This window comes from Okeania hirsuta (assembly GCF_003838195.1).
In the GTDB taxonomy this organism is placed as follows: domain Bacteria; phylum Cyanobacteriota; class Cyanobacteriia; order Cyanobacteriales; family Microcoleaceae; genus Okeania; species Okeania hirsuta.
The window spans coordinates 1-43047 of record NZ_RCBY01000043.1 but is presented as its reverse complement, the minus strand read 5'-3'; the positions used below and the strand labels follow the sequence as shown (position 1 = coordinate 43047).

Here is a 43047-nt window from a genome sequence, read left to right as displayed (position 1 = left end):
TTCCTGTAGATATTCACCCTTGGGTTTACACAAACGATATAAACGGACATGATATAATGCGTGAACACCCCCGTTGACGGTGGGGTATTAAACCCACAAAGAAAATGATAACTACAGGAAAACCGCAAATTTTAGCCCTGCTTTCCCATCCATCTGCTGATGCTTGAAACCTCTCGGTTGAGGGTTAAAACGTCTCGGTTTGTTGAATAACTACTAATAACTACAAATACTGAAACAAAGTTTTAAACAACTTAATCTCAAAAAGTCACCAGAAACTATATGTTGTTAATAACAGACAAGCTATAAAGTTCCAACCCACCTATTTAATTACGGACAAAAGACTAAATATGAATTACTCAATACTTAACCAAGAAGCTGTTCAACAACTGATGACTTCTTTTGGCTTTAACTCCCTAGATCAAGTAGACCAACTAGAAACAATTACTGACTATTACAATTATCTGGAGAAGACAGACCAAAAAAATTTGATGTCTAATGGTTCTCAGAATTTCCGTCATGCCAAACATATTTCTGCTGTTCTCAAAAATCAGGCTAGGGATACTCTGTTTGTTAATGAACCTGTTGCTAATACTCTGCGGGATTTTCGTTTACCTTTTGATGAACGAAATAACTCTATGGATATGTCTGTTAGTTCGCTGCAAAAACTACTGCCAGAGGAACTCGAGAGGACAGCACTAGAAGCTTTAAGTCAAGATGCTCCTACTCGCTACGTTAAACCTAGTTCAATTCAGTCTACTCAATCACCTGCGGCATATCTTAAGTATATTTATGATAAGGCTAAAGCGATCGAGAATGTTAATCCGGATTTTGATTTAATTGCTCGTCGTCCCGATCTAGAGGACTTGGTATTAAATGAAGATAATTTACATCAGGAAGTGACGACTCTGGAGTTAGCGAATGAGTTGTTAATTGCTCAATATTTGGATAAAAGTGGGAAAACAGAAGAAGAATTATACGAAAATCTCAAGTATACGTTTCACCCCTTAGAATTACCTTTCGATAAGAGTCACAGCGAGGTTCGTTATATTCTAGCAGCAATGCAAGACGGGATGAGTCTTAATGAAATAGCTCGTCGCATCAAAGAAAATGACTTTGCTCTCAATGATACAAATTTTACCTTAATACCTAACCTGGTAGATCGATTAAATCTGTATCAAAGGAAAATGGACTTACTGGGTATTTACTAAGAATGTTACCACTGGTGAAATGAAAATTTATGTCAATGGAACTCTTTGGCATAGTGAAGGAGACAAAAATCAACCAATCAATCTAGCAAATAAAGTAGTGTTGGGAAATTTTATTTCAAACAATGGTACTTTATCTAATAATTGGTACGAGGGTCTAGTAGCTCATCTTCAGATTTACAGCAAAGAATTATCACCAACAGAAATTAATAAAAAGTATCTTTTTCTGTCTCAAGTAGAAAGGTTCCGAGAAGCAACCAAACTGTCAATAGAAGAGTTCAATCAATTTTACCCTAACTACAGAGTCAAGGATGACGCAGATAACAGCTATGAAACAAATAAAGTCTATGGTACCTATATCAGTAACGGTCATAACTTAACTCTCAAGACAGTCGATGCAAAGTTAGTGATGGGCCATGATGACGGAACATATCTTAATCACGACTTCTTCTATCGCTTCAACCGCATCATTCGCCTCCAGAAAAGGACGAATATACCATACTATCAATTAGACTGGTTACTCAATACAATAGAAGATCAAGATGGACTGATCGATGATGACAGACTCAATGTTATTGCCCATTATCTAGACTGGAACCACAAATATCAATTTAGTGTAGATGAGTTTGTCGGTATACTCACAGAAATTAATAGTTATCGTCGCATGGGAGAACAAGAAACTTCTCTCCTGCGACAAATATTTGGCAATGCAGCACCAAAATTAGTAAAAGTTCTCAAGGATGGCAGTACAAAATTTGCTGATTTAGAATCTTCCCTCAAAGAATATTTGATTATCGGTTTGCGTATCACCTTTGCAGAATACAATGCTATTGTCAAAGTAATAACCAATAATGATGAAAATGCAAAATTTGACAAAGCAGCATTAGCACGAATGTACCGTTTAGTCAAGGTGTTTACATTATTTGGGTGGGGTATTGCTAAAGGAATTGAATTAGTAGAAAAATTAGGACTAATTGAGGTATTTGCTCATCCTGGACAAAAAGTCAGTGATGTATTATCAGCATTAGATAAACTGGTGTGGTTATCTGAGTGGATAAACGCAGAAGACAATAACCTGACAATAGATAATATTCTGACAATTTTAACACCACCGGATGATGCAGGAACTTTGCAAGCAACTGTAGAAGTAGAAGAATTTTTGGATTTACTTGAACAGGATATTGAGGAGCATCGAGTTGTAGAACAGAGTTTCACTAATTATGAAAGTTGGCAAATTATAGTAGAAAAAGCACCAGAAGAAGATCACGAAGGAATCGGTATCATGGGTATTCCGGCTGACATTTGGTATCAACTGTTGCAAGAGAACGAGCCAAAAATTATTGATAAGTATGGATTAGTTCTGAATGTTGAAAAAGCAAACATTGCAGAGGGAGTAACAAAAATTATCAAGGATAAAATAGAAGCAGCAGCAGAAAAAGGGTATCAACTAACGCTAACGGAATCAGCAGAAGGGCAAAAACAAGAACTAATTGTAGAAATTGCCAATTTCCAAAGACGACAACAAGAATCTCTTGCCAAAATTATTACTGAAAAACTCAGCGGACTTAGCTCGGAAATTATTCCTGATCTACTGCGATGGATGGGAATAGATTATTATGAAACACTCAAGCAACTTTTAGGATTGCAAGACAAAGAAGTACCAGAAAAACTGAGTCAAGACACTTTGAAATTACTGTACAACATTAATCGTCATGGAATAGTCATATCTCAGTTGGAGTTAGACACATATACAGTATCTATTGCTGCTGAAAAACCAGAATGGTTAGTGGAATGGTTAGTGGAAGAGATGAGTCATAAACTATCTCTGGAGCAAGTGTATTATCTGTATAAGTTCAAAACCCTATTGAATGCTAAAGTCAGTTCTCAACATTGGTTCGTATACTTAGCAGCAGTCAATGAGGGTGAACTTGAGGAAGAAGAACAAAATAAGCTATTAGCTGCGTTTTTAGATTGGTCTGTAGAAGATATTCCTAACTTAACCAATAAAATTACTTACAGTTTGGTGAAAACTGTACAACAAATAGAGTATCTACGTCGTCAGATAGAACTTTGTCAAGATTTGCATATTCAGGGAGAACAACTCCAATGGTTCCACCATTATGATATTATTCCTGATTTTTGGCAGCAAGTAGTTCCAGTAGTCAAATTAGGATTAAATCGTCAAAATGACGAAGTACGGAAAAAAACAGCTAAAGATGCTATCAATTTAGAACTCAGGGATGCTTTAGTTGCCAACTTTATGAATGAAGTCGTTGGTGAGAGTGAGTCACCAGCGCTGAAAGAGAAAATCAAGAGTTGGGAAGATATTTATCAATATTTGCTCCTGGATGTCAATGTTTCCTATGAAGTACCCACAACTCGTTTATTAGAATGTACAGGTGCAGTGCAGTTGTATATTAACCGGATGATCCAGGGAGTCGAGGATGCAAATTGGGAAAAGGGTCAGTTAGAGAATCTCAAAAAATCTTGGGATATATCACAACAGTATCGGTTATGGGAAGCAAACGAGAAGTTGGGATTATATCCTTCTAGTTATATAGAACCGACGTTACGTTTGCACAAAACAGAAATTTTTGAAACCTTTGAAAAGAATTTAGGTCAGGGGTCTCTGAATGAAGAGATGGTGCAGCAAGCAATTATGCAATATCTAGAGCAAATACAGCAGTTATCAGAGTTGCGGGTAGAAGGTTTCACTTCTCAAAAGTTAAGGGACTCTATTGAGTTTTGTTTTACAGCGAAAGCAACTTGGGAAACAAATAGTTATTACTATCGCTTGTTGACGGTTGATAAAACGAAGTTGGAAGCAGGAAGTAAGTATCCTTTTGAATGGGGTGCTTGGATGAAAGCGGAGCTAGTATTTAGTCAGCAACATATTTATGGTTTAGCTCCCTGTTATGGTTGGAATCGATTGTATATGTATTGGTTTGAGTTGTTTGAAACTCGTTCTAAAGATGGTCAAACAACAGAGTATTACTTGCAACCAAAATATTGTCGTCAAAATACTGATGGCAGTTTTGGGCAACCGAGGAATAGTGTGATGAATATGGACTCAAGTATAAATGGAATAGATGACCCGATCACTATGACACATCAGGGGATTAAGATTACATATGAAGGAGAAAATATTGTAGAAGACCTACAGGTTGAAGTTTTTGAACCTTATTTTGACCAAAAAGAACAAAAGATATTAATGTATTTCTCTGCTGGTGTTAGTAAAGATTCTAAAGATAGTGAATCTCTTCCGTTCTTCTCTTCTGTTACCTCAAAAGAAGAAACAGTTGTGCAAAAGATTAATGATGACCAGTTTGATGAAGAATATCAACCCCTAGATGGTTATTATGCAATTCACGAGATCCACCCCTCCCAAGTAAAGATACAACCACAAAAGGCTACAGACTCTATAAACTGGGGTTCTATACTACCAGATAACAGGAGATGGTCTAATCTGTACTTAACTGGAATTGAGATGAAATGGACTGGTGCAGTTATAAATAATAATGAAGTCACCTTAAACTGGGAATTTGATTGCCGAGATTCTCGTTACAATCTGACAAAAAATCTCTACTTCGGGTGGGTCGATCACAGCAGATTTGGTTACACTGTCTGCAAGAATTTATCCCACGAGGAAACTCAGATAAAACTGATCCCTAGTAACAACGAATTTAATGAGCAAGTCGTTACACTAGCTAAACATAAGACCGCAGAGGGAAATAATCCTCTGGGGTTCAGCAATAAAGAGGGTTATGTTAAGTTTAAACTAGATCAAAACCAAACAGAAACAGAGTTTGATATTACATTGAAAGTTAACACTAAATGGCAGTATTCATATCTTGTAAATTGGCATTGGCCCCTTGAGAGTCGTGAAGATACTAAATCTAGAGAAGAAACAAGATTTACCTTTCACGTCCATTATAACGCAAATGAAAGTCTACAGTCAGTCTTTGTTAGAAACTCAGAAGATAATCCCAGTTTAGCTGACCAACGATTTTTACTATTTCCTTACAAAAATTCCTTCTATACAACGAATCTCTACTCTACTGCCATTCAACGAGTAGTCGAACTAGCTCACCCATATTACGACATTCACCAACTCTTTGATTTAGATCATCAGCACTACAAGGAAGAGGGGATTCAAGATTACCTAGATGCACTGAAAGCAACTGACACTTATTCTGAGTTCTCCGACCCCCAACCCGATACACATATGGATTTCTGGGGACCTTATGGCATATATGCTTGGGAGATATTCCACTACATTCCTTTAATGGTAGCTTACAAATACACTCAATCCCAGAATTTTGATTTAGCTAAGAAGTGGTTGAAGCACGTCTACGACCCTACCCTTAAAGATGATCCTTGGGGAAATTATCCTTTAGAACATCTACCAAACGGAGTTGGTCGTAGTGCTTTGGGTATCAATGATCCAGACGCGAGGGCTCGTGAAACTCCTTATTATTATCGTCGGTCTACCATTCGTCAATACATACAAAACCTGATAGAACAGGGAGATTACTATTATCGTCAGATTGCCACAGAAACCCTGCGTCAAGCCAAAATGTATTATGTGGAAGCGAAAAATATATTCATAGAAGGCGGACAGTCTTTAGCAAATGTTCAACTAGGGGAAGACTGGAAAGATCCGACTTTAGGAGATGTAAAAGATGAGGATTTTATAGCACCTTATGACGAAGAGATAATGAAAGTCTATCAGACAATAGAGCAACGGTTGTATAATCTACGTCATTGGTTAGCAATAGATGGAACACCGTTGAATATACCTCTAATTGCTCCTCCTATCGACCCCAGGGTATTGCAACAAGCTGCTCTTGCTGGAGTTTCACCAACACAATTTCAACAACAAGCAACAAGAACTCTGAATTATGATTTTGATGACATACTCGGTCGCGCTCGTGGTTATGTGCAAGATTTAATTAGTTGGTCAACTAATTTGTTGCAGTATTGGGAGAATTATGAAAACATCCAGTATCAAAACCTAGCAGACAGTTTCATTTCATTTGATTCAGCAATATTCATGCAGGAGAAAACAATTGAAGCTCTAGAAAAAAATATTGAGATTCAACAAAAGACGAAAGAACAAAGTATATCTGAAGTGATTTTTAATGAATTTGAAATAGTATTGAGAAGTCTTTCTAGAGATCTGGCTACAAAGTATAAGCTAGCGGTGACAACAAAGCAGTTCTTATCAATACCAATGAATTATATCAAAGCAGCCTTAAAAATGATACCTAATATATTTGGGACGTCAAATGGGGGTTCTAAGTACGAAGCAACAGCAGAAGCAAATCTTGAGACAAACAAAAGCACAATTAATCTTGAGGAAGGACTCTTAGATCAGCTTCAAGAAGCAGCAGAAATAGCGCAAGATCTAAGAGAGTTCTCATTCAACATAGTTCAAACTAAGATGGCAATAGAGATAATTGATCAGGAAATTGAGGTATCAAACATAGAATTAGAGATAGAAAGACAAGTCCTTGAAGATATTAAAGGGGACAAAAAGGACAGTGAAACATTGGCAGCATTTAATCAAAAACGTTTCACTAACGAAATGTTTTTTAAGTGGTACGTTGATAATTTGAAGCAACTTTATCGCACCCTGTTTGACCAGACAGTTAGTTTCTGTTTATTAGCGGAAAGGGTGTATCAAGAGGAAATAGGAGAAAAAACCATATTTATTCGACCTCAATGGGATGATGTTTATCATGGTTTATTATCAGGTCAGAAGTTATTACTAAATCTCCAACAAATGGAGTACACTTATTTGCAAAAGACTCTCTATGACGATCAACCTGTAACACGGACTTTCTCCCTAGAAGAAAAAGATGACAATATACTGGCAAGTCTCAAAACTCATGGAAAAGCTGTAATTCATATTCAGGAGTCTTGGTTTGAGGAAGATTTTCCAGAGGAGTTCGGACGACGTATTCAGAGTGTTAAGGTGAAATTCTTGGGGTTAGAAGGTAGCGATCCTATTGCAGCAGAATTAACTCAAATTTCTAACCGATATTCTGCTAAAGAACGAACATTACAAAGGGTTTGTGCTTATGGGAAAATTAAGCTATTAGGTGTGGAGACAGATACAGCGACAATGACACCCAAGCAAAAAGGACGATTATTACCATTTGAAGGTTCTGGTGTAGAATCAACTTGGTTGTTATCTGTTCCGGCGGCGGTGAAAGCTATTCAGGAGAAACAAATCACATATAAGCATAAGTCTACTCTGGAGAAACTAGAAGATATTGAGATGACTATTCGTTATACAGCGAAATCTTAATTTTCGGCGTTGCTGATTCTGGGTATGATGCAAGCCCCCCTAACCCCCCAATGCGTGGGGGGAATAACAGCAGTTTTCATTTGGGTAGACCACAGTAGGAACGTTCCATGGAACGTCCCTACAGGTTTATTGTTTTTTTTAGGTACTCCTGCATAGTAATGGTATACAAGGAACAAGGGATACTTGGTACGGGAGCAAGATGCTCCCACTGCCATTACAATGCACCACCACCTTTTTTTAATGTGGTTATTGACCTGAAAACCTTTGTATGGTAATATTATGTCCCGATAATTAGTGATCAAAAACCTTGCTCCTTCTTATATCAAATCCGCCTAATTGCACATACAAAAAATTATCCAATTGCCATAACTACGCTCATATTTCTAATTCTTTCTTCTCCTGACTCCTGAATCCTGACTCCTGACTCCTAAACAGTTAACCTATGTATAACTGTTTAACCGGATTTGATATTATACCTGAAAACCCTTTTCAGATTGATAAACCACATCGTCATCACCAAAAACCTATAGAACCCATTTGATAGCTATATAATTATGGTGTAAGAGTCTTTTCGCGCATCAATGAGTGAGGAAAAATCATCTGAAGGAGTGTTGAATTTTTTGTATTATTTCTCCTCACATCTTCCCTTTTCCTTTCCCCTCCTGGGAGGGGGAGGGAAAAGGGGTGGGTTGTCTCTTGTCTCCTAGCTAAATTAATATTGATGAAGATACCAAATGGGTTCTATAAGGGCAAATGACATTCGCTCCTACTTTGGTTCATTGACCTGAAAACCGCTTTGACATCCTCCCCGGCCTAAAGGCACGGGGATTCCTACTGAGCCGTAGCTCCTCGGCGGGTTGACGCTTCACAGGGTGCTGCTTCCTTGGCGGTAGTCTAACGCTTCCCTCCACGTCCGTTTAGAGTTTCCGAGTGCCCCCCGGCAACTAATAAAACTATAGCATATATTCAATTCACTTGCATGCTAAAATAAAAAGTCGCCCTACAAGGGCGAGGCTTTAAACCCAATTTTTCGGTAAAAAACTTCTTCTTCTTCCCTCCTGACTCCTGACTCCTGACTCCTGACTCCTGACTTAAATCAAGCGATCGCCTGAACATGATAAAATGTAGCATTATACATTATTTTTGTATAGACAATATAACTAAACTATGCTACAAACCACCAAAAAAAAAGACGTTCAAGTTGTCATCATTGCTGAAGAAACAAAAGTGTTACGGTCTCGCACTTGGGATAGACTAAAATTTGAAGTCGAATATTCTCTACAAAAAGGTACTACTGCTAACTCCTATCTCATTCAAGCAGAAAAAACTGCTATTATCGACCCACCGGGTGAGTCATTTACTAGAAATTATTTAGATTCATTACAACTACGCTTAAATTGGCATCGCCTTGACTATGTAATTCTAGGACACTTTAATGCTAACCGTGGTACTACCCTCAAAGCTTTATTATCCCTCGCACCTCAAATAACTTTTGTCTGCTCAAACCCCGCAGCTTTAACTCTCAAAGACTATTTTAAAGAAGAAGAATTGAAAATTCAGATAGTTAAAGGTGAAGATACTCTAGACTTGGGCAATGGTCATCAATTACAATTTATTACCACTCCTACCCCTAAATGGCCTGATGGTTTGATGACTTACGACCCAAAAACTCAAATTTTGTTTACTGATAAATTTTTCGGCGCTCATGTTTGTGGAGACCAAGTTGCTGATGAGGGATGGACTATCTACAGTGAAGACCGACGTTTTTATTATGACTGTCTCCACGCTGCTCAAGCAAAACAAGTGCTTTCTGCCCTAGATAAAATTTCTGACTTGAGCGTGAAATTTTATGCTTCCGGTCATGGACCAATGGTACGTTATGGGATGACCGAGTTAACAAATTTGTATCGGAAGTGGAGTCAGGAACAAAATTCACGAGATTTGAATGTTGCCTTGCTTTATGCTTCAGCTTATGGTAATACTGCAACTATTGCTCAGGCGATCGCTAAGGGTTTAACTAAAGCAGGAGTAGCTGTAGAATCAATTAACTGTGAAGCTGCCACGTCTGATGAAATCAAGGAAGCAATTGAAAAATGTGATGGATTTATTATTGGTTCTCCCACACTTGGCGGTCACGCACCAACTCAAATTCAAACAGCTTTGGGTATTGTACTGAATACAGCTTCTAAGAGTAAACTAACTGGGGTATTTGGTTCCTTTGGTTGGAGTGGTGAGGCCATTGATATTTTGGAAAGTAAGTTAAAGGATGCGGGTTATAAGTTTGGTTTTGAAACTATTCGGGTGAAGTTTAAGCCAGACGATCTGACGCTTCAAACTTGTAAAGAGGCAGCTATTGATTTTGCTCAGACTTTGATTAAGTCTCGGAAACTTCGCGCTCCTAAACCTTCGGCAAGTGCTTCGGGAAGCGATCGCACAGCTCAAGCAGTGGGACGTGTTGTGGGGTCTTTGTGTGTGATGTCTGCTAGACGTGGAGATGTCACCAGTGCGATGTTAGCTTCTTGGGTTTCTCAGGCGACTTTTAATCCTCCTGGGGTGACTATTGCTGTGGCAAAAGACCGAGCGCTGGAATCTTTGACTCATACAGGCGATCGCTTTGTGTTGAATATATTGGCAGAGGGTAAACAATTGAGGAAGCATTTTCAGAAGTCTTTTGCACCGGGAGAAGATCGTTTTGTGGGAGTGGAAACCAAGGAAGCTGAGAATGGTTGTCCGGTTTTGACAGGTGCTTTAGCTTATTTGGAATGTAAGGTGGCAAACCGGATGGAATGTGGCGACCATTGGTTGGTTTATGCAGTAGTGGAGAATGGTCAGGTACTGAATGAGGGAGTAACAGCAGTTCATTTCCGCAAATCAGGTAGTCATTATTAAAACAGTTGTTGGGAAATAAGAATTGAAAAGGCTCAAAAGCTTACTTTATAGAGCTTTCATGGTTTTAAGGCTGAAAAAACACGATAAACTTTTACTAATAAGGGTTTTAGCAATTTTTTTAGCTTATATCATGTCCGGATAATTAGACATCTCTGAAAAAGATATAGACTTTTTGCACATAGCAGGCAACAGGCAACAGGCAACAGGCAACAGGCAACAGGCAACAGGGAATAGATTTTCAGGAAAAATGTACCAAAAATGATTTAGGGAACTGACTTTTACAACTCTAGCTTTTGTTAAATAAAGGGTAAGTTTATTTTCACCAGATGTCTATTAGTTATAAAAAAACTTTCTCCTCTTCTTTCTTGTTTCCTGTTTCTTTCCTCGTGAATCCTGACTCCTGATATCATGTCCGGTAGCATCAGTATTGTATAGCGAAGGTAAGGAAGAAGGAAGAGGGAAGAAGGAAGAAGGCTTAAAAGCTTGAAAAAACCTAAATTTCCTGTAGATATTCACCCTTGGATTTACACAAACGATACCAGCGGACATGATATGAGTCCTCAGTCGTTTATTTATAACTGTTCAACCGGACATGATATTACAGCGCTTTTCAAATTGATGAACCATATCTTCACAAGCAAAACCTTGTAGGGAAGTTCCATGGAACGTCCCTACTGTGGTCTACCGTGCAGGAAAACCGCTGTAATTCCCAACAACTCTAGCAATATGATTTTAGTTGTGAGATATTGGATACTTTTGTTTTAGGTATGGAGGGAATAGGGAATAGGTATGGAGGGGAGAAACGAATACATATAGCGCTGTGCGCAGGGAACAGGGAACAGGGAACAGGGAACAGGGGGAATAAATTGCCGATCATATAAGACTTCTAGCTCTTTTGCCCCTACTACAATTTGTAAATATACCAGCGCTCATTGCTATAAGAATAAGATAACTGCTATATTCTTTTTTTTAAAGAAACACCTCAATTCTCACATCTGATTCCTGATTGCTATCTATTAGAAAAAATGCTCGAAGAAGGGGTAAACAAAATTATCAATGTAAGAATTGTGGTCGGCAAGAAGATTGAACATTATCAGGAGATGTTATTTTTACCAATCAAACTACTTATTTATTATTTGCTCATAGCAAAAACTTTCTGATATAATCAGGACTTATATCATGTCCGGCTAATTAGTGATAAAAAACTTTCTCCTTCAACTCCAGTTCTTCTTCTTCCTTCTTCTTTCTTCCCTCCTGACTCCTGACTCCTGACTCCTGACTCCTCCGTCGTTATTTATTTATAACTGTTCAACCGGACATGATATTACGCATGAGGTACAAAAAACTAGGATTTGAGATTGCTTTCCGTCCCGGAATGCTCCGCAAACCCTGTCGGTCGCTTCGGACAAAAATACGTTGTACTGAGAAGTCCTAATAATCTGAGTCAAATCCTGTAATTCTTTGATTTAGCGATCGCTCTGTTAATTAAAAACCTTTGAATTTTTATTAATAAATAAGGAGTATATATGAACGGAGACTATACATAGGGTTTGCGCTTCACTAGTCTTTTAGTAGGGGTAGGAGACAGGAGACAACCCACCCCTCGCCCCTCCCCCTCCCAGGAGGGGAAGACAGGAGACAGAAGAAATAGGAATGAGCGAGGAGGTAGGAGTAAGAATTATCAATTTGGGATTTTTCTACCATAGTCAGCCCAAAATACTAGCTTTTTGCAGCTCACAGGCACCGAAAAGCTGGCACTTTTTTGAACCCCAAAAAGGCTAATACCTTATATTTATCAATACTTTGAGAATTAATCACCAAGCCCTACATAATATAAGGTGACAATTTCTAATTTGTCTACCGATATCTAAAAAATAAGTCTATTGAATGCTGGTTTCTGTGTGCCAAATTTAATTCTGGTGCTTTTATAGCGTGATCAATACGGAAACAAAATTTTGAGTTGGAAGAATTAATTAGGAAAGAAAATACACCACTCAAACAAATAAAGAAAGAGAAAAATATGAATATCAAAGCTATTGCTCTGGCATCTGTTATTGGTTTATCTACTCCTGCGGTCGCAGATATTACCTTAAATTCTCATAGTGCTTCTGCAATGCCTACCGACTTTGTCCGTCCAACTGGAGCTTTCATGGATAATAGCGAAAATTGGGTTGTTTGGCTGAAATTAGATGAGTTCGGAAACTATACCTATGAAGCTCAATCTCGAAAAACTGGCGCTTCTCTAACTTTGAAAAATGCCTCAATTACAGGGAATAACCAACGCTATACTTATACCTTTAGAAATGGAAGTCACAAATATATTATTGCTCACCGACCTAAAGACCCGTCAATCATCCGCCTGACTGTTGTCAACCCACAAGGATATGTAATATTAAACCGCCTGATGGAAAAGGTTGGTAATGATTGGGATGTCTAAAAACAAAGGAGTGATATTTTTGGCGTTGCTGATTGGCTTTGTTGCACAAAAGATGGTGTTTAGGGTAAGCTCCAGAGCTACAAAGTAGAAATCTAGTAAACTTCCAACTAAGGGAGTTTTTTGCGATTCCGGAACGGATCGCGGAGCGAATCGCTACTTTCATGCAACAAAGCCTAAAATTAGCAAAAAAGTGGTTTTGCTTGTACCGATCGGTTGACAACTGAAGTATTGCCCAAGTATAGCAATAATACATGGGAATTGGTATGATTTGCATTTATCCTGACTCCTGAAGACTGACTGCTACCCCTAGCAAAAGACTTTCCATAAGCAAACCCTAATTATTTAACCCAATATAGCGTTTCCCAAGCTAATAAGGTACAGTTGTTTTTCTTCTTGATCGATTCCTACAGAACCAGAATTACTACTCCCTACTCCCTAAAACCAAGGAATTTTGTACCTCACAAGTATGGGAATTGCTATATGATATTACATCAGCAACTAATATAGCGCTGTGCGCAGGCAACTGGTAATAGGCAACAGCTCCGGAAGGGGGAATAAAAAGCTGATAAGATAAGACTTTTAGCTATTAGACATCTGGTAAAAATCCAAAATCAAATCAATTCTCACACTAGATATATCAATTATTTCCCCTCCTGGGAGGGGGAGGGGCGAGGGGTGGGTTCCCTACTGCCTACAACAAAGCTGCCTACTCCCTCTTTTGGAGGAGATGTCTATTGGACAGTTCCTGTAATTTGTAAATATGCCAGCGCACATTGCTATATCATGTCCGGATAATTAGTGATCAAAAAACTTTCTCCTTCTCTTCTCCTTTCTTCCCTCCTGACTCCTGAGGACTGACTCCTCCGTCGTTTATTTATAACTGTTCAACCGGACATGATATAACTATAACTCAACAAGATATGATAATAAAAACTAAACAGTTGTTCAGGAGAATATAGTTTATGACATTGCTATTAGCTGGAGACATTGGCGGTACTAAAACAATACTACAACTGGTGGAAGCTAAACGAGAAGAATCCAAGGGGACTGTGGAATTTAAGAGCCTTTATGAGAATCGTTACTCTAGTCACGATTTTCCAGATTTAGTACCTATAGTACAAAAATTTTTGGCAGAAGCAAATGAGAAATTGGGACAGCAATTCCAACCAGAAAAAGCTTGTTTTGCGATCGCAGGTCCGGTCATCAATAATACTGTTAAATTAACTAACCTACCTTGGATGCTGGATGCTAAATTGTTAGAAAATGAGTTAGGGGTATCCCAAGTTAGCCTGATCAACGATTTTGAAGCAGTAGGTTATGGAATTTTGGGTTTAACTGACAATGATTTGGAGACTTTACAAGTTGGCGAACCTCAAGGTGATACTCCAATAGCTGTAATTGGTGCAGGTACGGGATTAGGAGAATGTTTTTTAATTCGAGGAGGAGGAGCAGTCAGGGTTTACGCCACAGAGGGGGGTCATACAGATTTTGCACCACGCTCTGAGTTAGAATTTGATCTATTAAAATATTTGTTAGCAAAGCATAATATAGACCGAGTGTCCGTAGAAAGGGTGGTTTCAGGCATGGGAATTGTGGCAATTTATCAATTTTTACGCGATCGCAAATCTGCTGCTGAATCTCCTGAAATAGCGGAAGTACTAAGAAAGTGGGAAACAGAAATTGGCTCAAGTGAAATTACAGTAGATCCTGGTGCAGTTATTGGGAAAGCTGCATTGGAAAAGAGCGATCGTTTGTGCGATAAAACTTTAGAGCTGTTTGTGGGAGCTTATGGAGCGGAAGCAGGTAATTTAGCATTGAAACTTTTACCTTATGGTGGTCTATATATAGCAGGTGGTATCGCTGCTAAAATCCTGCCACTGATGAAGTCAGGTACTTTTATGGAAGCTTTTAACCATAAGGGGCGAATGAGAGTATTGTTAGAAAAAGTACCCGTTCATATTGTGTTAAACCCTAAAGTGGGATTAATTGGTGCGGCGATTCGTGCTTCTAATTTATAGGCAATGATACTAAGTAGGGGAGTGGGGGAGTGGGGGAGTAGGGGAGATTAAATATTGAAGTAATTGGGAGTTCGGTAGTTTTGGTACAAAAAATTACGATTAGACCATTTGAGGTGCTGTGAGAATTATTAAAACCCTGATTAATATTATGTCCGGATAATTAGTGATGCAAAAACTTTTTCTCGTAAGCGCCTTTTCTTCCCTCCTGTCTCCTGCCTTTCTTTCCGTACCGTTACTACCGATCACCTTAGCGAAACTGATGCAACTGTTGACTTTTGACTTAAAATACTACTGAATCTCCTAAATTCTAACTTTTAATTTAAAATTTCTCACTTTTAACTTTTGACTTATGATTAATTGGAGACCCTATCTAGAATCAATTTGTCGGGAATATGCCAAATGGTGGGAAGTTTATACTCTGACGGATGTGAGAGGAAAAAAGTCTCTTCAGCAACCTCAAAATATTTCCCCACTGTTGGATTTGGGTTTGATGGTACAAACTGTTGCGGAAGAAAAACAGAGGGAACGTCCAAAAGAGAAAATTGAACGGTTGACGGTTTTGGACGGTTTGCGCAAATATGCTCCAAATCATGTTTTGTTGGTGGGGCGGCCGGGGTCGGGAAAATCAACTGCTTTGGCCAGATTATTGTTGGAGGAAGCGGAGAAATTAAGATCCTCTATTGGTCTTCCCTTGGGAAGCACGGAAATAAGAGAAACTCCGCTGTTGGAGGAAGCAGAAAAATTGAGATCCCCCCTTAGTCCCCCCTTCTCAAGGGGGGAAACAAGAGAAACTCCTTTGGGAACAGGGGAAACAAGAGAAACTCCTGCCTTTCAAAGGAAGGATGAAGGAGAAACAAAAGAAACTCCTTTGGGAAGAGAGGAAACAGGAAAAACTCCCCCCTTTCTAAGGGGGGTTGGGGGGGATCGACCCAAAATTCCCATCCTCATCGAACTCCGCTATAGTCAATCTTCTGTACTTTCCAGAATTCAAGCATTTATCCACAAACACCACCCCACCATAAATATAGATACAGCAACTCTAGAAACTTTGCTCCGTCAAGGTGAATTTTTGCTGCTCTTCGATGGGTTTAACGAGATGGCATCGGAAGCGGCACGACAACTCTTAAGAATTTTTCGGCAAGACTACCCCAAAACTGCGATGGTGTTTACGACGCGAGATTTGAGTCTGGGGGGAGATTTGGGGATTGAGAAAAGGTTGGAAATGCTACCTATGACGGAATCTCAAATGCAGGAGTTTGTCTGTGCTTATTTGCCTTTTGATGGTGAAAAATTATGGCAGCAGTTGCAGGGGAGGTTGCGGGAGTTGGGGGAAACTCCGATGTTTTTGTTGATGTTGTGTTCGGTGTTTGGTTATAATAAAGTAATACCTGCTAATCTGGGGTTGGTGTTTCGGAGTTTTACTCAGACTTATAGTGGTCGCCTCAAGCAGGATGTTCCGGTTGATGAAAGTTCAAGACTTTGGTGGGATAGGTTATTGCAGGAGTTGGCGTGGGTGATGACGAATGGGGAGTCGAAAACTGAGATTATGGTTGCTATTTCTCGCCCAAAAGCTGAGGAGGTGTTGACGGAGTTTTTGCGAGGGGAGGTGGTAGCTCCGACTGACTGTGCGATGCGTTGGTTGGAGGATTTATTGGAGCATCATTTGATTCAGGTGGGAGATGATGGTCAGATTTCATTTCGCCATCAGTTGTTGCAGGAGTATTATGTGGCGGAAAGGTTGTTGTCGCTGTTGTCTGGTTTGAGTGACTATGAGTTGCAGTGGGATTATTTGAATTATTTGAAGTGGACGGAAGTAGTGGGGTTGATGTTGGGGTTGATGGAGGATGAGGTGTTAGCGGTGCGGGTGGTAAGGTTGGCGTTGGAGGTAGATTGGTTTTTGGGTGCGAGGTTGGTGGGAGGGGTGCAAGAGAAGTTTCAGGAGCGGGTGTTTGGGGAGGTTGAGCGGTTGGAGTTGCCTGTGTTGGTGAAGGTTAAGTTGGCAGGGTTAACAAAGTCTGATGCTGCTGTTCCGGGGTTGGTTAAATTATTGGAAGACTCAGACAAATATGTGCGTCGAGGTGCAGAAAAAGCTCTGGGTGAAATCCGCTCGAAAACTGCTGTTCCGGGATTAATTAAACTACTAGAAGACTCAGACTATCTTGTGCGTTATAGTGCAGAAAAAGCTCTGGGTGAAATTGGTTCCGAAACAGCAATTCCAGAGCTAATTAAACTCTTAGAAAACTCAGATTCTGGTGTGCATAGTGCAGCAGAAGCTCTGGGTGAAATTGGTTCCGAAACAGCAATTCCAGAGCTAATTAAACTCTTAGAAAACTCAGATTCTGGTGTGCGTCATAGTGCAGCAGAAGCTCTGGGTAAAATTGGCTCGGAAACAGCAATTCCGGAGCTAATTAAACTCTTAGAAAACTCAGACTCTGGTGTGCGTGAAACTGTAGCAAATACTCTGGGTAAAATTGGCTCGGAAACTGTGATTTTTGAGTTGACTAAACTCTTAGAACATTCAAATACAGACTTGCGTAAAACTGCAGCATATCTTATAGAAAAAATTGGCTTGAAAAGTGTGAATTATAAGTCAATTAAACATTCAGAATACATAGAATACGACTATGATTATAAGATGAGTTGCATATCTTCTCAAGATGAAATTGATCCTAAAAGTGCTATTCGTGGCTTAATTATATTCTTAAAATACGAATACGAATACTCCAGTTCAATTTTCCCTTCTAGCATAGCAGATGCTTTAACTGAAATTATTGAATCAGAAATTGCAATTCATGGGTCAATTAAACCTCTAGAAGATATGGAATATCCAGAAGACATAGAATAAATAGATATAATATGGGGTGTCATAAATAATTTGAGTAAAATTGGCTCAGAATTGGCAATTGAAGTTTTAATTAAAATCTTAATCTTAAACAAATATGATACAGATTTATTGTTTACAGTAGCGGATGCTTCAAAGAAAATAGTTTCAGAAGCAGCTATTACAAGTTTAAATAAAGTAATGATTCCTATGTTCATTGAACTTTTAGAAGATGAAGATACCGATCCAGATATTTACTATAGGGCAGTGGATATTCTTTTGGACATCGACTCACCTTCTGTAATTCCTGGGTTGATTCAACTCCTAAAAAGCTCAGATAATCATGTGCGTTGGGATGCAGCATATGCTCTAGATTGTCTCGGAACTGAAAATACAATTATTGAGTTGAATAAAAAACTACAGAGTGATAGCTTTTATAAAGCAAGTCTAGATAAAATTATTGAAATTATTCAAACCATCCAACAACGCCTTCAATACTACACAAAAATACCCATGTTTAATCCACTTTCTCACTACGCCCTACTAATAGGAGTCGGCAAATGCAAATACTCCAACTGGTCACTTCCTGTCACGGTTAAAGACGTTCAAGCCATCAAATCATTCCTCACAAAACCAGACTTATGTGGTTACATTGACAATGAAAATTATCTCCGGGTACTCTGCAATGAACAAGCAACAAAACAAAACATTTTAGAGAATTTAAAATGGCTCCAACAACAAGCAAAAAACGACCCAGATGCCACAATATTAGTCTATTATTCGGGTCATGGTTGGCTAGATAAATCAACTCAAAACTATTATTTAATCCCCCACGACACCAGTCCTGTAAAACGACAAAAAACAGCATTGCCAGCAACATAATTTAATAACGCCATCCAGCAAATATCCGCCCAAAAACTATTAGTAATTATAGATAGTTGTCACGCCCAAGGAATGGCAACTGCCAAAGAAACAGAGGAACTAGAATTACCGGAAAACTTCAGTCAAACCGCCCTCCCAGAAAACTTAATAGATGAATTAAAAACAGGAACAGGGCGAGCAGTTTTTACCTCATCCACAGGAGAAGAAAAATCTTATTATCAAGAAGAAATGAGCATCTACACACAACATTTTTTGGAAGCATTAAATGGTGCAAACAATAAACCAGGAGATAAATTTGTCACGGTTTCTAATTTAATGAATTATGTGGGAAAAACTGTTCCTGAAAGTGCTCGACAATTAGGTAAAAAGTAAACCCCTATTTTTGACTTCTCCCAAATAGATGATTTTCCGGTAGCGTTATTGTGTGGGGGTAAAGGTTTACCGGATGGTGGGTGGGAAGAGATTCAGTCAGAAGTTCAGGAGAATATTCGAGCGGGGCGAGATATTAATACTGCTGGACGCGATATTAATATGGGCGATAAAATTGACTTTTCTGGCACTATTGGAGAGATAAATATTGGTGATATTGGCTCAAAACGAAGCTAGTAAAATCATGTCCGGATAAAATGAGTTTATTAATATCAGATCAAATTGTACAAGCAAGTGGCTTGTCAGAAGATGAAGTATTAGTAGAAATTGTGATTATGCTTTTTCAACAAGAAAAAATCAGCTTAGGTAAAACCAGTGAATTATTGGGAATACACCGAATGCAATTTCAGAAATTAATTAGCGATCGTGGAATTTGTGTCCATTACGACGTAGCCGAATTTCAGGAAGACCTCAAAACCTTACAAACAGAAGGCTGGTGATGAATTTTGCCCCCCTAACCCCCCAATTCTGGGGGGAATAAAAATTCATTAGCTGGTCAAAGTCCCCCAATGCGAGGGGGATTTAGGGGGCGTAGACCAGAACCAAATTTTGCCCCCCTAGCCCCCCAATTCTGGGGGGAACAAGAGTCAATGTGCTTCTAAAAGTCCCCCTCGCATTGGGGGATTTAGGGGGCTTTGATGTAGCAAATAAAACTTCTCAGACAACCTCTAAGCGAAGCGCAAAACCCAACCCAGGTCTACTTTACTTTTGACTTAAACCATACTTATCTTTCAAAGCATCTCTTGCTTGCTCCCGGTCATCAAAATGGATTTTCTCTGTTCCCAAAATTTGATAATCTTCGTGACCTTTTCCTGCTATTAATACCCCATCTCCAGGTTTTGCTTCCATAATGGCAGTACGAATAGCTTGGGAGCGATCGCCTATTACTAAAGGCTTAATTTCTGGAGATATTCCCTCTAAAATATCCTGTAATATTTTTTCTGGGTCTTCAGTGCGGGGGTTGTCAGATGTCACTACAGCTAAATCTGATAATTCGGCAGCTATTTTACCCATTTTTGGCCTCTTAGTACGGTCGCGATCGCCTCCACAACCAAATACACAAATCATCCGACCGGGAATAAAAGGTCGTGCTGCTTTTAATAAATTCTCTAAGCTATCGGGAGTATGAGCATAGTCAACTATGACGCTGACATCTTGCTCATTACTAACCTGCACCTTTTCCATCCGACCAGGAACCCCAGGAAATTCTGATAAGTGAGCAACCACCATCGCCAAATCTAGACCCAAATGTAAAGCTGTTCCCACTGCTGCCAACATATTAGATAAATTATACTGTCCTACCAGTGGCAAACTAAAAGGAATTTCACCTTGGGGAGTATGCAGAATTCCTTTAACTCCGGTGGGTTGATATTCCAAGTCTGAAGCCCAAAAATCGGCGGAAGTGTTGCTCGTGCTATAGCTCCAAACTTGTTCCGGTTTCATTCTAGCGATTAACTTTTTACCGTAGGGGTCGTCAGCGTTAACTATAGCGCGACCCTTGAGATAGTCTGAGCTAAACAACAACGCTTTTGCCTCAAAGTAATCATCCATATCTTTGTGATAGTCGAGATGGTCTTGAGTCAAATTGGTAAATACTGCCATCTCAAAACTACAACCCCAAACTCGCTTTTGATGTAGAGAGTGGGAACTAACTTCCATAACTCCATATTTGCTACCTGCTGCTACTGCTTGCGCCAGTTGTTTTTGCAATTCCACTGGAAAAGGTGTGGTGTAAGCTGCTGTTTCCTCAAAACCAGGCCAACGAGAGTAGAGAGTGCCGAATAAAGCAGTTGGTAATTGAGCGTTATTGAGGAGAAATTCTACTAAGTGGGTGGTGGTTGTTTTGCCGTTGGTGCCAGTAATACCTACCATCTTCATTTTTTGCCCTGGATAGTCATAGAATGCTGTAGCAACTTCTGGACAAGTTTGAGTCATGTCAGCAACTGGGATAACACATTCATTTTTTGGTTGGTGTTTTTGAGCTGCTTGTTGAGAGACTAGAGCTGCTACTGCACCATTTGCGATCGCGCTTTCCCAAAATTCTCCTCCATCGACACGAGTACCTGGCATTCCTAAGAATAAATCTCCTGTCTGACAAGCATGGGAATTTGTGGCTAAACCTTTGATTTCTGTCTCTAATGCAGGATGATTATTGGCAAGGGAAATACTGGGAACTTTTGCTAATAATTCTCTCAATTTCATGTTAGGAACTCCTATCGTTTTTTGCTAAGATTTAGAGCTTTTTACCAGCAGGATTTTTTGGTTATCCTTACTACAAGTTTACCGAATAATTAAGGTTTAAAGCGTCTCATTTAAAGGAGAAAAAAGCGGTCGTTAGCGCAGCTTCCCGTAGGGTGGGATGGCAAGGCATCCTCGCTATATCCAATCGACCAAGAGAAGAAAAAATTTTCCTTTTAGTAAATCCTCTCCTTGAAAAGAAGAGGTAATAATTAATTATTAATTATTAATTATTAATTGTTGAAAAATATTTTTGTAACATTTGCTGCAATTTTCTCACTGATATTCTGGGAGAGGGACGTGGTATGAATTGTTCAGTTGTGGTATCCGCTTCACAGACGGAAAGCACGGGTACTTCATATTGATAAGCCGCAAACCAATCATCCCGGGTGGTAATGTCTCTAATCTCTAGGTAGAATTTACAGGGGTTTTCAGGGTCTTTCAGTATTTCTTCGAGTTTTTCTTGGAGTCCTTCGCAAAGATGGCAACCTGGTTTACTGTATAAAATTAGGTTCATGGTTTAAATTAAATTCTTTGGTTTATATCAAATCTGCTTGAATACTTATTATATAGTTGGGAGTAGGGGAGTAGGGGAGTGGGGGAGTCAGGGAGTGGGGGAGTGAGGGAGTGAGGGAGTAAGGGAGTGGGGGAGTAGGGGAGTGAAGCTTTAAACTCAGACAACACAAGATTCTTGCTTCTTCCCTCTTCCTTCTTCCTTCTTCCTTCTTCCTTCCTCCTTCTTCAATGGATTTAATTTTGCTCCCCTTCACAGAGACGCTGCAAAATATTGCTACGAAAAGTTTGTAATTCTATAGAAGGTTTCTTAACTTTAAATACTTCTGATAAAGCGTCAGACCATAAATTACGTTCAGCAAAAAATTTAACTCTAGCAAGAGCGATCGCTTCTTCTGTAGCTCCTTGTTTGTTTAAATCTAGATCGAGTTTGGCTAAATCTTGAGTAATAGCTTCATGTTCTTCTACATCCATAATGCTAAAAGTTCTTTGTTGCATACCAGCAATAGAACCTGTACTATCAAATATTCTCCAACGATAAGTATTACCAGGTTCTAATTCTTCCCCAGTATAATCAACTATTTCTTCATTTTCTTGAATGTCAAAAGTCCACAAAACCTCCTTGTTATTAGAGGGATGAATCTCAATTGTGTTTAATGGTCCTTGCCAAATAAATATAGGGCGAGTATTCCAAATTTTTCCTTCTACCTCTATTAGACCAGGAGAAACTAAACATAGGCCACCTCTAGAAGTACCCTCCTTCTGTTTTACTGGTGGGTCTTCATCTGATTGATTAAAGAAATCTTCAAAAGCTTTTTCCCAATTCTCATTAGAATTATTTTGTACTTGAGTAGTTTCTGCTATTACTCTTGGTAAATGTAAAGGCGTTGTTATTGTTAATGCTAAGAAAAATAACACCAGGTTTAATTTTTGATTGATCATAATTCTCGTTAATATAATTTAATTACAATTTTTATGAGTATTTATTCTTAGTTGAACAGAAATTATATCAAACATAGTTATAGCAATCCTAAATAGGTCGTGACAAATCAAAAAGTAAATAAAAAAGATGAAACTCTTGCCAGTTAAGTGTTCCCAGTTAAGTGTTCCCTAAAAAGCAGTAAGATTTTTGACACGAATAAAATAGGGTTGCTATAGTTAACTATACTATTTCCCTTTTCTCAATACAAATGATTTTCATAAATTCATATTATTTCAATAGTTAAAAAATGTTAAGACTATCATTACATTCTACCAATTAATGGGTTTAAATAAATTTGATGATTTTCAATACATGAATTACCATCTATTAAAAGGTATCTTAAGCTTTACTACAATATTATAGGCTAACTTTCCTGTAACTTTCCCGTCTTGCATAAGCTATTCTTACCCATAAATAGAGTCTTATATATACATCACTTTAATCAGGAACTTATCTACTTGTTGGAGATAAAGATATTGTTGGTGGCGATCGCTCCTCAAAACAACTCAAAAAGCCATCGCATCTCATCATATTTGTGTAAGCATTCAGCAGTCAGCTATCAGCTTTATTATCTTTAAAGGAGAAAAAAGCAATTTTATCAAAGCTTTAGAGTACGAATCTTTGTTTGAGAATGTAGTAAAAATTAAACGAATGCTTGCTTCATTCATTAAAAAGCTTATAGCTGAGAGTTATATCATGTCCGGATAATTAGTTATAAAAAAACTTTCTCCTTCTTCTCCTGTTGTTCTTCTTTATTACCTCTTTCCTCCTGACTCCTGACTCGGTCCTCCTGAGGACTCCGTAGTTATTTATTTATCACTGTTTAACCAGACATGATATTAATAGCTGAATGCTTACATATTTTTTCAGCAATAGACATCTCCAAAAATCAAAAAAAAAATCAATTATCGTACATAAATTATCAGTTATTTCCCCCTCCATACCTATTCCCTATTCCCTATTCCCTCTTTTCTGGAGATGTCTAATAATATTACAGGACTTACGCACGGACACTAAATCCAGTGAGGGTGCCATTCAGAGCTTTGCGGAGCACAAATACCATTTGCTTCGCATAACTATCGTTAACGCCCCTACAGATGGTGCTTTAAAAGTCAATTTGCGTAAGTCCTGATTAATTATCAGGTAGTGTACTCAGCGTTAATTTTCACATAATCATAACTCAGGTCACATCCCCAAGCTTTCCCACTACCACCACCATCGCCAACTTTGACAGAAATTAACACAGTATCATCCTTCAAATATTCTCCCGCTGCTCTCTGTTTCAAATACTCGCTAGCAGCAGCTCGGTCAAAATCTAAAGGTTGACCGTTTTCCATCATCAAAAAGTCTCCCAACTTTATCTGTAACTGCTCCTGCTCAAACTTGACTCCAGCGCGACCAGCAGCTCCAGCAATTCTTCCCCAGTTGGGGTCGCGACCAAAAATAGCTGATTTTACCAGAGAAGATCCGGCAATAGTCTTAGCAATTTTATTCGCAGATGCTTCATCAGATGTTCCTGTAACCTGAACTTCCATCAGACAAGTGGCACCCTCTCCATCACGAGCGATCGCTTTTGCAAAATATACACAAACTTCTGTCAACATCGCCTCCAACTTTTCCGCCTCCACCCCCGCATTAGTAATAGCAGAGGTGCGAGATTGACCATTTGCCAAAGCAATTACTGTATCATTGGTACTCGTATCCCCATCAACAGTAATTTGATTAAAACTACGATTAACTGCTCTAGTTAACATCTCTTGCCATAATGGAGGAGAAACTGCTGCATCACAAGTTACAAATGACAGCATTGTTGCCATATTCGGATGGATCATGCCAGAACCTTTAGCAATACCACCAATACGCACCGGGCGATCGCCCATTTGAGTTTCCAGAGCAATTGACTTTGTGACTAAGTCTGTAGTAACAATAGCTTTAGCTGCTGCCTCTCCCCCTTCGGTGGAAACTGTAGAGACTAACTGGGGAATTGCTGCTTTGAGAGCATCCATTTTAATTCGTTTGCCAATAACTCCTGTAGAAGCTAGTAATATTGACTCTGGAGAAATATTGAGTGTTTTCCCCAATACTTCCGCGCTTTCCACAGCATCCTGCCAACCTAAACTTCCAGTCACAGCATTTGCTTGCCCAGCATTACACAAAATTGCTCTAGCACTTGGTTTAGCTTCTAGCTGTTGCCGACAGTAGTCCACACAAGCAGCTCGTACTTGACTTGTCGTGAAGACTCCAGCTGCGATCGCATCTACATCTGATAAAATCAAGGCCAAGTCTGGTGCTCCAGAGGGTTTTAACCCCGCAGTAACTCCTGTTGCCCGATATCCTTTGGGAGCTGTTACTCCGCCAGTTATTACTTGCCAGTCTGACATTTTTCTTTCCTTGATTTGATAATTGTGCTGACTGGTAATTATAAATTATTTGGGGGGTATTACAGACTAAACTTCATCATAAATCTAGATTTTCATTTGAAGATCAAAAAATCAGTTGCAACTTCCTTTGATGGATATCTCAAAATTATTATAGATCGGGACTTACGCACGAGGCACGAAACAGAAGCGTTTGAGATTGCTTTCCGTTCCCGACTGCTCCGCAAACCCATAGGGTCGCAATTACGGAAATACGTTCTACTGCATAAGTCCTATTGATATTTTCTTGTTTGAGATATTCCATCAATCCTAATATTTGTGGCTACTCCCACAAGACCTTGCTATCATAAACTAGAGCATTTCGTTTATCCTTAAGTTTCTGTTCTTCAATAATTACTGCCTCAATTTCTTCTACAATCTGCTCGGAAACTCCCATTAAACCAGCCATTTTCCGACTACTGGGACTGCCTTAAAGAAATCACCTTTTGCTAGTTGAAGGCTATTGCTCACTCCTATTGTTTCGAGTAAATAAGAGGTTCTCTCAATCACATCCGGTTGATCGAACAACACCCCAGTCATAGTAGGATAAGCTTCAAGAATAGAAGATAGCAGTTTGCCATTACCACCACCCACATCAACCAATTTACCAATAGATGAAAAATTGTAAGCAGCTAAGATACTAACATTTACAACTCCTGAAAGATCTGTCATCGCCTGATCGAAAGTTTTTGCTGAGGCAGAGTTTTGCTTGAAGAACTCGTAAAAATTCATCCCATACAAGTTCTCCAAAGCGTTATCTCCTGTCTATATGCTATACATTATACTCCCCCAGACTTGATAATGTTCTTCTCCTAACATGATTGCATAGGTTTTTAAGGAGCATTGACTTAATCAAAGAATAACGATATAATAAGTTTTGAAGAAGGAGACAGGAGACAGGAGACAGGAGACAGGAGGAAAATTACATGGGGATTCGCTCCCCCAAGTAATTTTGAACACCGTGTAGACGGTGGGGTATTAAACCCACAAAGAAAATGATAAACCGTACTATTAGATAGGCTGTGTTTAGAAGTAAATGAAATCTATTAGAACCAAGCTCAAACTTAATAACAAGCAGAAAACTCTGATGGCTCAACACTTAGGCTACTCACGTTTCTGTTATAATTGGGGTTTAAGTTTATGGAATGCTGCATATATTGATGGTTACAAGCCAAACATTCGTATAATTAGAGAGGTTTTTACTAACCACACAAAGCCTTTATATCCCTGGATGAAAACTTGTCATCTAAAGTTTACCAATATGCTTTCCGAAACTTAGGTGAAGCATTTAAAAGGTTCTTTAAAGGATTAGGAAAATACCCAAAGTTTAAAAAGAAGGGTAGGTCTGATTCTTTTCCTTCGGAATGCTACGCAAACACAATTGATAATTCTGGAAAACCAATAGAACTAAATGGATGGAATCATAAATTACCTTTTATTGGTATGGTCAAAACTTATGAACCCATTGAGGCAACAACTAAAAAAATCACTATTAGCAGACAAGCTTCGGATTGGTATCTCAGTTGTAGCTATGAATTTCGTTCTCACACTACACCCAAAAAAACTGATGTAGTAGGTGTAGATTTAGGTGTGAAAACCTTAGCGACATTAAGTGATGGAAAAGTATTTGAGAGTGTGAGATCGTATCATAAATTTGAAGCTAAGTTATCTCGACTGCAATACCTAAATCGTCATAAAGAGGTAGGCTCTGCTAACTGGAGGGCGGCACAACGGAAGATAGCCAGGTTGCATAGAAAAGTAGCAAACATCCGTAAAGACGCACTTCATAAACTGACAACATATTTAGCCAAAAACCACGGCAGTGTTGTCATAGAAGATTTAAACGTCAAGGGTATGTTAGCTAACCATAAGTTAGCGAAAATCAGTTAGCAGATAGTGATTTTATGAATTTCGGAGACAGCTTAAGTATAAATGCCAATGGTACGGCTCTAAGTTAGTAGTAGTTGATAGATTCTTTCCATCATCAAAAACTTGTTCTAACTGCGGTCACGTCCAAGATCTGCCATTAAACCTGAGAACTTATAACTGCCCAGATTGTGGGTTGTCAATAGATAGAGATTTAAACGCCAGTATAAATTTAAGAAAGCGAGTGCTAATTGGCGAGGAAACCTCAGAATGCAAGACACACTCAAGAGATGCGGTCGGCTCGACCGTGAATGCCTGTGCATGAATGCCTGTGGATGAGTAACCGCCGACGGCCTCAGTAGAAACAGGAAGTAAACATCAAGTTGTCACTTTATGTGACGCTTTGTATAAGTTTTATAGAGCAGTTAGGAACATCACTTTGCAAATATGCTGCTAGTGGAGTTAGCTGAAAATAGTGGGGCTGAGTTTCTGCAAAAATGCCGACACTGGCTAAAGCTCGTAACAGTCGATAAATTGCATCTTTGTTGGTATTAGTGGCACTGGCCAAGGCATCAGAGTGTTGTTCTCCGTCTTTGAGCAGATCGGCAATCCCGAGTTTTGCAGCAATATAAATACACTGTGAAATACGGTAACCTCGAATTGCTTCTAGTAGAGTTGTTGGAGATGGCATTGAAAATATATACTAACAGATAGTGAGTGAATATAAACTATTTTACAAGATGATCTCATCTCATGTCCATTAGTATAGTTTGTGTTAGAACTTACGCAGAAACCGGGTTTATATCAAATCTGTTGGCTTCGGAGTAATATAATTCAGTCGATCGTCATACAATGGGTAAGGGCGAATGGCCATTTGCGCTCCGCAAAGCTCCGAATGGCATCCCTACAATATAGGGCGAATACCATTCGCCCCTACATATTTAATACTGAATAACACCGATGCTACCAGATTTGATATTATCCACACATTTCCTGATTTGAAAGACAATAATCTGGGAAATCAACCCGGTTTCTTGTTTGGGTAAGTAATACCATGCCTGGTTGAATACTTATAAATAAACGATGGAATCCTCAGGAGTCAGGAGGGAATCAAGAAGAAAGAAGCAAGAAAAAAGAGGAGTAAAAGGAGAAAGTTTTTCGATCGCTAATTATCCTGACATGATATAAGTCCTGTTTGTAAAAGCTGGGGAAAGATCTACTATATTAGAGAAAAAATTTAGTCGCAACTTAACTACAGTAGTTAAGTTGCGACTAATGAGTCAAAAAAATCATATCATGTCTATTGGTATCGTTGGTGTAAAAGTTGAGGAAATATCTACCATATTTAAGATTTTCCTTCTTTTTTCTTTCTTCTTCCTTACTTTTGCTATACAAGACCGATGCTACCAAACATGATATCACTCAATTATTAGGAAAATATTTTTAACTCATAGAAGCATGACTACGGTCATAAGTAGTGACAAAACTAGGATGAGGTTTTCCTTGAATATTTCCCCAGTAATTATCTGCTTCCACGCCCACTTCTGTGGCGGTGCGGTTCAGCATTGACTGTTGACGATTTTTCACTAGGTTGTGATGACGGATCATTAAAGCACGAGCTTGATTTTCTACATACATATTTTTCATTCTCCTGTTGCTGACTTTTGATTTTCACTCTAGCTCATAGAAGCATGACTACGGTCATAAGTAGTGACAAAACTAGGATGAGGTTTTCCTTGAATATTTCCCCAGTAATTATCTGCTTCCACGCCCACTTCTGTGGCGGTGCGGTTCAGCATTGACTGTTGACGATTTTTCACTAGGTTATGATGACGGATCATTAAAGAGCGTGCTTGATTTTCTACCGACATATTTTTAATTCTCCTGTTTGATTAACTGTTGTTTGTTAAAGATTAATGATGATGGCAAGAAAGAAAATAAATTAGCTCATTGAAGCATGACCACGCTCATAATTTTTCCTAAAGCTAGGCTGTACTTTTCCTTGAATGTGGCCCCAATAGTTACTATTTTCTAAGCCCACTTCTACAGCTACTCTGTTTAGCATTGACTGTTGACGATTTTTTACTAAGTGGTGGTGACGTACCATTAAAGAGCGTGTTTGAGTTTCAGTAAACATATTTGATTTTCTCCCCTAATTATTGAACTTATGTTTGGGAAGCTTTTTTCCCTTACATTTTTATATTAACTAAAAATTCTGTAACTTTTGCTACAAAATGCTAATTATTTACAAATCTTTATTTTTATTAATTCTAAACGCTATATGTAGAGTTGCAATATATTAAACTTATATATGTAGCGTTCTGGCGCAATAAGGTATAGCGCTGTGCGCAGGCAACAGCTCATCTGGCAAGAGCTCATCTGGGGGAATAAATTGCTGATCATATAAGACTTTTAGCTATTTGGCCTCTCCTGCAATTTGTAAATATACCAGCGCTCATTGCTATAGAAGGAAAGGTGAGAAGGGGGAAAGTTTTTCGATCGCTAGAAATCTCCAATACAGCGCTTTTGCTAATTTATGAACCACATCTTCACAAACAAAACCTTGTAGGGACTAACCATAGGAACGTCCCTACTGTGGTCTACCCAAATGAAAACCGCTGTCATAAAAAAGAAAATAAATTATCCCACATAAATCATCAATTATTTCCCCTCCTGGGAGGGGGAGGGGCGAGGGGTGGGTTCCCTACTCCCTACTTCCTACTCCCTCTTTTAACTACTGAAAAAGTGGTTTGTACACTCGATAGTTGATTTGAGGAAAGATATTGTCGATCACCTCCAGCTTTTCCAACCAACCTGAATCAATCTTTCCCTGTAGAATATCTTCATAGAGCTTATTAAAACGCATCAAATGGGACCTTGTTCTCCGCACAGCATAAGAAACCATAGTCCCCGTACTCATAATAAAAGCCCAATCAGAAGATTGAGCCAGCAAAAGTTCTCTGGCAGCTTGATTTAATGCCCGCAACTCCAACTCATCTGCTGGTGTTCGTCCCGCCAACTCAATCATTCGCTCTGCAGTAGTATGTAGATGAGGATAAATCCAAGAGTTAGTATTATTGAGCCAATATTCATGAAAACCCTTATATCCCCAACTAGACTGTGCTGGAAGACAAACTTGATGTTCTGGGTGTTTCTGCAAATAATCTGCTAAATGAGTCATCCGATAAGTACTTTGGTCATACCAAGTTTTACGGAAGAGGAAATCCAAAAACCAAGGTCCTTCATACCACCAGTGACCAAACAACTCAGCATCGTAAGGAGAAACAATAATCGGGAGTTGCTCCATAATATGGTATAAATGCTCAACCTGGCGTTCCCGATTAAACATAAAATTGCCAGCGTGTTCCGCAGCTTTTTCCCTGGCCCAGTACGGGTCGTAAAGTTGTTTATCTCCTAATCCCAAGCCACGACCTGTAATTTTATGATATTTAATACCAGTATTCTTCCTCTGGCCATTAGGCATAATATAAGGCTTTATATATTCATATTCTGCTTCCCAACCTAAATCTTTATAAAACTCTCGATATTCTGTGTCTCCTGGATATCCTACTTGGGAAGACCAAACCTGTTGAGAAGATTCATGGTCTCTGGAAAAAACAGCTACTCCTGTTTCTGTAAATATAGGAGCATAACTACCAAATCTAGGCCGTGGTCGAGCATAGAGTACGCCGTGGCTATCTGTTAAAAAGTAACGTATCCCAGCATCTGCCAACATTCGCTCCAGACCTTCATAATAGGCACATTCTGGCACCCAAATCCCTCTGGGACGACGGCCAAAATTTGCTTCATAATCTTGACAAGCAACCTCTATTTGTGCCCAGACTGCCTCCGGATACATTTTCATTAGTGGAAAGTAACCATGAGTGGCCCCACAGGTCATAATTTCTAGGTTATTGCTGTCTTGAAACTGTTTAAATGCAGAAATTAAGTCGCAGTCGTAACGTTCCCAGAGTTCTCGAACATTATTGAAGTGGGTGGCGTAATGTTCTGCAAGGTAGCGGATATGACCGTTATGGAGATTGTGGTCATATTCTTTTTCTGCTAATTCTTCAAGTAAGCTTAAATGGTGTTCATAGCGTTCTTGTAATAGTGGGTCTCGTAGCATAGACACCAAAGGTGGTGTGAGACTCATAGTAATTTTAAAGTCCACACCATCTCGTTTTAATCCCTCAAACATTTGTATTAGAGGGACATAAGTTTCGGTTATTGCTTCAAAGAGCCACTCTTCTTCTAGGACATAATCACTTTCTGGATGTCTGACAAAAGGTAGATGGGCATGAAGAACAAAGGCGAGGTAGCCAATAGCCATAGTTTTTAAGGGTAATTAATAAAAGGGCGAGTTAAAATTGAAAATATTTACAATGTTTCAAGATTGTAAGGGTAAAGGGTACAAAAGTTAACTAGCTATCAGCTTTTAGCTATCAGCTATCAGCTTTTATCAAAATAATTGGGTCGCGCCACCCTGCCTTGATTGGCGAAATATTTTTGGAGCGAAGCTCAAGTCCCCTACTTCCCCTCCTGGGAGGGGGAGGGGCGAGGGGTGGGTTAACTTCTGACTTTTGACTTCTGAGTTCTGATCTCTGACTTCGTTAACGCTCTGGGTAAAAATCCCCGGCTTCTGAGCAACCGGATGGCCCTCGGAGGAGTTGAAATCTCCTTTCCGTTCCGGAATGCTCCACAAACAAAGGCATCTCAAAAAAATCTGCTGAAAGCTGTTTGCGCAGCATTCCGCAGAAAAAGCTGACCGCTGAAGTGCTTCTTTAATATCAATTAGTAGCTGATACCTTAATTAAGCCTATTTGTATTGATATATGCTGCCATCAGGTAAGATTGCACCGTTGAGCTGGGCATCGATGAAGCTAGCATTACTAATATCAGTGTCCCGCAAATCTGCTCCTCTTAAATCGGCATTCCAAAAAATGGCTTCTGTGAGGTCTGCTCCGCGTAAATTGGCCTCTTGAAGATTTGCCCCCCAAAAGTTAGTAGATTTAAGGATAGACTTTTGTAAGTTAGCTTCTTGTAAGTTGGCGCTCTCGAATTTTGCCCCTGTTAAATCTGTGTTGGTAAAGTTGGCTTTTTCAAGGTTTGTACCAGAGAAGTTAGCATTTTTTAATACAGAACCAGTCACGTTCATTTTCTTATAATTAGAATCACTGAGATTTATATCGGAAAGGTTGCAGAAAAAACATTCTTTTGAACGTTTTAAAATTCGTACTTGCCACTTTGTATATGCAACTACAGGTGTAGCAAAAGCTATGGAAAATAATAGGGTTGTTATTAATATTTTAAATTTCATTTTAGCCATTAATATTTGAAGACAAAATAAGCTTTAGATAGCTAAGTTTATTATAGCAAGCGAGAAGGAAGAAGGAAGAGGGAAGTAATACCAAGTGTGATAAATGTTTGCCACATTATTCTTGAGCAGGGGAGTAGGGGAGTGGGGGAGTAGGGGAGAAGTAAACATCAGAATAATTGAAGTATCACCTAAAGTTAAGCATTCTTTTTTCACCCTTGCTATAAGAAGGAAAAATATAGCTTTGTCTGAGTTTTAAGCTTTCGATATATCCGCGCACTTTCCTTCGACTGCTATATCAGTATTATTTATTTAGTATTTAGGAATAAGCTTGTGTCAAGAGCGATCGCTATCTTAACCGGAGCGACATTTATAATTACAGTACTTAGGAAAAATACTAAATTATATACAATTTTTAGGGGTAAACGGCCGTTTACCCCTACTGCTGAATGCTTAATTAATAAATATCTTTTTCAATCAAATTTATGACTTTCATATACAGTTAAAATCAACCAATATCATGGTAAGCATTTCCTGCGGAATGCGGAGCTAACAGCCGTCAGTTATTAGCTATCAGCTATTAATGTTGGGAAAGGTAAAAACAACCTTTGAAATTTAGGAAAGAATAAAAAGTTACTGTCAAAGCCTTCTGACCCAACCTGAGAAGTAATTATTCATTATTAATTGCTGATAGCTGACTGCTAATAGCTGAATGCTTAAATATCATATAAAAAACCAAGCTAAACTCCCTAAAATTAACATTAGCCCAAATACATATATATAAATAGTTGTTCTTTGAGCCATCGCCCATATTTCACCATAACTAAGTTGGTGGTTTTGAATCATCATAAAAGCAGGAGGACTAAAAATAAAAGGCAATATCCGACTCAACAATAACCGGATAAAAAAGTTGATAGTCCACAGTCTTTTTCGAGGAATATTTTGATTATATTGCCAAGGAAAAGCAGTTTGAGCTAGACGTATTAAAGGCTTTATATCTGGAGAACGCAAAGACTCAAATAATGGCAAAGCATCAGAGATAATATCATTAGTTTGAGAAAGTGCTTGATCGAGAATACACACATCCTCCAAGGCAGAATTGACACCTTGTCCAATATCTGGTGGAAAACAATGGATGGCATCTCCCAATAATACTACTCCACCATTCTCCCTTGTTGGTAACAACCAATGTAACCCAGAACAATATTGAGGTATAGGAAAATACCCACCCTTACTTTTAGCAAAGCGATCGCTTTCTTCTGGCAATATTATTTGATTTATTGGCAACTGTGGAAAAGCTTTCTCCAGAAATGCGTACAATTTTTCACCATCTGGCAAATTCCAGATTTCATGATTTGGTGGCCTGATAATATTTGCTGTTCTGGGTTCGTTGGGTTGAGCAAAAGGTAAAATACCAAGGGATACAGAATGTTGAGAATCTGAAAATGCTCCACGGATAGCATAAGCCATTGTGGAGACTGCACGCTCCGAACTATTGTGTTCTATGGGAAAGTTTGGTTGGATAGTTAAAACTTTGTATTTCAAACCAGAACTTGCAGAAGGAAAAAACTGCATTTTAAACTTATTTGTACCAGAGTTATCCCAATTATCTAAAGTTTGCCTAACTAAGGAATTAATACCATCACAACCTACCAAAAGATGAGGCTCGAATTGATATGTTTTTTGACGATCTTTTTCTTTTAATACGCCGTCTACAGCGTGTTGACAATTGCTTGGGGTTATAAGAAACGAAGTAGTAGGTTGTTGACTGTTCCCATCTACTTTTTCGGTTCTTTGATCCTCCCTTCTTCCTTCTTCCTCCTTCTTTCTTCCTTCTTCAATAATTTTTTGAGCAATGATTTGTAGTTTGGAGTTTTTTTGCTCAATTTTTAAACATTTTGTATTGAATAAAACGGTAATACAATGCTGCCAATTTTCTTCAATCTCTTGAAATAGTAACTGCAAAAAAATTCGTCGCTGTAACCAATAAGCAGTTTTTCTGTTGGGGTCTATTATTGGCAATTTTGATGTTTTGCGATTACCATCAGCTTTAATTTCTGTTAGGTAAAAGTCTGTATTAGGAACACTAATTTTTGCTAATTTTTCAGTTAAACCCAATAAATCAGTAAAATTTTGACCGCGCCCATCTATTAAATAATGGAATGATTTATCAGGTTCATAAAAATCAGCAGCAGGTCGTTTTTCTAATACTGTAATTTGATGCCAACCACGTTTAGCTAACATTATTGCAGTGGCAAAACCAGCCGGACCTCCACCGATAATTACTGCATTTTGGTTCGAGTTTTTTGTTTCTGTAGACATAATATGAAATACTAAAATTTTTGCTACAAATACGCACGGGTGTTTCAAGGAGTCAGGAGTCAGAAGTCAAGAGGGAAGAAAAATTAATCAACGTTATTTGCTGGTGTAGGTGAGCGAATCTCACCCAAATCACCAACAAGAATAAATAATTATTATTCTCACAAAACCAGTCAATTTTTCACCCTCGCTTATATCTTTTAAACCCTTATTCAAAAATGGTTTTGAGGTACTTGTCACCCCCTAAGGCGGACATCCTTTGATAAATTTTTAATACGATTCTTTACATAATGCTTCTTAATGCTTCGTTTTAGAATGATTTAGAGTAAAATTTTATCATAATTATATGATTTATTAAATTTTTTTAGTTATAAAATGGCTATGGTACCTACACCTGGATCTAAATACGAATTTGAAGAAATACGAACTATTGTTCATAAAGGTAGCACTCTGTTAATAGGGGAAGTATCGGTCAAAAATGAAAGGGCTAAAAATGATGTAACTAAAAAGCTAGTTTATAGCATTTATGATGAGAGCGCCGACACAGAAAATAATGATACTCTTTTTCGCGATTTGGAATTTCCAAGCATGGTGCGGGGTAATGGACTCCAACTGATCACCCTGGATGATGAATCGGTGAAGGATGTTGATACTAAACAGCCGGGTAACTGGGTGGTTATTTCTGATGATACCTATCTCTATATATTTCGGGCTATACCTATACCGAAAATAAATGATACAGACACATCGGATGCTACTTTGCTCTATGCAAACCGGTATTTATTAGTACCAACACCTGATGAAGAAGAGGGTGGAAAAACTGATAATCTGTTGATTCCAAAAACAGAATCCCGCTACCAAATAAGCAGGTTGAAAGATACTCCAGCTAATGACCTGGATAAGCCTTCATACAAAGACCTTGATGGGGAGTTTTTCCAGGAACCGCTGATGTTTTTTTCAGAGATTAACCCCCACAACGGCTGGTTTACGGTAATACTGACTCCCTCCGATCAAGGCAGTACCCGTCGTTGGTTGTTTTTTACAGCCAATAGCGATGACCAAATTCAAGCCTACTCCTTCTTACGCAACAACGATGGTTGGCCGGATTTGCGGACTAAAGACTACGCACTACCGCTGTTTAGTCTAAGGGAGAAGGTTAGCCCCACTGATACTAAAAAAGTAAAATTAATGGGGCGTCAACCAGCGTCGATCTATTTCCGAAGACAAGAAGAGTCGGATGATCCGAGCAAACCTAATATCACCAGTCCCAGGGTTATGCTATTGACTAAAGCTCAGGTAGACGAGGACGATACAGAAAGGCTGGTGGCGATCGACTTTTCTCTAGCTGAAAACGGCTTACCTATTATTCCAACAGTGGCAGAAAACGGAGAGCTTTATCTAGAGATAAAAGCAATCAAAGAAGCCAATACCGCCCTGCATTTTGATGGTAATAGCTATGTTGAGATCCCGTTTCAGGAAACTAGGAATCAGGAATTTACATTTGAATGTTGGGTAAAAAATGACGGAGCGAGCGGTAATATTGTCAGTCGTGCTGTAGGAACAGCTGATGGTGAGGAGAACAAATCTGGATTTAACCTCTCTTGGAATACCGATACAAACAAACTCGAAGCAACCCTTTCTATTATTGAACCTGATGACCAAGAAAATTTGAACACCACTAGCCAAGACAAGACTTATGAATTCGCGATCGCAGCACCGTCACCTTCTTTGCATCAATGGCATCACATTGCCGTGCGGTACTTTCTTGTTCGTTATGACAATCGTAAAAATGAAGCAATTTTCGATGCCTCATTTTTAATTAACGGTATAGAAAGTGGTAAAAAAACCCAGAAAGAGGAAAATAGTGAGAGATCACCAGTTTTTAACGCAAAAGGGACAATTTATCTTGGTCAAAAAATTGGAGATCCAAACAACAAGTGGATTGGAAGCTTGGATGAAGTTCGGTTTTGGGAGAAAGAGCGCACTAATGATGAGATTGTCGAGAATATGTATCGAGAACTTGCGGCACCAGAGTCTGAAACTGGGTTAATTGGATACTGGAAACTTGACGATGCATTTGAGGACAGACCCTCCATCGCATTGGATTCGTCTACATCAGAAGCCAATGGTCGTGTATACGGGGCACGTTGGACAACCAAAACTGCCCCAGTTGACCCACCCGAAGGTCCAGATGTTATCCCCCAATTCAAAGGACTGTCTACAGGGATGGGATTGTTGGATTTTACCAAGGGCGACACATTCACCCACCCTACCTTGTTGAGCGGTGCCGATGGCTTAGTCCATCTGTACATGGGGGTGACGCGAGGGGAGCAAACTCTATTAGGGGCATTGCAATACGATACCACCGTTTCCCGTGCGAAATATAGCCTCAATTGGACAGCAGTTAACGATGAAGAAATAACAGGTACGGTACAACTTTTTGCTCACGAAGCTGGACCAAATTTAAACCAGCCAAGTATCAATCCACTAGATCCCAAACCGGTGGTCAGTGTTACGGCAGTTGTGGGTAACAAGGAACTGGTAGATGTTACTTTTGAAGCCCCAGCACCACTCACCGATTCCGAATCGTTTACCGCAGTCCCGCGCACATTGCCGACATTTGCACAAGTAATCAACGGTCTGGCTAGCGATGATCCGTTAAACCCGGATGTTCAGCGTGGCAACATCCCCTATTACGATTACTCTGGCACACGGCAAGCCATTGAGTTACCCACAGAGGGGCAGCCTATTTTGTTGGTGGTTGCCCGTGATGCGGAATTTCCCTCAGCATTACAGCTTACCACTGCTACGGTAGGTGAAGAAAGTCAAACCCTTAGTGTTGAATTGGCACCAGCGTCTTCCGGAGGCATTGTTCGTTCCTTCAAACCTCTTTTGACCATAGAACAGCTTAACCCCAATGCCCTGAGCTTTGTCCGTGGTTTAATGGGGGCAGGTAACGCAAGCATTGACTTGAGCGGCGCAAATCTGGCTAAGTTGCCTACAACCAGTGGTCAATTGTATTTTGTTTATACCCCTGAAATTGAAACCTTTACTGGAAAGGTCGAATTTTCTACAGGTGATTTGACAACGTGCAGCGTCGAAATTAGTTGGAATGATACTACCAGCGTATGGGAAGACGTACCCACTACACCAGCGGAGTTTGTGAATCATCTCAACACCCAAGCGCCAACCACCGGAGAAGACATTCGACGCCATTTTGTTGTGGTGGCAGCAAATACAGGCGAACGTATTGGTCAAGGGGAGTTGGTGGAGGAAACCCCTGCTCTTGCCCCATTTTTTAATATTGTTGGGCATTCGGTTGCTGGCAATGTCATGGCTGGTATCTATCAAACCAGCCCCAAGCAAGAACTCACACGCCACCTCTCTATTGATAACAATAATTCAACAGCATCAGTGTTCTTTCAGGTGATGCCCTATGATCCTCCAGAAGATGGTCGCCCCATTCACATTATGCCGATGAACGGCATTCAAACACAGGCAGGCAATTTTGGTGGCTGGGTTCCCACTCCTCCCACTACCATGGGTGACTTTACAAAAAACCAGGCAATTATTCCTTGGGGCGATACACCGAATCAGGAGGTGTTGCAGATTCCAGGGGATTTTACTTATGAGAGTTGGATTAGACAAACAGAGCTATCGGAAAAACAGAGATTATTAAACGTCAACGCGCCAGCAACTGATACACAATATACAGTTGGATTTGGGGTGGAGGAGAAAGCGCTGGCGCTAAGCATACCGCAAAATTCTCCAGAAGCTTCTGGAAAAGGTGAATTAGGAGCGCACGATAGAGTTACATTGACGTGCTGGTGGCAGCCTTTCCCCATGGGTAGTCAAGATAGATCACCTCTTTCAGCTATTGTTACTTTGTTTAGCTTAAGACAAAGGGAATTATCAGATACACTATCAATTACACTTGGATTCGAGATATTTGCTGTAGATGGAGAAAATAAGTTTTTTTGGGTCATCATTCAGGAGACTACTGATGGCTCTCATTCTGTTAATATAATGGAGGATGTTCCTTTGACCCCAGGATGGTATTTTATCTCCTTGGAAATAGACTTAAAAAATTCCAATCCCTTGAAAATCTCCTGGCGGCACAAGGATGATCCTGAATTTAGCTCAAAAAGTATCAACATAGGTCATGTGACGACGTATTATTTTACCATAATAGAGCAATTAACTATTGGATGGATAGGCAAACGGATACCTTTTACTAATATTAAACAAAGTATTTCTAATCTAGCATTGTGGTCTGAGTTTCTCACCGACGATCAACTTAACTCACTTTATTGGTCTAACCCAATTACGGCAACTATACCAAACGCTTATCTATTCGGTTACTGGACACCCTCTAACTTGACCGATACAAAGTTGCCAAACCTTGCTCCCAATGGGAAAGAGCTAACAATAAACTTGTGGTCTGAAATAACTATCGAACCATGGGAGAAGCCATGGCAGCCCTTCTTCTTCTGCGGCGCTGGTTCATCATTTGCAAAAACCGATATTACTGCTGATGTTTTGGAAAGTATGCAAAATAATTGGACTCATGTAGCTGCTGTGTGTTCAAATAATCAGGCAGTGCAATTTGGTGATAAGAAGGCGGCAGTTGTCAACGACAGCGAAGATTTTGAATTTGAACAGGTATTGAGTATCGACGGCAGGTTTATAGCCGATGATCTAGAAGGTAATGCTAAGTATCTAGTTGCAAAGGGGGATAACGATGCTCAGAATTACTCTTACGCTCTGGCTATTGTAAATGGCAAACTAACATTTGCGGGCTGGTTAATTGATAATGATGGTGATAAAAATGGTTTTGGTTTTAGCTTACAGACGCAAATTGAGGTAGGCAAGCCCTATTATTTCGGACTCAGTTTTCAGCTCATTTCTAATAATGAAACTGGCGAGGTAACATTTACCCAGTCAAATCCTAATGCTCCTGCTAACAAACCCAATACTGCAACGGTCGAGAGTTCCAGTAGGACGACCACAAATAAGTTGTTAGTTCATTTGGCATTGGCTCGCCTTGATAGAAACGTAGTTGGAGACATCGAAATTCAGCAATTTAATGATAACCTACCAGACAACAAAACATTTAAAATTCTTCCTACAACAAACCCTATTACAATCGGTAGCAACGCAGCGGAGCCGAGTCCGCAGAACCCAAATGCGCCGCTACAATATTTTGTCGGTAAGATAGCGGACTTACGCATGTGGTCCAGAGATATCAGTTCGGATTTTGTGCAGCCAAGCCAATACACAACCCCTCCAGCAGCTCTACAAGAGGGTTTGGAAGCCCACTGGCGCTGTAACGAAGGACAAGGTACAACACTAAAAGACTCAGTGGGCGAACATGACGCAACACTGGACAGCGTGACGATGTGGACAACTTCTCGACTGTCAACAGAGTTTGCGATCTATCTCAATGGCAAGGAAGTTGCTACTCAACCGATCTTAGCGAACCAAGTTCAAGACAACAATTACGGCACCAGACAATTCGCTATTGGATTTGTAGGCAGTTATCCCGATCCAGCAAAGAGCTGGCCGACAGAAATATTCCAAGGGCAAATGGACGAGTTAAGGCTATGGAACGTTCCCCGTAGTGCCGACGAAATTAATGATAATATGCACCTAGAATTATCTGGGAATGAAGATAACCTGATGGGTTACTGGCCCATTAGTGTTGGCAGTGGCAATATTATTAGCGATCGCAGTGGTTATGGCAATTACGCTACGCTGATCAACAGTAACCTTACACTATTTTGGTGGCAACCCGGTGAAGGTGAATACAGTAGCCCAATCGGAAATGAAGCGCCGCAGATCAAAAACCTGCTGCATGGCCCCACCACCCGCGCACAACAGGGACTTGCCACAACCTCCATTTCAGCTTCAGAGTATGGCGCACTTTATGTGGATGCAGACGGGATCACCCGAGGGGTACTGCGGCGGCTTTATGCCTACATTAATAGTGCAACAAAAGCATTGTCGATTTTGCCAGGGTTTAAAGTGGGCGATGCCAGCTTAACGTTTATTGGTCAAGCGCAATCAAATCCAACATTAATAGGTTATATTGAAGGGCCTCCCCCAGTACCCGGTGAGAACTTGACCCGCCCATACTACAAAAGTATTCCTCGCTACCAAGCCTATATGGGAGTGGCCTCAGTTACGCTGACCGAAGATGAGGATGTCACCTATAGCTACAGTGCGCAAAAAGATACAGGTTTTGACTCTTCATTTGGGGTCAACTTTGGGTTAGAGTCAGACGTGAATATAAAAGCTTTAACTGCGCCACTTGGACTTGGCGTGAATACCAAAATAGTAGGTTTTAAATCCAAAGGTCCCTCCGTCAACACGAATTTTTCATATAGTTTAGGCTTTCTTGAAAGTGCACAGACTGATGTTGGCACAAAATATTCGTTAACCAATTATATTGAAGTTGGCGGCAATTGGGAGCCAAAATCTGAAGTGGAAAGTGATGCAGAGCGTCATTACCTAATGGACAATTTGGGTTACGCTTTAGTGAAATCAGGGGTTGCGAATGTCTATGCGCTTAGACTTGAACGCACCAATACGCTGATTGGCATTCAAATGGCACCCGATCCGCGCATTGCTGAAGACTTCAATATTATTCTGTTTCCCATTAATCCCTTGTATACAAAACAAGGTACCCTCGATGGTATGCAAGGTTTCAAAACCGATGATGACTATCCCGAGGCAAATATCCAGCGCGGCAGTTACTTCAAACCCTATGCTGCACAAGACCTCGAACAACAGATTGAAGCCCATGAGGCATCAATTGAAGCGGACTATCAGGCGTTTGATGCCGGTAAAAAGGGACGCCGTCAGGACACGACTCATTTTACTGAGGGCGATCCCGTTGATCCAGAATCCACCATTCAATCTGAAACCGATGCCGAATACGATTGGGAAAATAATCGTAGCAAGCGTAATTTGGTTAATACCTATGTTTGGACTGCTGGCGGAGGCTTGTTTGCCGAGCAGGAGCAAACCATGGTCAGTCGGCAGGAATCTCATTCTGGTAGCTATTCGTTCCAAGGGATGGCTGGTATCTCGGCGAGTTTTTCCACAACGATAAGTAGCGTTGGCGTATATATGGAGACGAATGCTCTGCTTGGCGGCCACATTCAAACCAATGTCACTAAACAAAAAGCAGAAGGGCGTGATTTCGGTTTGGCGATAAAAAACGATACAGAGGCATTTCTGGCCAAATGGTTGCCCGATAAAACAGAGCCAGAAAATAATGGTGTAGCAGAGCCGGGGAAAGTAGATGCCTATCGTTTTAAGAGTTTTTACTTGGCACCTGATCGCGACCACTTTAGTGAATTTTTTGATACTGTTATTGACCCCAATTGGTTACTAACCAGTGATAGCAACGATGCCTTTGCGCTACGCCAAGCCAGGGCCTCTGGAAATAATGTTTGGCGTGTATTCCACCGGGTTACCTACGTTAGCCGGGTACCCCCTGCTTTTAACCAAACCCCAGACGATACGGCAGTTCAAAAGAAACGTTCAGTGATTGATGCGCCCCAAAACGCCCTTTTAATTCAACTGGTCAATGATGTATTGACAGCTCTTGAGAAAACGGAACCTTATAGCCCTGAAGATATTGGGAACGCAGTGACAGAAGTCTTAGTCGGTAATTATAATTATGCTTTGGTCCATCATATCCCGTGGTGGGGCGATTTTCTAAGCAATGCTGCAAAAGACCTCAACAGTATAGAAGCGAAGGATTTAGCGCGTATTAAAATAACCGTATTATCTTATATGAAAGCATATTTTAGCACTTAGAAGAAATAACTTTGTCCATTCAATTATTAATCGGAGAGTTATTTTTTTCGGGGGAGGTCTATTCTACGGTAATATAGAACCCATTTGGGATCTTTCTAAGGGAGTCATATCAAATCCGGTAGCATCGGAGTAATTAAACCTGAATTTTCGGCCACCAATGGTACTGGGTTATAGCCTTGATTGCAAATTGCTGTGTTAAAAGAACTTGACAACGCTCAAACAGAATTTCTTCTAACTCTTCGAGGCTGGTAAATGAACGATTTGCGATCGGTTCATTAATTAGAGGCCATAACCTTTCTGCTGGTTGTAATTCAGGCGAGTAGGGTGGTAAATACTCTAAGTGCAAGCCCAAAGGAATCTTTAACTCAGAACTTGTATGCCATCCAGCTCTGTCAATGGTTAAGATAATGTGTTTGTCTTCTCCTAACTGAAATTCTCGTGCAAAGTCTTCTAAAACTCGGTTAAAAAGCTCTACATTAACTTTTGGTAAAATCCAGTAGTAAGTTTCACCATTATTTGGATTCACAAAGCCGTATAACCATAGCCATTGGTATTTCCAGTTAACATTGGCGATCGC

At 39.7% G+C, this 43047-nt stretch carries 26 protein-coding genes and 2 pseudogenes; 13 read left to right on the top strand and 15 right to left on the bottom strand.

The genetic code is table 11. The annotated features are described in order from the left end of the window. Positions 1–347: 347 nt before the first annotated feature. Together D5R40_RS10085 and D5R40_RS10080 are read left to right on the top strand one after the other, a co-directional pair. Positions 348–1208, top strand: coding sequence for a Tc toxin subunit A (locus D5R40_RS10085; protein ID WP_124154591.1), 861 nt, complete (start codon positions 348–350; stop codon positions 1206–1208). A 19-nt stretch (positions 1209–1227) separates the two neighbouring features. Beyond that, positions 1228–7518, top strand: coding sequence for a Tc toxin subunit A-related protein (locus D5R40_RS10080; RefSeq protein ID WP_161564967.1), 6291 nt, complete (start codon positions 1228–1230; stop codon positions 7516–7518). Between the two features lie 966 nt (positions 7519–8484). On the opposite strand, the gene D5R40_RS34960 is transcribed toward D5R40_RS10080, so the two are convergent. Beyond that, positions 8485–8649 (bottom strand): hypothetical protein, encoded by a 165-nt coding sequence (locus D5R40_RS34960; RefSeq protein ID WP_161564966.1) that lies wholly within the window; start codon positions 8647–8649, stop codon positions 8485–8487. 36 nt (positions 8650–8685) lie between these two features. Between D5R40_RS34960 and D5R40_RS10075 the strand changes: the two genes are divergently transcribed. The 9 genes and pseudogenes from D5R40_RS10075 (at position 8686) to D5R40_RS10045 (ending at position 19434) form a co-directional block, all read left to right on the top strand. After that, complete coding sequence (locus tag D5R40_RS10075) at positions 8686–10407, top strand: diflavin flavoprotein (RefSeq protein WP_124154589.1); 1722 nt, start codon at positions 8686–8688, stop codon at positions 10405–10407. A 1006-nt stretch (positions 10408–11413) separates the two neighbouring features. Next, complete coding sequence (locus D5R40_RS43490) at positions 11414–11494, top strand: IS1/IS1595 family N-terminal zinc-binding domain-containing protein (protein ID WP_445974413.1); 81 nt, start codon at positions 11414–11416, stop codon at positions 11492–11494. A gap of 463 nt (positions 11495–11957) precedes the next feature. Next, positions 11958–12113 (top strand): hypothetical protein, encoded by a 156-nt coding sequence (locus tag D5R40_RS34955; protein ID WP_161564415.1) that lies wholly within the window; start codon positions 11958–11960, stop codon positions 12111–12113. A 314-nt stretch (positions 12114–12427) separates the two neighbouring features. Then, a complete protein-coding gene (locus tag D5R40_RS10070; protein ID WP_124144148.1) occupies positions 12428–12844 on the top strand; it encodes a hypothetical protein in 417 nt (138 codons plus the stop codon). Positions 12845–13806: 962 nt separating this feature from the next. After that, a complete protein-coding gene (locus D5R40_RS10065; protein WP_124144149.1) occupies positions 13807–14862 on the top strand; it encodes a glucokinase in 1056 nt (351 codons plus the stop codon). A gap of 349 nt (positions 14863–15211) precedes the next feature. After that, positions 15212–17707 carry an NACHT domain-containing protein gene (locus D5R40_RS10060; protein ID WP_124154588.1) on the top strand — a complete coding sequence of 832 codons (2496 nt, stop codon included), beginning with the start codon at positions 15212–15214 and terminating at the stop codon, positions 17705–17707. Between the two features lie 177 nt (positions 17708–17884). Beyond that, positions 17885–18937: pseudogene (locus tag D5R40_RS39400) on the top strand (caspase family protein). Between the two features lie 48 nt (positions 18938–18985). Next, positions 18986–19171 carry a hypothetical protein gene (locus tag D5R40_RS37655; protein WP_205127307.1) on the top strand — a complete coding sequence of 62 codons (186 nt, stop codon included), beginning with the start codon at positions 18986–18988 and terminating at the stop codon, positions 19169–19171. A 20-nt stretch (positions 19172–19191) separates the two neighbouring features. Then, positions 19192–19434, top strand: a complete 243-nt coding sequence (locus D5R40_RS10045; RefSeq protein ID WP_124144151.1) for a UPF0175 family protein — start codon at positions 19192–19194, stop codon at positions 19432–19434. Positions 19435–19696: 262 nt separating this feature from the next. On the opposite strand, the gene D5R40_RS10040 is transcribed toward D5R40_RS10045, so the two are convergent. The 6 genes from D5R40_RS10040 to D5R40_RS10020 all read right to left on the bottom strand — a co-directional run bounded on the left by D5R40_RS10040 (position 19697) and on the right by D5R40_RS10020 (position 25885). Further along, the gene (locus D5R40_RS10040; protein WP_124144152.1) at positions 19697–21196 is read right to left on the bottom strand and encodes a UDP-N-acetylmuramoyl-L-alanyl-D-glutamate--2,6-diaminopimelate ligase; all 1500 of its coding nucleotides are present in this window, start codon (positions 21194–21196) and stop codon (positions 19697–19699) included. Between the two features lie 262 nt (positions 21197–21458). Beyond that, positions 21459–21749 (bottom strand): glutaredoxin family protein, encoded by a 291-nt coding sequence (locus tag D5R40_RS10035; protein WP_124144153.1) that lies wholly within the window; start codon positions 21747–21749, stop codon positions 21459–21461. Between the two features lie 233 nt (positions 21750–21982). Further along, on the bottom strand, positions 21983–22687 hold the full coding sequence (locus tag D5R40_RS10030) for a DUF928 domain-containing protein (RefSeq protein ID WP_124144154.1): 705 nt from the start codon (positions 22685–22687) through the stop codon (positions 21983–21985). A 1179-nt stretch (positions 22688–23866) separates the two neighbouring features. Continuing rightward, on the bottom strand, positions 23867–25108 hold the full coding sequence (gene argJ, locus D5R40_RS10025; protein WP_124144155.1) for a bifunctional ornithine acetyltransferase/N-acetylglutamate synthase: 1242 nt from the start codon (positions 25106–25108) through the stop codon (positions 23867–23869). 319 nt (positions 25109–25427) lie between these two features. Beyond that, positions 25428–25553: a hypothetical protein gene (locus D5R40_RS40910; RefSeq protein ID WP_275670316.1), complete on the bottom strand. Its 126-nt coding sequence runs from the start codon at positions 25551–25553 to the stop codon at positions 25428–25430. Next, the gene (locus D5R40_RS10020; RefSeq protein ID WP_275670317.1) at positions 25541–25885 is read right to left on the bottom strand and encodes a methyltransferase; all 345 of its coding nucleotides are present in this window, start codon (positions 25883–25885) and stop codon (positions 25541–25543) included. The genes D5R40_RS40910 and D5R40_RS10020 overlap by 13 nt, the downstream gene beginning before the upstream one ends. A gap of 295 nt (positions 25886–26180) precedes the next feature. Here D5R40_RS10020 and D5R40_RS42515 point away from each other — a divergent pair. Next, positions 26181–27335 (top strand): annotated as a pseudogene (locus tag D5R40_RS42515) (RNA-guided endonuclease InsQ/TnpB family protein). Positions 27336–27401: 66 nt separating this feature from the next. Here D5R40_RS42515 and D5R40_RS10005 read toward each other — a convergent pair. From D5R40_RS10005 to D5R40_RS09975, 7 genes are all read right to left on the bottom strand, one after another. Continuing rightward, complete coding sequence (locus D5R40_RS10005; protein ID WP_124154587.1) at positions 27402–27701, bottom strand: methyltransferase family protein; 300 nt, start codon at positions 27699–27701, stop codon at positions 27402–27404. A 752-nt stretch (positions 27702–28453) separates the two neighbouring features. Further along, positions 28454–28648, bottom strand: a complete 195-nt coding sequence (gene gifA / locus D5R40_RS10000) for a glutamine synthetase inactivation factor IF7A (RefSeq protein WP_124154586.1) — start codon at positions 28646–28648, stop codon at positions 28454–28456. A 38-nt stretch (positions 28649–28686) separates the two neighbouring features. Continuing rightward, positions 28687–28881, bottom strand: a complete 195-nt coding sequence (gene gifA, locus D5R40_RS09995) for a glutamine synthetase inactivation factor IF7A (RefSeq protein ID WP_124144159.1) — start codon at positions 28879–28881, stop codon at positions 28687–28689. Positions 28882–28952: 71 nt separating this feature from the next. Continuing rightward, positions 28953–29147 carry a glutamine synthetase inactivation factor IF7A gene (gifA, locus tag D5R40_RS09990; protein ID WP_124144160.1) on the bottom strand — a complete coding sequence of 65 codons (195 nt, stop codon included), beginning with the start codon at positions 29145–29147 and terminating at the stop codon, positions 28953–28955. Between the two features lie 597 nt (positions 29148–29744). Then, positions 29745–31340, bottom strand: coding sequence for a glycoside hydrolase family 57 protein (locus tag D5R40_RS09985; RefSeq protein ID WP_124144161.1), 1596 nt, complete (start codon positions 31338–31340; stop codon positions 29745–29747). A gap of 486 nt (positions 31341–31826) precedes the next feature. Further along, positions 31827–32327, bottom strand: coding sequence for a pentapeptide repeat-containing protein (locus D5R40_RS09980; protein WP_161564416.1), 501 nt, complete (start codon positions 32325–32327; stop codon positions 31827–31829). Positions 32328–33047: 720 nt separating this feature from the next. After that, entirely contained in the window at positions 33048–34646 is a 1599-nt protein-coding gene (locus D5R40_RS09975) for an FAD-dependent oxidoreductase (RefSeq protein WP_124154585.1), read from the bottom strand. 378 nt (positions 34647–35024) lie between these two features. Here D5R40_RS09975 and D5R40_RS09970 point away from each other — a divergent pair, with 378 nt between their 5' ends. Then, on the top strand, positions 35025–42470 hold the full coding sequence (locus tag D5R40_RS09970) for a LamG domain-containing protein (RefSeq protein WP_205127629.1): 7446 nt from the start codon (positions 35025–35027) through the stop codon (positions 42468–42470). A gap of 133 nt (positions 42471–42603) precedes the next feature. On the opposite strand, the gene D5R40_RS09965 is transcribed toward D5R40_RS09970, so the two are convergent. Next, a partial coding sequence (locus D5R40_RS09965) for an IS630 family transposase (protein ID WP_124154583.1) occupies positions 42604–43047 on the bottom strand: 444 nt, incomplete at its 5' end.

What these genes read in the sequence shown, in the direction of transcription:
- D5R40_RS10040 (WP_124144152.1), bottom strand. Translation starts at nt 21,196, where the DNA reads ATGAAATTGAGAGAATTATTAGCAAAAGTTCCCAGTATTTCCCTTGCC.
- D5R40_RS10085 (WP_124154591.1), top strand. Translation starts at nt 348, where the DNA reads ATGAATTACTCAATACTTAACCAAGAAGCTGTTCAACAACTGATGACT.
- D5R40_RS10060 (WP_124154588.1), top strand. Translation starts at nt 15,212, where the DNA reads ATGATTAATTGGAGACCCTATCTAGAATCAATTTGTCGGGAATATGCC.
- D5R40_RS10065 (WP_124144149.1), top strand. Translation starts at nt 13,807, where the DNA reads ATGACATTGCTATTAGCTGGAGACATTGGCGGTACTAAAACAATACTA.
- argJ (WP_124144155.1), bottom strand. Translation starts at nt 25,108, where the DNA reads ATGTCAGACTGGCAAGTAATAACTGGCGGAGTAACAGCTCCCAAAGGA.
- D5R40_RS10030 (WP_124144154.1), bottom strand. Translation starts at nt 22,687, where the DNA reads ATGATCAATCAAAAATTAAACCTGGTGTTATTTTTCTTAGCATTAACA.
- D5R40_RS10005 (WP_124154587.1), bottom strand. Translation starts at nt 27,701, where the DNA reads ATGCCATCTCCAACAACTCTACTAGAAGCAATTCGAGGTTACCGTATT.
- D5R40_RS09985 (WP_124144161.1), bottom strand. Translation starts at nt 31,340, where the DNA reads ATGGCTATTGGCTACCTCGCCTTTGTTCTTCATGCCCATCTACCTTTT.
- D5R40_RS09975 (WP_124154585.1), bottom strand. Translation starts at nt 34,646, where the DNA reads ATGTCTACAGAAACAAAAAACTCGAACCAAAATGCAGTAATTATCGGT.
- D5R40_RS10045 (WP_124144151.1), top strand. Translation starts at nt 19,192, where the DNA reads ATGAGTTTATTAATATCAGATCAAATTGTACAAGCAAGTGGCTTGTCA.
- gifA (WP_124154586.1), bottom strand. Translation starts at nt 28,648, where the DNA reads ATGTATGTAGAAAATCAAGCTCGTGCTTTAATGATCCGTCATCACAAC.
- D5R40_RS09970 (WP_205127629.1), top strand. Translation starts at nt 35,025, where the DNA reads ATGGTACCTACACCTGGATCTAAATACGAATTTGAAGAAATACGAACT.
- gifA (WP_124144160.1), bottom strand. Translation starts at nt 29,147, where the DNA reads ATGTTTACTGAAACTCAAACACGCTCTTTAATGGTACGTCACCACCAC.
- gifA (WP_124144159.1), bottom strand. Translation starts at nt 28,881, where the DNA reads ATGTCGGTAGAAAATCAAGCACGCTCTTTAATGATCCGTCATCATAAC.
- D5R40_RS40910 (WP_275670316.1), bottom strand. Translation starts at nt 25,553, where the DNA reads ATGGCTGGTTTAATGGGAGTTTCCGAGCAGATTGTAGAAGAAATTGAG.
- D5R40_RS10075 (WP_124154589.1), top strand. Translation starts at nt 8,686, where the DNA reads ATGCTACAAACCACCAAAAAAAAAGACGTTCAAGTTGTCATCATTGCT.
- D5R40_RS34960 (WP_161564966.1), bottom strand. Translation starts at nt 8,649, where the DNA reads ATGCTACATTTTATCATGTTCAGGCGATCGCTTGATTTAAGTCAGGAG.
- D5R40_RS10070 (WP_124144148.1), top strand. Translation starts at nt 12,428, where the DNA reads ATGAATATCAAAGCTATTGCTCTGGCATCTGTTATTGGTTTATCTACT.
- D5R40_RS09980 (WP_161564416.1), bottom strand. Translation starts at nt 32,327, where the DNA reads ATGAAATTTAAAATATTAATAACAACCCTATTATTTTCCATAGCTTTT.
- D5R40_RS10035 (WP_124144153.1), bottom strand. Translation starts at nt 21,749, where the DNA reads ATGAACCTAATTTTATACAGTAAACCAGGTTGCCATCTTTGCGAAGGA.
- D5R40_RS10080 (WP_161564967.1), top strand. Translation starts at nt 1,228, where the DNA reads ATGAAAATTTATGTCAATGGAACTCTTTGGCATAGTGAAGGAGACAAA.